General features: G+C 61.2%; 42 protein-coding genes, 3 tRNA genes, 1 other RNA gene and 1 pseudogene. 32 read left to right on the top strand and 15 right to left on the bottom strand.

The window, feature by feature from the left end; translation table 11 throughout:
- Positions 1–265: 265 nt before the first annotated feature.
- The 4 genes from DWZ22_RS09385 to DWZ22_RS09370 form a co-directional block, all read right to left on the bottom strand.
- Positions 266–619, bottom strand: coding sequence for a hypothetical protein (locus DWZ22_RS09385; protein WP_118405989.1), 354 nt, complete (start codon positions 617–619; stop codon positions 266–268).
- Positions 620–719: 100 nt separating this feature from the next.
- A complete protein-coding gene (locus DWZ22_RS09380; RefSeq protein WP_117762863.1) occupies positions 720–1,340 on the bottom strand; it encodes a helix-turn-helix domain-containing protein in 621 nt (206 codons plus the stop codon).
- 346 nt (positions 1,341–1,686) lie between these two features.
- Positions 1,687–1,878: an Arc family DNA binding domain-containing protein gene (locus DWZ22_RS09375; protein WP_117734980.1), complete on the bottom strand. Its 192-nt coding sequence runs from the start codon at positions 1,876–1,878 to the stop codon at positions 1,687–1,689.
- 64 nt (positions 1,879–1,942) lie between these two features.
- Positions 1,943–2,962, bottom strand: coding sequence for an SPFH domain-containing protein (locus DWZ22_RS09370; RefSeq protein ID WP_118345662.1), 1,020 nt, complete (start codon positions 2,960–2,962; stop codon positions 1,943–1,945).
- Positions 2,963–3,356: 394 nt separating this feature from the next.
- Between DWZ22_RS09370 and DWZ22_RS09365 the strand changes: the two genes are divergently transcribed.
- Positions 3,357–4,607: an MFS transporter gene (locus tag DWZ22_RS09365; RefSeq protein ID WP_118405988.1), complete on the top strand. Its 1,251-nt coding sequence runs from the start codon at positions 3,357–3,359 to the stop codon at positions 4,605–4,607.
- A gap of 257 nt (positions 4,608–4,864) precedes the next feature.
- Positions 4,865–5,959 carry a hypothetical protein gene (locus tag DWZ22_RS09360; RefSeq protein ID WP_118405987.1) on the top strand — a complete coding sequence of 365 codons (1,095 nt, stop codon included), beginning with the start codon at positions 4,865–4,867 and terminating at the stop codon, positions 5,957–5,959.
- Positions 5,960–6,019: 60 nt separating this feature from the next.
- Here DWZ22_RS09360 and DWZ22_RS09355 read toward each other — a convergent pair whose 3' ends face one another.
- The 3 genes from DWZ22_RS09355 to trpS form a co-directional block, all read right to left on the bottom strand.
- Positions 6,020–6,352 carry an MGMT family protein gene (locus tag DWZ22_RS09355; protein ID WP_118405995.1) on the bottom strand — a complete coding sequence of 111 codons (333 nt, stop codon included), beginning with the start codon at positions 6,350–6,352 and terminating at the stop codon, positions 6,020–6,022.
- 257 nt (positions 6,353–6,609) lie between these two features.
- Entirely contained in the window at positions 6,610–7,440 is an 831-nt protein-coding gene (locus DWZ22_RS09350) for an HAD-IIB family hydrolase (protein WP_233546489.1), read from the bottom strand.
- Positions 7,441–7,576: 136 nt separating this feature from the next.
- Positions 7,577–8,626 (bottom strand): tryptophan--tRNA ligase, encoded by a 1,050-nt coding sequence (trpS, locus tag DWZ22_RS09345; RefSeq protein ID WP_118405985.1) that lies wholly within the window; start codon positions 8,624–8,626, stop codon positions 7,577–7,579.
- Between the two features lie 298 nt (positions 8,627–8,924).
- Between trpS and DWZ22_RS09340 the strand changes: the two genes are divergently transcribed.
- The gene (locus tag DWZ22_RS09340; RefSeq protein ID WP_233546488.1) at positions 8,925–9,314 is read left to right on the top strand and encodes a hypothetical protein; all 390 of its coding nucleotides are present in this window, start codon (positions 8,925–8,927) and stop codon (positions 9,312–9,314) included.
- Positions 9,315–9,401: 87 nt separating this feature from the next.
- Here DWZ22_RS09340 and DWZ22_RS09335 read toward each other — a convergent pair whose 3' ends face one another.
- On the bottom strand, positions 9,402–10,160 hold the full coding sequence (locus tag DWZ22_RS09335; RefSeq protein ID WP_117794727.1) for an HAD family hydrolase: 759 nt from the start codon (positions 10,158–10,160) through the stop codon (positions 9,402–9,404).
- Positions 10,161–10,475: 315 nt separating this feature from the next.
- On the opposite strand from DWZ22_RS09335, the gene rpsA reads away from it, so the two are divergent.
- From rpsA to DWZ22_RS09320, 3 genes are all read left to right on the top strand, one after another.
- Positions 10,476–11,642 (top strand): 30S ribosomal protein S1, encoded by a 1,167-nt coding sequence (gene rpsA, locus DWZ22_RS09330; protein ID WP_022095232.1) that lies wholly within the window; start codon positions 10,476–10,478, stop codon positions 11,640–11,642.
- A 343-nt stretch (positions 11,643–11,985) separates the two neighbouring features.
- Positions 11,986–12,347: RNase P RNA component class A (gene rnpB, locus DWZ22_RS09325), an RNA gene on the top strand.
- Between the two features lie 330 nt (positions 12,348–12,677).
- Positions 12,678–13,316 (top strand): YigZ family protein, encoded by a 639-nt coding sequence (locus DWZ22_RS09320; protein ID WP_199583490.1) that lies wholly within the window; start codon positions 12,678–12,680, stop codon positions 13,314–13,316.
- 67 nt (positions 13,317–13,383) lie between these two features.
- Here the strand turns inward: DWZ22_RS09320 and DWZ22_RS09315 are convergent, their stop codons facing one another.
- Positions 13,384–13,830: a C-GCAxxG-C-C family protein gene (locus DWZ22_RS09315; RefSeq protein ID WP_117799202.1), complete on the bottom strand. Its 447-nt coding sequence runs from the start codon at positions 13,828–13,830 to the stop codon at positions 13,384–13,386.
- Between the two features lie 233 nt (positions 13,831–14,063).
- Here DWZ22_RS09315 and DWZ22_RS09310 point away from each other — a divergent pair, with 233 nt between their 5' ends.
- The 4 genes and pseudogenes from DWZ22_RS09310 to DWZ22_RS09295 all read left to right on the top strand — a co-directional run.
- Complete coding sequence (locus DWZ22_RS09310; protein WP_117799201.1) at positions 14,064–15,347, top strand: O-acetylhomoserine aminocarboxypropyltransferase/cysteine synthase family protein; 1,284 nt, start codon at positions 14,064–14,066, stop codon at positions 15,345–15,347.
- A 141-nt stretch (positions 15,348–15,488) separates the two neighbouring features.
- On the top strand, positions 15,489–16,793 hold the full coding sequence (locus DWZ22_RS09305; protein WP_118345667.1) for an MFS transporter: 1,305 nt from the start codon (positions 15,489–15,491) through the stop codon (positions 16,791–16,793).
- 156 nt (positions 16,794–16,949) lie between these two features.
- Positions 16,950–17,528 (top strand): xanthine phosphoribosyltransferase, encoded by a 579-nt coding sequence (locus DWZ22_RS09300; RefSeq protein WP_022095227.1) that lies wholly within the window; start codon positions 16,950–16,952, stop codon positions 17,526–17,528.
- Between the two features lie 156 nt (positions 17,529–17,684).
- A pseudogene (locus DWZ22_RS09295) lies at positions 17,685–17,993 on the top strand (peptide chain release factor-like protein); the annotation flags it as partial.
- Between the two features lie 21 nt (positions 17,994–18,014).
- On the opposite strand, the gene DWZ22_RS09290 reads toward DWZ22_RS09295, so the two are convergent.
- Both DWZ22_RS09290 and DWZ22_RS09285 read right to left on the bottom strand, forming a co-directional pair.
- A complete protein-coding gene (locus tag DWZ22_RS09290; RefSeq protein ID WP_118405982.1) occupies positions 18,015–18,977 on the bottom strand; it encodes a diacylglycerol kinase family protein in 963 nt (320 codons plus the stop codon).
- Between the two features lie 84 nt (positions 18,978–19,061).
- The gene (locus tag DWZ22_RS09285; protein WP_118405981.1) at positions 19,062–20,483 is read right to left on the bottom strand and encodes a chloride channel protein; all 1,422 of its coding nucleotides are present in this window, start codon (positions 20,481–20,483) and stop codon (positions 19,062–19,064) included.
- Positions 20,484–20,700: 217 nt separating this feature from the next.
- Here DWZ22_RS09285 and DWZ22_RS09280 point away from each other — a divergent pair, with 217 nt between their 5' ends.
- The 16 genes from DWZ22_RS09280 (at position 20,701) to DWZ22_RS09205 (ending at position 36,739) form a co-directional block, all read left to right on the top strand.
- Positions 20,701–21,108, top strand: coding sequence for a hypothetical protein (locus tag DWZ22_RS09280; protein WP_233505256.1), 408 nt, complete (start codon positions 20,701–20,703; stop codon positions 21,106–21,108).
- A 10-nt stretch (positions 21,109–21,118) separates the two neighbouring features.
- Positions 21,119–21,457, top strand: a complete 339-nt coding sequence (locus tag DWZ22_RS10535) for a molybdenum cofactor biosynthesis protein B (protein WP_233546487.1) — start codon at positions 21,119–21,121, stop codon at positions 21,455–21,457.
- 5 nt (positions 21,458–21,462) lie between these two features.
- Positions 21,463–21,963 (top strand): MBG domain-containing protein, encoded by a 501-nt coding sequence (locus DWZ22_RS09270; protein WP_118405980.1) that lies wholly within the window; start codon positions 21,463–21,465, stop codon positions 21,961–21,963.
- 118 nt (positions 21,964–22,081) lie between these two features.
- Positions 22,082–23,440, top strand: coding sequence for a branched-chain amino acid transport system II carrier protein (gene brnQ, locus DWZ22_RS09265; RefSeq protein WP_118405979.1), 1,359 nt, complete (start codon positions 22,082–22,084; stop codon positions 23,438–23,440).
- A 91-nt stretch (positions 23,441–23,531) separates the two neighbouring features.
- Positions 23,532–23,608, top strand: a tRNA-Pro gene (locus DWZ22_RS09260).
- A 6-nt stretch (positions 23,609–23,614) separates the two neighbouring features.
- Positions 23,615–23,688 (top strand) — tRNA-Gly (locus DWZ22_RS09255).
- Between the two features lie 323 nt (positions 23,689–24,011).
- On the top strand, positions 24,012–24,848 hold the full coding sequence (locus DWZ22_RS09250) for a formate/nitrite transporter family protein (RefSeq protein WP_118098618.1): 837 nt from the start codon (positions 24,012–24,014) through the stop codon (positions 24,846–24,848).
- Positions 24,849–25,033: 185 nt separating this feature from the next.
- Complete coding sequence (locus tag DWZ22_RS09245; protein ID WP_199583488.1) at positions 25,034–25,687, top strand: hypothetical protein; 654 nt, start codon at positions 25,034–25,036, stop codon at positions 25,685–25,687.
- Between the two features lie 650 nt (positions 25,688–26,337).
- Positions 26,338–27,693, top strand: a complete 1,356-nt coding sequence (gdhA, locus tag DWZ22_RS09240) for an NADP-specific glutamate dehydrogenase (RefSeq protein ID WP_118405978.1) — start codon at positions 26,338–26,340, stop codon at positions 27,691–27,693.
- 236 nt (positions 27,694–27,929) lie between these two features.
- On the top strand, positions 27,930–28,484 hold the full coding sequence (locus DWZ22_RS09235) for an FAD binding domain-containing protein (RefSeq protein ID WP_199583486.1): 555 nt from the start codon (positions 27,930–27,932) through the stop codon (positions 28,482–28,484).
- 57 nt (positions 28,485–28,541) lie between these two features.
- A tRNA-Leu gene (locus DWZ22_RS09230) sits at positions 28,542–28,625 on the top strand.
- A gap of 87 nt (positions 28,626–28,712) precedes the next feature.
- Positions 28,713–30,014 (top strand): trigger factor, encoded by a 1,302-nt coding sequence (tig, locus tag DWZ22_RS09225; RefSeq protein WP_158573323.1) that lies wholly within the window; start codon positions 28,713–28,715, stop codon positions 30,012–30,014.
- A gap of 163 nt (positions 30,015–30,177) precedes the next feature.
- The gene (locus DWZ22_RS09220; protein ID WP_022095182.1) at positions 30,178–30,798 is read left to right on the top strand and encodes an ATP-dependent Clp protease proteolytic subunit; all 621 of its coding nucleotides are present in this window, start codon (positions 30,178–30,180) and stop codon (positions 30,796–30,798) included.
- 1 nt (position 30,799) lies between these two features.
- On the top strand, positions 30,800–32,209 hold the full coding sequence (gene clpX, locus DWZ22_RS09215; RefSeq protein WP_118405976.1) for an ATP-dependent Clp protease ATP-binding subunit ClpX: 1,410 nt from the start codon (positions 30,800–30,802) through the stop codon (positions 32,207–32,209).
- Between the two features lie 211 nt (positions 32,210–32,420).
- Positions 32,421–35,117, top strand: coding sequence for a valine--tRNA ligase (locus tag DWZ22_RS09210; protein ID WP_118405975.1), 2,697 nt, complete (start codon positions 32,421–32,423; stop codon positions 35,115–35,117).
- 278 nt (positions 35,118–35,395) lie between these two features.
- Positions 35,396–36,739 carry a folylpolyglutamate synthase/dihydrofolate synthase family protein gene (locus tag DWZ22_RS09205; protein ID WP_118405974.1) on the top strand — a complete coding sequence of 448 codons (1,344 nt, stop codon included), beginning with the start codon at positions 35,396–35,398 and terminating at the stop codon, positions 36,737–36,739.
- Between the two features lie 151 nt (positions 36,740–36,890).
- Here DWZ22_RS09205 and DWZ22_RS09200 read toward each other — a convergent pair whose 3' ends face one another.
- The 4 genes from DWZ22_RS09200 to DWZ22_RS09185 all read right to left on the bottom strand — a co-directional run bounded on the left by DWZ22_RS09200 (position 36,891) and on the right by DWZ22_RS09185 (position 41,664).
- Positions 36,891–37,979, bottom strand: coding sequence for a Xaa-Pro peptidase family protein (locus DWZ22_RS09200; protein WP_199583485.1), 1,089 nt, complete (start codon positions 37,977–37,979; stop codon positions 36,891–36,893).
- A gap of 471 nt (positions 37,980–38,450) precedes the next feature.
- Positions 38,451–38,861, bottom strand: a complete 411-nt coding sequence (locus tag DWZ22_RS09195) for a DUF1667 domain-containing protein (RefSeq protein WP_118405973.1) — start codon at positions 38,859–38,861, stop codon at positions 38,451–38,453.
- Between the two features lie 3 nt (positions 38,862–38,864).
- Entirely contained in the window at positions 38,865–40,208 is a 1,344-nt protein-coding gene (locus DWZ22_RS09190) for an NAD(P)/FAD-dependent oxidoreductase (RefSeq protein ID WP_233546486.1), read from the bottom strand.
- 1 nt (position 40,209) lies between these two features.
- Positions 40,210–41,664 carry an NAD(P)/FAD-dependent oxidoreductase gene (locus DWZ22_RS09185; RefSeq protein ID WP_118405972.1) on the bottom strand — a complete coding sequence of 485 codons (1,455 nt, stop codon included), beginning with the start codon at positions 41,662–41,664 and terminating at the stop codon, positions 40,210–40,212.
- 325 nt (positions 41,665–41,989) lie between these two features.
- On the opposite strand from DWZ22_RS09185, the gene DWZ22_RS09180 reads away from it, so the two are divergent.
- The 6 genes from DWZ22_RS09180 to rfbA form a co-directional block, all read left to right on the top strand.
- Complete coding sequence (locus DWZ22_RS09180) at positions 41,990–42,421, top strand: zinc ribbon domain-containing protein (RefSeq protein WP_055251579.1); 432 nt, start codon at positions 41,990–41,992, stop codon at positions 42,419–42,421.
- Between the two features lie 235 nt (positions 42,422–42,656).
- Positions 42,657–44,420 (top strand): threonine--tRNA ligase, encoded by a 1,764-nt coding sequence (gene thrS / locus DWZ22_RS09175; RefSeq protein WP_118405971.1) that lies wholly within the window; start codon positions 42,657–42,659, stop codon positions 44,418–44,420.
- A 327-nt stretch (positions 44,421–44,747) separates the two neighbouring features.
- On the top strand, positions 44,748–45,338 hold the full coding sequence (locus DWZ22_RS09170) for a hypothetical protein (protein ID WP_118405970.1): 591 nt from the start codon (positions 44,748–44,750) through the stop codon (positions 45,336–45,338).
- 81 nt (positions 45,339–45,419) lie between these two features.
- The gene (locus DWZ22_RS09165) at positions 45,420–46,121 is read left to right on the top strand and encodes a sugar transferase (protein ID WP_199583484.1); all 702 of its coding nucleotides are present in this window, start codon (positions 45,420–45,422) and stop codon (positions 46,119–46,121) included.
- Entirely contained in the window at positions 46,122–46,991 is an 870-nt protein-coding gene (locus tag DWZ22_RS09160; RefSeq protein WP_118405969.1) for a glycosyltransferase family 2 protein, read from the top strand.
- Between the two features lie 3 nt (positions 46,992–46,994).
- The coding region (gene rfbA, locus DWZ22_RS09155) for a glucose-1-phosphate thymidylyltransferase RfbA (protein WP_118405968.1) at positions 46,995–47,668 on the top strand (674 nt) is incomplete at its 3' end.

Below are 47,668 nucleotides of genomic sequence, written 5' to 3'. Positions count from 1 at the left end.
CTCGGCAAGTTGCTCTTGCGAGAGGCCCATCGCCTCGCGCCGCGTCTTGATCTGGTTGCTGATGTCCATCGTCACCTCCCGGTCGTGAAGGAGCGTCCCGCGAACACGTAGGGTGCGCTATCGAATCTGTTGTACATCATATGCGGCAAGGCTTGCCGGGCGCTGCAAAAACTGTTTTGCACGGGGTTTACCTGCATGATTGTTGCTGCGATGCGTGTCATCGCCGCGGGGAGATTTGGCTTGTGGAGGCTTGCGGGGCGATGGCTTAGCGATGCTGTCGAGCAATCGTCCAAGTGCGCAGGCCCATGGCGGCGTAGCCGATTGCGGTATAGGCAACCCCATGGAACGCAAGGTCCCGGCTGCCCTCGACCGCGAGGGGAAACAGGAGCGCGGATCCGATTCCGAGCGCCGCGGGTATCCAGAAGAGCGTCCTCGCGGAGTTCGCGGCGAGCAGGCCGAGGGCGATCGCAGTTACGGGGAGCACGAGGTAGATCAGCGTCATCATGGCGATCATGCCGGCATCGGATGGGACGACGCTCACCAGGAGGACGGGGATTGCCCAGCAGGCGCCAACGATTGCGATCAAAGCGATGAGGGACGCGCGTACGGTGACGTTCATGGGGCACCTCCTAACGGGAATCGCCCCCATTCTGGCATACATCTTCAGAATGGGGGCAAAGGGGGATACCATTTCGGGGAACGGGTGCGTACCCGCGCTTTTAACTCAGCATCTTGGCGAGCATGCCGATGCCGACGCCCACCAGTCCGCCGGCGATGGCGCCGATGATGATCTGCACCGCGTTGCGCGTGCCCTTGACCCAAGGGTTCATCTCGCGCTCACGGCGCCCCTCGAGCGTGTCGCGATCGACCTGCTCGCCGCGGCTAAACGCCAACACCTCGCGGTACGTGACGAGGTCGTGCTGCTTCTTCATGCGTTCCATATACACGAACGCCACGAGCATCACGACAAGCGCCACGGCGGCAAACGCCGCGGTGGGCGCGATGTGCATGCCCCAGCCCCATTCGAACTGGAACGCCGCCCACGCGCTCAGCACCAAAAACACGACCGCGCTCACGACCGTGATTGTGGAGAGGGCGTTGTACTTCTTGACCGCTTCGTTCATTACCTGTGCCATGGTTTCCACATCTCCTTTGATGAGGGAGTCCACGGTCACCCCAAACACGTTGGAAAGCAGCAGCAGGCTCTGGACATCCGGATACGTACGGCCGCACTCCCAGTTGCTGATGGTCTGGCGCGACACGTAGATGCGCTCCGCCAGATCGTCTTGGGACAGTCCGAGCTCCGTGCGATGCTCCTTGATGTGCGAGCCCAGCTCCATGCGTTTGCTCCCTAGAGGGTCGGGGTGACCCCTGTCGAGAGCCACCATGTCGTTGACGCGAGCATCGTACCATCAAAGGTCTTTATATTTGACCCCCACGGGGCAAAATCGAGCTGTCAAAAGGCTTTATATACGACATCTAGCTGGGAAAAGAACGGTCCCCAAAGGCGGATGCCTCCGGGGACCGGTTGGTGCGTATAGAGGGGGCGAGCTTGCTTTGGGTTGGTGTTGGCCCCGCCGCTCGGCTCGACTTTGGAGCGGCGGGGCTCAGCTCTGCCTCGGCGCTGGCGAGGCAGAGCACGGCTTTGCCCCGACGTCGGCAGCGGCCGAGCCCTGTCTTCCCGGCTTAGCCCTCTTCGCCTTTGGGCGTGCCCTTGAACGAGGGCTCTTTCTTTGGCAGCCTTCCCGCGCGTTTGAGGGCGTCTCGCAAGATCCATTCCACCTGACCGTTGGCGCTGCGCATCTCATCGTCCGCCCAGCGTTGGACGGCCTCCCAGATAGCGGGGTCTATACGGAGTGGATACTGCTTGCGTGCCATGACGTGCCTTCTTGTCGAATGTGCAATTTTGCACCCGTCCCCAAATTACTCATTGGTGTTGGGGTTAGTACAGCGAGCCTGCGTTGAGCACCGGGTGCGCCTCGGATTCACCGCAGAGCACCACCATGAGGTTGCTGGCCATCTGCGCCTTGCGCTCGTCGTCGAGCTCGATGGTGCCGCCGGCAGCCATCTCCTTCACGGCCATGTCGACCATGGAGACCGCGCCCTCGACGATCTTCTTGCGTGCGGCGATGACGGCCTCGGCCTGCTGGCGGCGCAGCATCGCCTGGGCGATCTCGGGGGAGTAGGCGAGGTGCGTGAGACGTGCATCGTCGACCTCGACGCCGGCGGGCGCCAGGCGCATCGCGAGCTCGCGGCGCAGGGCTTCGGAGACCTCTTCCACATTGGCGCGCAGCGTGATGGCGCCGGCGGCATCGGACTCGTCCTCCAGGTGGTCGTAGGCGTACACGCTCGCCACGTGGCGCAGCGCCGTCTCGGCCTGCATGGCGACATAGCTCTGGTAGTCGTCGACGTCGAAGAGCGCCTTGGCGGTATCGGCGACGTGCCACACCACGACGGTTGCGATCTCGATGGGGTTGCCCATTTTGTCGTTGACCTTCAGGCGCTCGCCATTCAGGGTGCGCACGCGGGTGGAGATGGTGGTGGGGTTGCCCTTGGCGGCCTTCTGCGCCGCGGCCTTGGCGGCCTTGGAATCGCTCATCTCGAGCTCGATCATCTCGCCGATCCCGGCCGATCCGCCCATGCTCTTGCTAAAGAACGGGTTGGCCCAGAAGAAGCCCTCGTCGCGGACGGTGCCCACGTACTTGCCGAACAGGATGCACACGCGCGCCTGGCCGGGCTGCAGCGAGAAGAATCCGTTGAGTGGGATGAACCACAGGCAAAACGCGAGGATGCTGAGGCCGAGCCCCCATCCGTAGACTGCGGGCGCGTCGACGCCGTCGGGCGTGCTCGCGAGCCCGATGGTGCTCCAGATAAAGAGGCCGATGATGACGATGAGCGCCACCGCCACGGCGACGAGCATGCCGTAGCCCGACTTGGCCTTGAGTTGCTTTTCCACGCTCATTGTGAGTTCCTTTCACGACTGCGCCGGCGTTTGCGTGACGTCCCCGGCGCCGCGCTCCAGATTGCGATGGGGAGGAGGCGAGTCCCCGAGCAGTCCGTGCGACTGCTGATTGCATTGTGATATCACATTGAAACCATGTCAAGGAGAATCGGATGCCGTCTCTCATGGCATAAGTGGTTCGGGGCGCCCGGCATCTACGCTCCGTAGAGGTCTTCCTGTTGCATCTTGGCTCGCAAGTCCCTATAATAGCCCCACTCACGGCTGAAGGTTTACCTCGAGATTTGGAAAGGGGAGCTGCACCATGCTTGCTTCCATGAGGATTTGGCTCTAGCCACGGTCGCGTGAGCGACCGGTACTTCGCTGCATACCACCGATCGCATCAAAGGATTATTCCATGACACAACCGAATCCCTGCGCTTCTTGGAAGCGCTCGCTCGCCATCGTCTGGATCGGCGAGTTCTTCTCCGTGCTCACGAGCTCCATTCTGCAGATGGGTCTCATCTGGCACGTCACCCTCACCACCGGCTCCGCGAGCGCCCTGTCGTTCGTGAGCCTGGCGGCCTTCTTGCCCATGGCGCTCCTCGGCGCCTTCGCGGGCACCATCGTGGACCGCACGTCCATCAAGCGTCTCATGATCGGCGCCGATCTCTTCATCGCGGCCGTGAGCCTCACGCTTGTCTTCGGCTCGCTTCGGGGCGACCTCTCTGTCGCCGTTGTGGCGGCGGTGCTGTTCGTCCGTGCGCTGGGCAGCACGCTCCATACGCCCGCCTTCAACGCGCTCACACCGCTCATCGCCCCGCCCGAGGTGCTCGGCAAGCTGGCGGGCATGCTGCAGTTCATGCAGTCGGGTAGCTATATCATCGGCAACGCCATCGCCGCGGTGGTCTACCCGGCGTTTGGTCTGACCTTCATGATCGCGCTCGATGTCGTCGGCGCGGTGCTCGCGAGCATCGCGGTGGCGACCTCCGGCATCAAGACGCCGGCGCCCGAGCGCCATACGCCCGAGGAGAACGCCGAGGCGTCGCACCGCGCGGTGCGGGCCTTCCTATTGGAGACGGCCAACGGGTACCGCGAGCTCAAACGCCATCACGGTCTGTTCGCCATGCTCTGGATAGGCTTCGCCTTCTCGGTCCTGTTCTCGCCCATATCCGCGCTGTTCCCGCTCATGGTGTTCGACCATTTTGGGGGCACCACTACGCAGTCGGCTATCGCGGAGATCGCGTTCTCGGTCGGCATGATCTCGGCGAGCGGCTGGATCGGGGCGACGGGTGGCCTTAAGAACCGCGCGCTTTCGTGCACGCTGGCCATCGGCCTCTTCGGAGCGGGCACGCTCGCGGGCGGCCTCGTGCCCCCTTCCGCGCTCGTTGTGTTTCTGGGGCTTACGTTCGCGATGGGGGTCTCGAGTCCGCTGTACAGCGCGCCGCAGATGGCGCTCATGCAGGAGCGCGTCGATCCCGAGTGCATGGGCCGCGTCTTCGGTCTGTACGGAGCGGTCTGCAGCTGGGCTATGCCCGTGGGGCTCGTCGCATCGACCTTGTTCGCGGACGCCATCGGCGTAAGCGCGTGCTTCGTGCTCATCGGTGCTGCAATGGTGATCCTAGCAGGCATCACCTGGGCGATCCCGAGCATCCGCAAGATTGGGTAGCGCTCTGGCGGAGTGCGTTTCGTTTCGGACGGCTCGTAGGGTCGCTGCGACGTGAAGGGTGGTCGACGGTGCGCATGCGAGGGCGCCGTCGACCACCCTTTTGTTTAATTCGTCTGGCCCGGCGCCGATCATCATCTGTTCGCCGGGCGATTGCGATGCCGCCGCTTGCCGATACGCGGCTCCTTACGTTGTGCGCATCCCATCGTTCTGGCAGCGTTTCCTGCAGTTAATCTCCAGAGCCCGAGGCGGTGGCCCCCATGAGTAATCTGCTCGAATCCATTCTGCGCGTCGGTATGACCGTGTTCATCGTCGGCCCGCTCACTGCATGGGTCGCCCGCCGCGGCGCGCGCGAGCGCAGTGAGGCAACGGACAGCCTCGATTGCTTCACGGTGCGCATGCCCGCAGCCATCCGCACGATCATCGCCTGCTGCGCCGTCGCGTTCGAACTGCTCATGCTGGGTGTCTACGTCTGGCAGGGCGTCTCGCTGGGCGAGTGGGACCACGAACTTGTGTGGTTCGGTCATGCCATGGCGCTCGCGGGTATGGCTATCTGGGCCTTGCTGAGCATCCCGCGTATCGACGTGGACGGTGGGCGCATTCTCTCGCGTAACGCCTTCGGCATCCGCAAGGAGACGACGTTTGGCAACATCACCCGTGCAACGCTTCACGCGCAGATGATGAGGATCGACCTGTTCGAGGGCGACCGGAAGTTCTGCTCGATAAGCCTCGAGGGGGTGTGCTCGCTCAACCTCCTCGCCCGTCTGGAGGAAGGGGGCATCGAAGTCTCGGACGCCGTCGACGGTCCCATGACCAAGGCGGGCCTGTGTTGGTCTGCCATCAAGCCGTTGACGATTGTTTTCAACGGCATGGCCCTCGTCTTCTCGTTCGTGATCGCCTTCATGGCTGTTTTCACCGAAGATGGAGCCCGCTTGCTCTTACTCGTCCCGTTCCTCTTCCTGTTCATAGGGGGGTTCCTGCCCCTGCTCATGCTCAGCATGCCCGCCCGCGGCATCCTCGAGATCGGCAGGCAGGAGCGCGAACTCGGTTTCTCCTTCTCCGAGGAGATGGCAAGCCGAGGTGCCACGGGCACTTCGCTTGTCGACGACGATTGGTTCATCGAGATCAGCAACGCCCGCGTCGTGGCGTTTCGCCGCGATTACCTCAAGAAGATCACGGCGCACGAGAACAGCGAGAGCGGCGACCGCTGCACGGTGACCACGAGGGGTGGTCGCAAAATCAAAGTGTATGCAGCGGGCAGCACGCTCGAGGACCTGCGCACGTGGTTCAAACAGGGCGCCAAGGCCAGAAGTACGGTCGACCGTGCAGAGGACGCGCTCGAGGCGACCGTCTGAGCGGGCTGCCTGTCATAGATTCAAATACGGGAAGGGGCGCAGTTCAGTTGGCGCCCCTTGTCATACCAGGCCTGCGGGCCAGCGAGAGGCCTGCAGGTCGACATGCCCATTGGCGAGGAAGGCAACGCCTTCATCCTCGAGCAATGCACGCTGCACCTCGGGTCTGCCGAAGGCGAACCCCTCCGCGAGGCGTCCGTCGGCGAATACGATGCGATGACAGGGGATGGTGCCGGGTTCCGGATTGACGTGCAGGGCGTATCCCACATATCGAGCTCGACGGGGCTCACCAACGAGCTTGGCGATCTGACCATACGTGGCAACCATGCCGCAGGGCACCTGGCGCACCATGTCGTATACGCGGTTGAAGAATCCGTCGGTGTTCCGGTCCGCCATGCCATCCTCACTTTCGATCGATACCGCCATTGTAGTCAAGAAAGACGCCTCACATGTGCGGGGCGCCTTTCCAAAGAGGTGTTGCGCGAGGGGAGGGAAGGCGCAACGTTCGTGTCGAAGGTCTTTAATTCGCCTGTGCCTTCGTTGAGTTAACTATAGCTAATTCTATGAGACCCAAGTCGTAGACCGACGAGCACACGGCCTCTCCACAAGTTAACCAAGGGTTACAAATAGAAAGACGCGGCGTCATGCGGGCGTTAGGGCTCGAGGAATCGCTCGACGAGCTCGGAGAAAGCGCCGTCGGTCCCGGCCGTTTCAAGAACGACATCGCAATACGGCCGCACGCCGTCGGTGACATTCGCCACGCCGATGCCCAGTCCTGCCGCCTTGATCATGGAGAGGTCGTTTGCGGAATCGCCAACGGCGATGACCTCGGACATCGGAATTCCCAGCATATCGGCAAGGCGCGTGAGCCCCGTCCCTTTGTCAACGCCTGCGGGCATGAGTTCGAGGTAGCGCTTGGAGGAGAAGGTGATGTCAACGCCGAGTCGCTCGGCCATCGGCGCGAGCTTGCGGCCCAATTCCTGCAGCGCATCGAAGTCCCAGTCGACGTACAGGATCTTCACGATGCCACGGCCTTCAAGGAATGAGAGGTCGGGGTGGTCAGATCCGCGAAAATGAGTGACCCCGGTGATCGATTCCAGATAGTCGCGCTCCCGTGTGGGTGCGTCATTCACGAACACGTGGCCGTCGGCGACGTTGACGTGCATGCAGAGTCCGAGTTCGAGCCCCTTTGCATAGATCGCGTTCGCGCATTCGTTGGAAAGGCCGCAGGTGGTGAGCGGGGTGGGGTCTCCCACGCGGTTGATGAAGCCGCCGTTATAGGAGAGCACATAGCCGTCTTCGATCAGCTCGCGGGCCTCCCCCGAGAAGTTGTCCATGATAGAGGAATACCATCGCCCGCTCGAAGGGACGAACAGCACACCGAGCTCCCTCATGCGTTTGAGTGCCCGGAGATTGGACGCCGGGATGGCGTGGTCGGCATCGAGAAACGTCTCATCCATATCGCTGGCAACAAGTCGGTACATGCAATCCCCCATACAACGTAAAAAACGAGGCGGGCTTATTATCGCCCACCTCGTAAGACCTTGGCTATGTCGAAGGCATGGACACGTGAAGATGGCCCATTCGCGTGTCGCGGCGCGTTTCCGCGAGCCGGATGGCTTAGTACACCATGCCCATGGCCTCGCGCACCTCGGCGAGCGTGGCCTCGGCGACCTCGTTGGCGCGGCGGTTGCCCTCGTGCAGGACGTCCTTGACGTAGTCCATATCCTGGACCAGTTCCTCGCGGCGGGCGCGGATGGGGGCAAAGTACTCGTTCACGCTTTCGGTGACGTACTTCTTGAGCTGGCCGGAGCCGCCCATGCCGATCTCCTCGGCGATCTCGACCTCGGAACGGCCGGTGCAGATGGCGGCTGTCGAAAGCAGACCGGACACACCGGGACGGGCTTCGGGGTCGAACGTGATCATGCGCTCGCCGTCGGTCTGGCTCTTCTTGATGCGCTTGGCCGTCTCCTCGGCGGTCATCGAAATATTGATGGCGTTGCCGTAGCTCTTGCTCATCTTTCGACCGTCCAAGCCGGGCAGCAGTGGGGTCTCGGACAGCAGCGCGTCGACCTCGGGGAACACCTTGCCGTAGCGGTTGTTAAAGCGGCGGGCGATGGTGCGGGTGAGCTCGATGTGCGGCAGCTGGTCGCGGCCGACGGGCACGACGTTGCCCTTGCAGAACAGGATGTCGCAGGCCTGATGCACCGGGTAGGTGAGCAGAAGGCCGGTGAGCTCGTGGCCCGAGGCCTCCATCTCGGCCTTGACGGTGGGGTTGCGCGCCAGCTCGGCCTCGGAGACCAGCGACAGGAACGGCAGCATGAGCTGGTTGGCGGCGGGCACGGCGGAGTGCGCGTAGATCATGGTCTTGTCGGGGTCGATGCCGCAGGCAAGGTAGTCCATGACCATGTTGTACACGTTGTCCTGGATGTGCTCGGTGGTGTCGCGGTCGGTGATGACCTGGTAGTCGGCGATGAGCACGTTGGTCTTGGCGCCCATGTCCTGCAGCTCGACACGGCCCTTGAGGGTACCGAAGTAGTGGCCCAGGTGCAGACGGCCGGTGGGGCGGTCGCCGGTGAGCATGGTGTACTTCTCGGGGTGCTGCGGCAGGTCGGCGCGGATCTGGTTGCTGCGCTCGAGGCTGACCTCATAGCTGAGCTCGTTGGGCATGCTGTCTCCTTTTGGGTTGAGTGCCTGGCCGGCATTGTCGGTCTTGGTTGAAGATGAAGCTACCAGAGAAACGGCGTCTCTTGCCGGAATCAACGATGGTTTTCGCCGTGTCGTCCCGCAGGGTCGTTTCCCTTCTTGGGAAGGAGCCCCTCGATATGTTCGAGCCGCTCCTCATGGGCCACGTGCGCCGCGCGCTCCTCGGCGGCGAAAGCGGGGTCTTCGGGCGTGACGGTCTCATCTCGCTGTCGACTCCGGTACCACCGCGACGGGGCTCCTGAGCCTGCTCGTCGACAAGCCGGTGACTATCTACACCACCAACGGCTATGCATGTCGGTTTACGGGCGAGCTTGCTGCTAAGGTGGTGGTAATTGGCGGCGACTTCAACCCCGTTACCTGCTCGCTCACCGGTCCTATGGTTGAGAGCGCGCTGCGCGAGCTGTACTTTGACCGGGCGTTTATAGATGTCAACGCGGTGGACGAGGACCGCGGCATCATGACGCCAGGTTATCCCGAGGCTATCAAAAAACGTATCGTGATGCAGAATTCCCGGGCGAGTTACGTACTCGCCGATAGCTCCAAGTTCCACGTGTTTTCAAATGTAAAGGTGTGCGACCTGGAGGGCTTTACTGTTATTTCCGACAAGCGCGACGCCAAAATCGGCGAACGCGTCAAAATGATCACGGCCTAGGACACTGGGGCATCGCATCTTGCCCTCAAGCCGTTGCCCACGTAATGAAGCGTGGGGCAAACGTGCGCCCCATTCCTGATTTGGGGACTAGCTTAGTTCGTCGGCTATTTGGTGCTCGTAGAAGGCTTCTGCTACGGCGTTAAAGTCGCGGGCGAAGTCTTCCATGGTTCCACGCCAGGTGGCTCGGCCGGGCTTTCCTTGGCCCACATAGGCGGTTTGAATGCCGCAGTCGGGGCTGGGGAAATCGCGCTTGGGGTCGTTGCCCACCATGAGAACCTCATGTGGCTCGAGCCCCATGACCTGCAGCTGCTCTAGATAATATGTGGCATCGGGCTTGCAGCGCGTGGCGTTGCCCATGTGCGTTACGAGCTCGAAGGGCGCGTCTGTCAGCTCGCCCCAGCCCATGCGGCACTCGATGGCCCCTTGGGGAAAGCTGGGGTTGGTGAAGAGCGCACAGCGCAGCCCCGCGTCCTGTACGGCTTGAAGCGCGGCGTGCGCACCCGGCATGGCTTTTGCGTTGATCATGTCATCGTTCTTGTACGGCAGAACTTCGTGATCGTAGTAGGTAAACGCCTCGTAGATAAGTGGGTCCGAGAGGCAAATGCCGCACCGGCGCTCGACCTCGGTCTGGTAAAACTCAAGATTGGTGCGATTGTCCGTGCTGCTGCGGCGATTGGCGTTGAGGTCGACCAGGATGGTGCCGAGGCGCGCCATCGTGCCCCCGCGGCTGCGACGTCCGATATCCGCGAGCATCGACGAGACATCCTTAAAATAGCGAAGGATGAACGCGTTGAGGTTGATGCTAAGAAGCGTCTCGTCCATATCGAAAACGACTGCTTTGAGCACGCGGGCACCTTTCTCGAAAAATCGTTCCAGAATCGTATGTCTGGGATACTTTACCCCAAAGCAGTGTGCCTAGCTGCTCATCGTCAACTTGTGGAGACAGTCGTTCACAAGATTGCGAAAAAGTCTCCATACGAGTAAAAAATCGCAGTTCACGCTTGAAATCGAAGCGATTTCCCCGTAATCTATACGGACGTGATTGCATAAGCGTCACATCAGTATCTGTCGGCTCCCGAGTGTTCCTAAACGTTGTGTGCTTGTCGCACCCATCTGTAGGTCCTAGCAATCGGGGCCCCGTAGTTCGAAAGGGGTCCACCTTTGAGTGAGATTCAGAACTCGTCCATTTTCTCTCTTGACGATGTCAACGAGGAGGAGATGAACAACCTCATCGACGGTACGATTACCGACTTTGATGAGGGCGATCTCGTTAACGGCACTGTCGTTAAGATCGAGCATGACGAGGTGCTCGTTGACATCGGATTCAAGTCCGAGGGCGTTATCCCGGTCCGCGAGCTGTCCATCCGCAAGGACGCTAACCCTGCAGACATCGTTGCACTCGGTGATCCCATCGAGGCCCTGGTTCTCCAGAAGGAGGACAAGGACGGTCGTCTGGTCCTGTCCAAGAAGCGTGCCGAGTACGAGCGTGCTTGGAACCGCATCGAGGAGAAGTTCAACTCCGGCGAGAACGTCGAGGGCGAGGTTATCGAGGTTGTCAAGGGCGGCCTGATCCTCGACATCGGCCTGCGCGGCTTCCTGCCCGCTTCCCTCGTCGACCTCCGTCGCGTCAAGGACCTCACCTCCTACATGGGCACCCGCATCGAGGCCCGCGTCATCGAGATGGACCGCAACCGCAACAACGTCGTCCTCTCCCGTCGCGTCGTGCTCGAGGAGTCCCGTAAGGCCGAGCGCTCCGAGATCCTGTCCAAGCTCAAGTCTGGCATGCGTCTCCAGGGCACCGTTTCCTCCATCGTCGACTTCGGCGCCTTCGTCGACCTCGGCGGTATCGACGGCCTCATCCACATCTCCGAGCTCTCCTGGAACCACGTCAACCATCCTTCCGAGGTTGTCAAGGTCGGCCAGGAGGTCGAGGTCGAGGTTCTCGACGTCGATCTCAACCGCGAGCGCATCTCCCTGGGTCTCAAGCAGACCACCGAGGATCCGTGGCGCGCACTGGTCAAGAAGTACCCCGTCGGCGCTATCGTCGAGGGCACGGTGACCAAGCTTGTCCCGTTTGGCGCTTTCGTCGACCTGGGCGAGGGCATCGAGGGCCTGGTGCACATCTCCGAGATGGCCAACAAGCACGTCGATCAGCCTTCTCAGGTCACCCACGTGGGCGACAAGGTTCAGGTCAAGGTCATGGAGATCGACCTCGACCGTCGTCGTATCTCCCTGTCCATGAAGTCCGCTGCTGAGACTCTGGGCGTCGAGATCGAGGTTACCCCGCTGCCTTCCGAGAAGAAGGACGAGGAGACCGACGCCGAGTAAATCGGTTTGACGATCACTTGTTTTAAGGGATCCGTCCGTAATGGACGGGTCCCTTTTTGCATTTACTGCCGAGATGTTCGGTAGTGCCTGCGCGTAACGCTGCTTGGGCTATTCGCTTGCTATTGAGTTGTCGGTGCATGAAAAAACGCCGACATCCCGCCTCGGGGAGGAGGCGGGAACGCACCGAGTAGACGGAGGGGTGCGGAGCGCGGTCGCGTCTCGACTGACGACGTTGCCCATCGGCGTTCCTATTGTACTGCATGACATGGTTCTTGGTTTATCGTGTCGAGCGCTTGTGTTGTGCCGCTGCCTATGCTGACGGTGTGCTACACTCTTGCACTGCTGAGTGGGCCAGACGGTCGCGCGATGTGCTGCTTGCAGCACGCGTGAGGAAAGTCCGGGCTCCAGAGGGCGGGATGCCGGCTAACGGCCGGGCGGAGTGATCCGACGGAAAGCGCCGCAGAAAAGAAGACTCCCACCTGCGCCGCAAGGCGTAAAGGGAAAAGCTGAAACGGTGGTGTAAGAGACCACCAGCGTCGTGGCAACACGGCGGCTTGGCAAGCCCCATCCGGAGCAAGCGCGAATAGGAACGCTATGGGCCGGCCCGGTCCGCGTTCGGGTAGCGTGCGTGGAGCTGCACGGTAACGTGCAGACAAGATAAATGACCGTTCACGACAGAACCCGGCTTATAGGCCCACTCAGCACTTTGTTGACGCTGCGAACCCGTCAGCGCGGCAATCTGCCTTTCAAGCCTTCGGGCATGACCATAAGGTCAATGCCCTCAGCTTTCAAGGCACCTTGCTCGCGCTGACGGGTTCTCGCCTTCGACGGCGTCAGCTGGCCGATTTGGCGCTCATTCGTCGGTCGCCGTCATAAGGCGTGCTCCCTCCTCTTTCGGGCCAAATCGACTCAGCTGACGCCGTCTCGCTGTTTTTGCCTGGTCATCGGTGTCGCCGTTCTATTTACCGGGGTAAACGGTACGGCCTTTGCCGTATTATTGAGGCTGTTTGTTGCTTTGCTTGTTGTTGAGGGGCTTTGTTGGACAGCTATTTTACTCTGCAATCGAATATTGAGGCTTCGGGCGAGTTTGTGGACCGTAAGAGCCGGTTTATTGCCCAGCTGGTCCATATTGAGTCTGAGGATGAGGCGAATACCTTTATCGAGATGGTCCGCAAGCGTCATTACGATGCTCGACACAATGTTCCCGCTTGGATTTTGGTCGATGGACGCGAGCGTCAGAGCGACGACGGTGAACCGAGTCGAACCAGCGGCATGCCGACGCTCGAGGTGCTTCGCAGTGCTGGGCTCAAAAATGTTTGCTGCGTGGTAACGCGCTATTTTGGTGGCACGCTGCTGGGGCCTGGTGGCTTGGTGCGCGCCTATACCGCGGCGACGCAGGCGGCGGTGGCAGCGGCTCAGGAGTCCGGGCAGATCGTCGAGATGACGAGTGTCGTGCCTGTTGACGTGCGTGTGGCCTATCCGCAGTATGAGCAGGTGCTTCGCTTGGCGCAGGATTCGGGTGCCAAGGTTTCGGATACCGATTACGCGGATGCCGTGACGATTCATTTGATGTTTAAGGCGGGGGAGCAGGAGTCGTTTTGCGCCAAGATGCGCGAGCTTATGGCCGGTCGCGAGGAGATCGAAGTCGGCGCTCCCGAATTTGCTGAGTTCTAACGGCGACGGCCGGCGTGCTTTTGGATGGATCCCAAGCGTGCCGGCCGTCGTTTTCTGTTGCTGCCGTTTACTCGGCGAGCTGCTTTAGCATATCGCAGGCGATCTCGACGGCATCGTCGATGCAGCCGGGGCAGCTGCGGAGCGGACCCTTATCCGATCCGATGCCCTTGAGCGTGCCGCAGACAGTCGTCGTGTTCTTCTCGCCAAAACGCTTGGCGATCTCGCGCGACAGCTTGTAGGTCTTGCCCTTGGTCTTGGGGTTTTCCATGCCGTCGCTCATTACAAAGCCCATGATGGCCACGGCGCCCGAGATGGCGCCGCAGGTTTCGGTCATACCGCCCATGCCGGCGCCAAAGCCCTCGGTGAGGGTAAAGGCGACCTGGGGGTCGAGTCCGACGGCAGGCGCGAGCGTGCAGGCGACGGCCTGTGCGCAGTTAAAACCGCGGGCGTGGTATTCGGCAGCCTGAGCTTGGCAGGCGGCGGCGTCGAGCTGGGCAGTATCGATTTGCTTCATCGTTGTCTCCTTGATCACGGTGTACCCGCCTATGGTACCCTTGCTGGCGCACTCACTCATCGAGACCCCAGCGCATATCTTATTGTTTTTCGCCATCGAACGCTTTCTTAAGATTTGGGACAAATAAACCTGATTAATTTGTCCCATAACCTATTGGCGGGATGGGTTGAGAGGGGTGCGGGGTAGCGGTATCGTGAACCGAATAAAACAAAACCCAAGTAAGGGAGTTGGATATGAGCGAGCAGACCATCGGTACCACGTGTGTTCAGGGCGGTTATCGCCCGGGCGATGCGGAGCCGCGCCAGGTGCCCATCTACCAGTCCACCACGTGGAAGTACGACACGTCCGAGCACATGGGCAAGCTGTTTGACCTGGAGGAATCGGGCTACTTCTACAGCCGTCTGCAGAATCCCACGTGCGATCTGGTTGCCGCCAAGATCTGCGAGATGGAGGGTGGTACCGCTGCGATGCTCACGAGTTCGGGCATGGCTGCGAACTTCCTTGCGATCTTTAACGTGGCCGGCGCCGGCGATCACGTGGTCGCCAGTTCTGCCATCTATGGCGGTACCTACAACCTGCTCGCCCATACCATGGGTCGTATGGGTCTGACTTGCACGTTTGTGGCCCCTGACTGCACCGATGAGGAGCTCGAGGCTGCCTTCCGCCCCAACACCAAGCTCGTCTTTGGCGAGACCATCGCCAACCCCGCCCTTGCCGTGCTCGATATTGAGCGCTTTGCCAAGGCCGCGCATGACCATGGCGTGCCGCTGATGGTCGACAACACCTTCCCGACGCCCGTGATGTGCCGTCCCTTTGAGTGGGGCGCCGACATCGTTACGCACTCTACCACCAAGTACATGGATGGACACGCTGCCTACCTGGGCGGCGTGATCGTCGACCACGGCCAGTTTGACTGGATGGCCCATGCGGATAAGTTCCCGGGTCTCACCACGCCCGATGAGAGTTACCACGGCGTGACGTATGCCGAGAAGTTCGGTCGCGAGGGTGCCTTCATTACCAAGGCAACCGCTCAGCTCATGCGCGACCTTGGCCCCATGCAGAACCCGCAGGCGGCGTTCTTCTTGAACAGCTCGCTCGAGAGCCTGCATGTGCGCATGCCGCGTCATTGCGAGAACGGCCTGGCCGTTGCCAAGTTCCTGCAGAGCCATCCCAAGGTGCGCTTTGTGAGCTATCCGGGTCTGGAGGGCGACAAGTACTATGACCTGGCTCAGAAGTACATGCCCAACGGTACTTGTGGCGTCGTGAGCTTTGGCTTTAACGGTGGTCGTGCGGCGGCCGAGACCTTTATGAAGAGCCTTAAGCTCGCCCAGATCGCTACGCACGTGGCCGATGCGCGCACCTGCTGCTTGCATCCGGCAAACGCCACCCATCGCCAGATGAACGATGAGGAGCTCATCGCCTGTGGCATCTCCGCCGACATGGTGCGTCTGTCGTGCGGCCTCGAGGACACGGCCGATCTGATTGCCGACCTTGAGCAGGCGCTTGAGCAGTGCTAGGCTAGCGTTCGCACAAGGCGCCGATGCTGGCAGAAAGCTTCGGTGACCTTTCGTTCCGATTCCGTAGGCGGGACCCCAATCGCGAGTGTTTGCAGGCGATTGGGGCCCCGTTTTTGTGTTGGGCCACTCGAAAGGATGGATATGGAGAAAACTGCAGGGCAGCTGCGCCGCGAGCACATTGCCCTAGAGGGCGACACCCATGGCAAGAACAAATGGGCGATTCTGTTTACCGTGCTCATCATGACGTTTATGTCGTGTCTGGATTCGACCGTCGTGACCGTGGCGTTGCCCGTGATGCAAAAGGAGCTGGGCGTGGGCCTCGACCACATCCAGTTGGTGAGCTCGGTGTACCTGCTTGCGACATGCGTGGCTATGCTGCCGTTTGGCCGCTTGGGCGACGTGCGCGGCAAGGTGGGCGTATTCCAGCTGGGTGTAATCGTTTTTACGGCCGGCTCGCTGCTTTGCGGCCTTTCGAGTTCGCTCGAAGTTCTTATTCTGGCACGCATTGTGCAGGGCGTCGGCTGCGCGGCGGCCATGGCCAACAACATGGGTATCATCACCGAGTCGTTTCCGGCGCGCGAGCGCGGTCGTGCCATGGGTATTCTCGCGACCTTCGTGGCCCTCGGCATGATGTGTGGCCCCGTGCTGGGTGGCATGCTGGTGGCAAGCTTTCCCTGGGAGAGTATCTTCCTCATCAACCTGCCCATTGGCGTCATCTCGTTTATCGTGGGGCTCTACACGCTACCGCATGTTAAGCCGGAGGCCGGCGAGCGTCCCATGTCGCTGGCGGAGGCCGCGCGTCGCTGCTTTGCAAATTCGGCCTTCACCATCAACCTCGCCTGCATGCTCATCGTGTTCGTTGGTATTGGCGCATCAGAGTTTATCCTGCCGTTCTATTTTCAGGACGCCCACGGCTTTGGTTCCGGCATTTCCGGATTGCTCTTTTTGGCGCTGCCGATGGTGAATGCCTTTATCGGCCCGCTTTCGGGTACGGTTTCGGACCGTGTTGGCTGCGAGGGTCCCACGGCGGTCGGCCTAGGCGTGTACGTATGCGGTCTTTTTGCGGTAAGCACGCTCGACGAGCACTCTTCCATCCCTGTGATCGTGTGTTGCGTCGCGTTTATGTCGTGCGGTACGTCGATTTTCCAGAGCCCCAATAACTCGCTGTATATGGGCTCGGCTCCGCGCGAAGCGCTCGGCTTTGCGGGCAGCCTGGGTAGCCTGGCGCGCTATGCGGGTATGGCAGTGGGCATTACAGCGGCATCGCATATCCTGTATGGGCAGATGAGCGTGGCGATGGGCGAGGCCGTGACCAGTATTGTTGCAGGTCGTCCGGATGTGTTCCTGTTTGGTTTTCGCTCGGTATTCTACGTGCTCATGGCTGTGGCGGCAGCGGGCTTTGCGCTCGCCATGGTGCGTTTGGTGAGGATACGCGCCCGCCATTAGTGTGTTGAGGGGCTGTCTGCCACGATTCGCGCCGTCCCAAAAGACTGGTTTGTGGTGCGATGTGGCTTGTGGGGCGGGCGGGGGTCGGTCCGTGGTAGACTACCGAACAACGTTTATTAATCGCGCGGCATCCTTGCCGCGAGAAGGGGTTGCCTCATGCAGGAGCTTGAGGATCGTATTCGCCATGACGGCATCGTAAAGGCCGGTAACGTCCTTAAGGTTGATGCCTTCCTCAATCACCAGTGCGACGTTGAGCTGTTTGACCACATGGGCGCCGAGTGGGCCCGTCTGTTCGAGGGCGTCGAGATCAACAAGATCCTGACGATTGAGGCTTCGGGCATTGGCATGGCCTGCATCGCGGCTCAGCATTTTGGCGGTGTGCCGGTGGTCTTTGCCAAGAAGGCGCAGTCCATCAACCTCGACGGCGAGCAGTATGCCACGACCATCTACTCCTTTACCAAGCAAAAGGAGTACCCGGTCATCGTTGGTAAGCGTTTCCTGTCCGAGGGCGACAAGGTCCTGATCATCGACGACTTCTTGGCCAACGGCTGCGCGCTCGAGGGTCTTATCAAGATCTGCGAGGCTGCGGGTGCCGAGGTATCCGGCATTGGCATTGCGGTGGAGAAGGGCTTCCAGGGCGGTGGCGATAAGCTCCGCGAGCGTGGCTTCCGCGTTGAGAGCCTGGCCCGTATCGCCGATATGGACTGCGAGACCGGCGAGATCACCTTCGCCTAAGCGCGCAACACAAGCGATTGGTATGCGATGTGACAAAGGGACTGTCCCTTTGTCACATTTTTTTGTATGAGGGGAGGTGTTGATATGGATGAGAACAAGATGGGATGGCGCGAGTATGCGGGCTATGCCGCGATGTCGGCTGAGGAGTTGGCGCGCGATTGCGAGTTGCAGGTGTTTCGCGCGACAGGTCCGGGCGGTCAGGGCGTGAACACGACGGACTCGGCGGTGCGCATGAAGCATGTGCCCACAGGGATTACCGTGACGGCGCGCGAAAGCCGTAGTCAGTTCCAAAATCGCGCGAGCTGCCTGCGCAAGCTGCGCGCCGAGCTCGAGCGTCGCGGGCGTCCACCGCGCCGACGTGTAAAGACCAAGGTGCCCCAGCGCTCTCGTCAGCGCAGGCTCAATGACAAGCACTTCAATGCCATTAAAAAGGCCAACCGGCGCAAGCCGGGCAGGGACGAGTAGTCGCTTGTTCCACTGGTCTTGCTAGCGGGTAGGGTGCCAAACTTGGAGGGCGCTGCCGAGGACATCGACCTCGATGCGCGAGGCGACAACGGGCTCGCCGTCAGCTTGGATGGGGTAATCGGGCTGCTCGAAGGTGAGCTCGGCATGGCGGCAGCGGCGCATACGAACCGGCGGCAACTTGGTGTGGTGGCCGTCCTTGGCCGAAAGGAACATGGGTAGGGCAACCGCGCGGGGGACGGGGCCGCAGGCGTAGCATACGTCGAGTATGCCGTCGCAGGGGTCGGCATCGGGACAGATGCGATAGCCCGAGCCATAGGTGGGGCCCAGCTGAATCGCCATGATAATCGCCCGCACGCGCTCGGCGGGGGCGCCGTCAAAGGTGACCGTCATGGGGTAGTTGCGATAGCGCAGGCCAAACTGTTCAAGCCCTGAGAGAGTGTAGAGCGGAGCACCCGTCAAGCCGGTCTTCTTGCGCAACTCGGTGGTGCCCAGGCCGATGGCGGCATCGATGCCGACCGAGAGCGTCTGGTCGTAGTACTCCACCGAGGCCTCGCCGCTTCCGCTTGCGGGATTCCATGAGCGAATACGCCCGATGTCCTGACGTTGCAGCTCACAGGTGAGCAGCGCGCCAAAATCCTTACCGGAGAAATCGTCGATTCCGAGCGTCTGGGCAAAATCGTTGCCGGAGCCCACGGGCAGGACGGCAAGGGCGGGACGGATGGCCTCTTCCTGCGCCATGAGCCCATTGACAACCTCGTGGATCACGCCGTCGCCGCCGAGTGCGATAACCGTGCGGTAGCCCTGGGCCTGTGCGGCAAGTTCCTTGGCATGCCCCATGCGCTCGGTCAGCACCAAGTCAAACTGGGACGCGCGCGCGGTCATGTCCAAAAAGCGCTGCAGGCGCTCGGCAACCTCGCGCGCCGCGCCCGACTGGGCAGCGGGGTTGGCGATGATGAGCGTGCGACCAAAATCACTTGCGTGCATGGGGCGACTCCCAGCGTGTAGCGTGACGGTGCTGCCGCGATCAGGTCGAATTGCCCGATTGTGGCTGCACGGTGATTACTACGTCTACTCTATCAGGTCGTTGTGGCGCTCGATAGCATCCGCCACCGTGCCGCCCTCGTCCACAATAAGCGAACGGCGTTTGGGTGAGATGATGCGCTGCGCGGGATATACGCCGCGGTGTCCGCCGACGAGATAGCTAATAAACGAGACGATGACAAAGAAGCCTGCGGCCGTTCCATGGAACAGGTCGATAGCCATCATGCAGGTGGTGATGGGCACGTTGAGGCCGGCGCAGAAGACGCCGAGCATGCCGAGGGCCGCCATAAAGCTCGGGTCGAGTCCAGCGAGGCAACCGATCCAGCCACCGAGTGCCGCACCGATGCCAAACAGGGGCGTGACCTCGCCGCCTTGGAAGCCCGCGCCCAGGGTAAGCGCTGTGACGACCAACTTGATGACTGCGTCCGCCAGGGTGGTGTTGCCTGCAAATCCGGCGCCGGAAAGCCACGTGGAAAGGCCGGCGTAGTCCCAGGCGTCGAGTATCGCGTAGGCCGCGAGCACCACGAGCGCGCCCACGAGTGCGCGAGCAAGGTAGTTGGTGATAAAGCGACCGTACAGGCTTTTGACGGTTCGAACCGACCAGGCAAAGAGACGTGCCGTCAGGCCAAAGATAATGCCTCCGATAACGACGATGGCAACCGTTCTGGGCGTCATGTCGGGAACGCTGGCGATGACGTTGCTCTCGTACTGGGTGCCCATAGCGAGTGACGTAAAGTAGCCGGTAAACGAGGCGACCAGGCAGTAGATGCCCGCGGTGTAGTCGATCTTGCCGATAAAGCACATCTCCATGCCAAAGAAAGCTCCGGCAAGGGGCGAACCGAATACGGCGCCAAAGGCCGACGAGATGCCGGCGAGCATGAGGTCGTGGTGGTCATGCTTTTTGAGGTGGGCGAGGCTCGAGATGTTGCTGGCGATGGTGCCGCCAATCTGCACTGCGGCTCCCTCGCGACCGGCCGATCCGCCCGTTAGGTGCGTGAGCGTGGAGCAGACGAAGGTGAGGACGGCCATGCGCATATGGATGAGGCGTGTGCCCAGAGCGGAGTCGATGACCAGGTTGTTGCCACGCTTGGCGGCGAGACCGTGGTTTTTGTACACCCATGCGGTGGCAAGGCCCACAACGGGAAGCAGCGCGTAAATCCACTCATGGTGCTCGCGATAGTCAGTCGCGATATTCAGCGAGGCTAAAAACGCCCAAGCGGCAACGCCCATGGCGAGCGAGACGATGACGACGAGCACGAGCAACTTGGCGCTCGCGAGCATGTTGCGGGCATTGCGGCGCGTGTCGGCGGCCAAGAGCTGCTCAGAGCGGGTGAGCTGGTTGCGACCGCTGATGATCAAGTCGGCCGGAGAGAAGGTTCTGCCGTCTTTGTCCTGACGGGCGTCATCAGACTGGTCGAGTGTATTTTCACGTTTATCGATAAAAGCCATAACGTCCTCTTTTTTGTTGTGATGCATGCATTATAGGACGGCGCCCTCAGTCTCAAGGCGATTGGCAGGTTTCGGATCTGTTACGAGAGGCGCGTAGCCGACAGGTGTATTTGCCGTTGCGGGCCATGTCTTGAGCGGGCAGCGGGGGATTATACTGAACCAAACATAAAGAATCGGCGCTGCCGTTGCGCGCCGTGGCATGTAAGATCGCATCTCGATGCGTCCCGGCAAGGCCATCACGTTTGGCCTGCTTGGGGGCAAGCCGTTTTTGGGGCTTTCGGGTAATCCCGCGGCGGCGTATGCGGGCTTTGAGATGCTCGCCCGCCCCGCGATCCGCAAGATGCGCGGCTTTGCCGAGGGTACGCGTCCCGTGCAGCAGGCGATATTGACGCACGGCGTGAAGAAGCGCCAGGACCGACGCTTCTTCGATCGCGCCACGGTTTTGCGCGACCCCGAGACCGATGAGCTGCTGGTGACCGAGGCCAAGACGCAGAATTCGGCGCTACTCGGCACGATGCAGCGGGCCAACTGCCTGCTGCGTATTGACGAAGGGCCGTGTGAGCTCAAGGCGGGAGATGTTGTGGACGTTGTGCGCGTCGACCTGCCCGAGGGAACGGTGCTATAGGAGGAACGCTATGGAGTTGAAGATATCGATCGTGACGTGCTCGGATACGCGCGACCTTGCCCAGGACGAGGCAGGTGCCGCACTCGAGGAGCTTATCGAGGCGCAGGGATGGAGGGTCGCCTCACATGTGGTTGTGCGCGACGACGTCAGCGAAATCGGTGATGCCATTGTGGAAGCCGCCGATGAGTGCCGCGCCAATGTCGTGCTCACCTGCGGCGGAGTAACCTTACGGGCTGCTCCGCCTTTTTATGCAGCGACAGTGCGGGCCGTCTCGTGGTTATTGGTAAAAGAAAAATATCAGGCGAGAGATATTTATCATAAACATTATTCGCGCGAAAGCATAATCTAGTAACGGTGAAGGTTGACGACACCGAGCGCTTCGAGGGAGAGACGAACCCAGCGTTTACCTCGAGCCTGGAGAGTGCGGTTGACACTTCGGGCGTGAAGGTCGAGTACTCTTGCGTCGCCGATGAGAGTTCTCCGGCGGGCGAGTGCCAGATCGAGGCGACGGTCATCGACCCGAACTTTGATGTCACGGTTGAGCCCGGTACGCTGACGGTGAAGAAGAAGCCGGGGCCCGGCAACCCGGACCCGGATAAGCCCGGGACGCCCGATTCCGACCAGTCGGATTCTGGGGATCCGGCAAAACCAGGTAGTTCGGCTGACTCCGCAGCCGATAAGGCAAGGGGCGATGGTGCGGAAAACCCCGGACAGAAGGCTTCGTCCAAGTCGGGCGCTCAGCAGCTCGCCGATACGGGCGATCACGCGCCATTGGCAGTCGCCGTGGCTGCGGGCGCCGTTGCGCTTATCGCAATAGCGCTCGAGCTGCTGCGTCGTCGTCGCTCGGACGCGTAACGGCTCAAAAGGGGTGGCTAGATTGAAGCTTTGCACGATTTAGTCTGCTAAAGCATATATACTTGCGGGACGGGTCTTTTGCCCGTCCCGTTTTTGTCTCGACTCGAAAGGTGGTCCCATGGCCTCATCCGCTCCCCGCGGCCTGCGCTCCGACCATGTCCTCACTGTCGGCATTGCCCTGTTCTCGATGCTCTTTGGCGCCGGCAACCTCATTATTCCGCCGCTGCTGGCACTGCAGGCAGGTTCTGCCACGCCGGTCGCCATGCTCGGCTTTCTCATCGCCGCCATCGGCCTGCCCGTCATGGGCTTTATCGCCGTGGCACTTGCCGGAACGGCGCGCGAGCTTGCCGGCCGCGTGCATCCCAAGTTTGGCGAATTCTTTGTCGCGGCGGTGTATCTGGCCATCGGCCCGTGCTTGGCCATTCCGCGCACGAGCTCAACAGCCTTCGAGATGCTGGTGCCGCTGCTGCCCGAGGGCGTCTCGCTCGCCACGGCTCGCCTGGTGTTCGCTGTCGGATTCTTTATCGTCGCATTTGCGCTCACGCTGCGTCCCGGCGTCATCACGCGCGTGCTCGGCCGTATTACGGGCCCCGCGCTCATCGCCCTTATCGTGTTGGTCGTGGGTGCCGCCGTGGTCTCGCCGCTGGGTCCCGCTGCCGCGCCGCAGGCTCCCTATAATGCCGGCGCTGCCGTGCAGGGCTTTTTGACCGGCTACCAGACCATGGACCTGCTCGCCTCGCTCGCCTTTGGCATCATCATCGCCGAGATTATCCACGAGCTGGGCGTTACCGATGACAAGCGCGTTGCCTTCGAGATTTCGCGCTCCGGCGTGATCGCCGGTGTGCTCATGGCCATCATCTACTGCGGCCTAGCACTTGCCGGCACGCAACTCAGCACCGTGATGCCCGATGCCACCAATGGCGCCGCCATCCTCGCTCGCTCTGCCTCCATGCATTTTGGCCTTGCCGGCACGGTCGTGGTCTTTGCGATCTTCTTCCTCGCTTGCATGAACGTGTGCATCGGGCTCATCAGCTGCTGTTCGCGCTATTTCTGCGAGACGTATGTGGTCAAAGGGGGAGCGGAGGCTTCCGAGGAGGCCATGCGCCGTCCCTTTGCGGTTCTCGCCTTTGTGTTCGCGGCGTTTTCGTGCGTGCTCTCCAACGTGGGTCTCGACGTGATCCTCTTGTTCTCGGTGCCCATGCTCAACGCCCTGTACCCCGTCGCCATCGTGCTGGTGCTTATGGGTCTGGTGCACGGTTTTTGCGACGCGCATCCGCAGGTGTGGGTCTGGGTCGGCGGCGTTGTCGCGGTCCAGAGCGTGATCACCTCGGTCCGCGATGCGTTCTTTACGGGCGCGTGGCTGCCGTTCGATGCGCTGCCGCTGGCAGACATTGGAGCCGCGTGGGCGCCGGTTGCCGTGGTGGCGTTTGTGATCGGCCTGCTCCACAGCCGGTTTGTCGCACATTCGAGGAGCTAGGGTATCGTCACTTGCACAGGCGGGGAGTCTCCCCTATAATTTCCTTCGCTTTGGGACACGCAAGGTTTAGACCTTAGCTGCTCAACACCTTCGGGACGTGGCGCAGTTTGGTAGCGCGCCTGCTTTGGGAGCAGGATGTCGCAGGTTCAAATCCTGTCGTCCCGACCATATCTTGCGGGCGTAGTTCAATGGTAGAACCCCAGCCTTCCAAGCTGATGACGCGGGTTCGATTCCCGTCGCCCGCTCCATAAGAATTGTTTTAACGGCTTTGGTTTCCTTTGGGAATCAGAGCTGTTTTCGTTTACGCGCCGGGCGACGGGAATCGAACCCGTCAGGGTGCGGAGCTGAGAAAATGCGTGAGCATTTTCCAGCGCAGCACGCAAGGGCCGAAGGCCCGCAGCGAAACAAGGATTTGCGAAGCAAATCCTTGGACTTCCCGTCGCCCGCTCCAAGCTATATAATCGCAGGCCAATATGCTAATTTGGCTCGCGTTTGTTTTTATACCGTCCGACCTCGCGGGACATGCTTATGACCAATGTTTGTCCCACATCGTACGAAAGTAGTGATTGCCATGGCACAAAGTAAGGCAGAATATCCCACTCCCGACTGCCTGGCGCCCGCCGCGATCGAGGCCAAGACCGAGGCTGCCGGTGTTGCCAAGGTCAGCCTGCCGGTCTCGAAGGCTTTTTTGCTCGCCATGTTCGCCGGCGCGTTTATCGCCTTCGGCGGCCTGTTCTTCACGGTCTTTCTGAGCGATCCCACGCTTGGCTGGGGCGCCCAGCGCTTCGTGGGCGGCCTTGCTTTTTGCCTGGGACTGGTGCTCGTGCTCATTTGCGGCGCGGAGCTGTTTACCGGTAACTCGCTTATGGTCTGCGCGCTTAAGAGCAAAAAGATCACGCTCGTCCAGATGCTTAAGGCTTGGGCTATTGTGTGGATCGGCAACTTTGCCGGCGCCCTGTTCGTTGTCTTTTTGATTTACATGGCAGCTATTTATAAGCTCAACGGCGAGGCCGTCGCCAACACCATGGTGAGCGTCGCCGCCGGTAAGGTTACGATCGACGCCGTTACCATCTTCTTCCGCGGCATTCTGTGCAACATCTTTGTCTGCCTGGCCGTATGGATCGGCACTGCCGGCAAGACCGTGGTCGATAAGGTCGTGGGCATTTTGCTGCCTATCGCTGCCTTTGTGGCCTGCGGTTTTGAGCACTGCGTTGCCAACATGTACTTTTTGCCCATGGGCATTTTGATGCATTCCTGCGGCTATGGAGCCGATGTCGCCGGCGCCGATGCCCTCAACGCCGCCGGGCTGGCGCTCAACCTTTCGGTCGCCACGCTGGGCAATATCGTGGGCGGCGCCCTGATCGTGGCGCTGGGCTACTGGTTTATTTACGCCAATAAAGAGGCCTAAAGGACCCAACCCATAACCGACCAAAAAGGGACAGGTTTATTTTGGCAGGTTTTGGACGAGGCGTTTCGCCGTCTTGTCGCGAGCTGCCATAATGGATCTGTCCCTTTTGCATACGTCTCGTCACATTTTGGCCGATGACGGCCAAAGGGGACCCGCTTTTTATTGAACATGTCGAAAGACTTTCCATGAGCGACTGCGAATCCACGCCTGCCGAGGTGCGCGACCGCCTGCGCTCCATTCCCGCCGCTCACGAGCTGCTGGCCGAGTGGCCGGTCATGAAGGCTGCCGGCGATGCGGGCGACATGATTGTGCGCGAGGCAATTGATGCCGAGCTCGATGCCGAGCGCAAGGCGATCCGCTCTGGCACCCCCGCTAGGAATAAGCGCGAGCTCGCCTTGGCCATCGAGCAGCGGTGCCACCGACTGTCGCTGCCGACCCTGCGCCCTGCCGTCAACGCGACGGGCGTTGTGATTCACACCAATCTGGGCCGCGCTCCGCTTGCTCCCGCAGCGGTGCAGGCGGTGACCGATGTCGCCCGCGGCTACAGCACGCTTGAGTATGACGTCGCGACCTGTGCCCGTGGGGCCGCAAAGAGCACGCCGCGCGTCTGCTGCGCAAGCTTCGCGAGGCTCAGTGCGAAGAGGCCGTGGAGCTGCAGGTTGTCGAGGGCGCCTCTACTCCCGGCGGCGGATCGCTGCCGACTGTCGAGCCCCCAACATTTTGCGTGCCGTCTGCCCTGTCGATGGGCGCCTATCCGCCGATGGCCTAAAGCGCGCCTTGGTTCAGGAGCCCGATACGCCGGTTGTGACGCGCGTGCGGCACGACCAGGTGCTGTTTGACGTTCGCACGCTTTTGCACGACACCGACCTTGATCTCGATGTCGAGGCGTTTCTGGACGGGACCGTGTTTGCGGGGGCGTTGATAGTGCCGGTGTCCTCCAAGACGGGCGAGGGCCTGGACGAGCTGCTTACGGCGCTCGATAACGCGGTTTGCTCGTGCTGGTCGGATCGCCTGGAGGCGACCACTGGCTCGGGCGCCGCGCCCCGTCTTCCCATCGACCGTTGCTTTAGCATCCGCGGCATCGGAACCGTCGTGACGGGTACGCTGCACGACGGTCCCGTTTCGGTTGGCGATGAGCTCGTTGCGCTGCCGTCGCAAACGCGCTGTCGCGTGCGCGGGGGCAGGTTCACGGAGATACCCAGTGCGATTCACATACGTTCCCGCCAACACACCGCGCCAAAACCACCACAAAGGTGCCTGTCCCCTTTGTGGTGGTTTCGAAACGTGCGAGAAACAGCTTTGAAACACGCGATTTGCACGTCAGGCGGTCAAAAACCAATCTACCTGCATCGTAATCAAAATGAAACATCCGCCCGCGGTCTTATTCGTAACTTTGCCGCAACAGTGCGATATTATCCATACACGATAAAGCTCGCGGCGCATAGGGTGCCGCGACCGACACTTTTCGTTTCCCATCATTGGAGGAAGCATGAGCTACACGCAGAAAGTTCTCGAAGAGCTCAAGGCCCGCTATCCCGAGCAGCCTGAGTTCATCCAGGCCGCGACCGAGATCCTCGGCACCATCCAGCCGGCGCTCGACGCCCACCCCGAGTACGAGGAGGCTGCCCTGCTTGAGCGCCTCGTCGAGCCCGAGCGCATCGTTATGTTCCGTGTTCCCTGGGTCGACGACCAGGGCAAGGTTCAGGTCAATCGCGGTTACCGTGTCGAGTTCAACTCTGCCATTGGACCCTACAAGGGCGGCCTGCGCTTTAACCCGACGGTCACCCTGGGTATGCTCAAGTTCCTGGGCCTGGAGCAGATCCTCAAGAACAGCCTGACCACCCTTCCCATGGGCGGCGGCAAGGGCGGCTCCGACTTTGACCCCAAGGGTAAGTCCAACAACGAGATCATGCACTTCTGCCAGTCTTTCATGACCGAGCTCTATCGCCACATCGGCCCCAACACCGACGTTCCCGCCGGCGACCTGGGCGTTGGCGGCCGCGAGGTTGCCTACCTGTTCGGTCAGTACAAGCGCCTGACCAACGAGTGGACCGGCGTCCTTACCGGCAAGGGCCTTTCCTTTGGCGGCTCGCTCGCCCGTACCGAGGCCACCGGTTACGGTCTGGTCTACTTTGTGGACGAGTACCTCAAGAGCCGTGGGGACTCCTTCGAGGGCAAGAACGTCGTCGTTCATGGCTCCGGTAACGTCGCCATCTACGCGGTCCAGAAGGTCTCCCAGCTCGGCGGCAAGGTGCTCGCCTGCTCCGATACTCACGGCTGGGTCGAGGATCCCGACGGTATCGACTACACCGTGCTCGAGCACGTCTACAACAAGAAGCGTTCCGGCCACGACAAGGGCGTTACGCTCGCTATGTACGTTGACGAGAAGCCCAACGCCGTGTGGCACGAGGGCGACGGCCGTGGCGTTTGGCAGCTGCCCTGCGACATCGCGCTGCCCTGCGCTCGCGAGAACACGCTGCTGATCGAGGACGCCCAGGCGCTCGTCGCCAACGGCTGCAAGGTGGTCGGCGAGGGCGCGAACATGCCTACGACCATCGAGGCCACGACCTACTTCCAGAAGAACGGCGTCGCCTTTATGCCCGGTAAGGCTGCCAACGCCGGCGGCGTACTCGTGTCCGGCCTGGAGATGAGCCAGAACGCCGAGCACCTGTCCTGGACCTTCGAGGAGGTCGACGGTAAGCTCGAGCAGCTCATGCGCGGCATGTTCCACAACGTGGACGACACCGCCAAGGAGTATGGCCAGGAGGGCAACTTTGTCATGGGCGCCAACATCGCCGGCTTCCTGAAGGTCGCCGACGCCATGCTCGCTCAGGGCGTCTGCTAAATCCAGCTCAACATAGCTCCGTTCAGCACCAGCTGATGCACCTAAGGCTCTCGACCATATCGGCCGGGAGCCTTTTTCTATGGTGGCGAGGGTCGTGCGCCCTCGTTTGGTACACTTAGAGGTACTGGACAAGTAAAGAGATGGGGGAGAACTTGCTCAAGTTCGGTACCTACGTCCGTGTTGGAAACGCGGCCGAAGCCTATGAGCTCTTGCAGTAAAACCGCAACAACAAGATTGTGGGCGGCGGCATCTGGATGCGCCTGGGATCGCGTCGCGTGGCGACGGCGATTGATCTTTCGGCCTGCGGACTCGATCAGATCGAGGAGACCGAGACCGAGTTTCGCATCGGCGCCATGTGCACCCTGCGCCAGCTCGAGCGCCATGCCGAGCTCAACGCGCTCGTCAACAATGTGTTTGAGTTTGCCGTCCACGACATTGTGGGCGTGCAGCTGCGCAATACCGCCACGGTGGGTGGCAGCATCTACGGCCGCTTTGGCTTCTCGGACGTGCTCTCCGCCTTCCTCGCGCTCGATTCCTATGTTGAGCTGACGGGTGCCGGCCGCGTGCCGCTCGCCGAGTTCGTGGACATGGGTTACGTGCGCGACGTGATCGAGCACATCGTGGTCGTCAAACACGACTACCGCGCGAGCTACGAGGCCTTACGCTTTAGCTACCCACACTTCGAATTCGGCTCCGAGCTCGAACGCCTTGGTGGGGTAGCTAAAATAGCCCCGTCCCAAATTAGCTACCCTGAGCCATCGGCAACTCGTGGTGAGGTCGTGAGCCTGTAAAACGTGTGCGTGCGCTTGCCGCTCGTATCTGCTATCATTCCTAGTCTGTGCGCTCATGCGGGCGTGGCGGAATTGGTAGACGCGCCAGATTTAGGTTCTGGTGGGATTCCCGTGAAGGTTCGAGTCCTTTCGCCCGCACCAACGCACCCGCGTCGGCTTATGCCCTCGCGACGCTTGTTGCATAAAGGTACCAGCACCTCAGATAAGCTGGGCAGTATGAGGAGGAACGTGTTGAACATCACCGCTTCTGACGTCAAGGACGCCAAGCTCACCGCTACGGTCACCATCCCGGCCGCCGACGTCGACGCCGCGATCAAGAAGGCCTACAAGGAGACCGCCAAGAAGTACCGCTTCCCGGGCTTCCGCGCCGGTAAGGCTCCCCGTCCGGTTATCGACTCCGCTCTTGGCGCCGAGGCTACCCTCGCTCAGGCCACCAACGACCTGATCGCCGCCAACGAGCCCGCCGTCCTCAACGAGCTGGACATCGTCCCCACCAAGAACGGTGACTACAAGGAGCTCGACCTCGCCAAGGATCACGAGGACTACACCTACACCGTCGAGTTCTCCCTGCGTCCCGCCGCTGAGCTCTCCTCCTTCGACGCCGTCGAGATCGAGATGCCCCCTGCGGAGGTCACCGAGTCCGAGATCAACAACCAGGTCGAGATGCTCCTCAACTACCGCGCCACCTTCGAGGACGTCGAGGGTCGCGCCGTCGAGGCCGAGGACTACGTCACCGTCGACCTCAAGGCCGTTGAGAACGCCGACAACTTTGCCGCCGAGGGCCGCATGCTCATCGCCGGTAGCGACAGCAACCCCAAGGAGTTCAACGAGGCCCTGATCGGCGCTAACGTCGACGACGTCAAGACCGTCACCTGGACCGACGAGGTCGAGGAGGGCGAGGAGGCCGAGACCCACACCGTCGAGGTCACCGTCAAGGGCATCAAGGTCCGTAACACCCCCGAGCTCACCGACGAGCTCGTCAAGTCCGACTTTGGCTTCGACAGCATCGACGCCATGCGCGACGCCATCAAGATCGAGATCGAGCAGGACAAGGCTTCCCGCCTCCCGGCCGAGAAGGAGAACCGTTGCGTCTCCGCTCTCGCCGAGCGTCTGCAGCTCGAGGAGATGGATGCCGACTACGAGCAGTCCGTCTTTGAGGAGCTTGGCCAGAACTTCCTGTCCAACCTCGCTGCCCGCGGCATGACGCTGGACACCTGGCTGCCCGCTTCCGGCCTGACCATGGAGCAGTTCATCGGCGACCTGCACAAGCAGGCCAACGACGTTGCCCGTGAGTCCCTGGCTCTCGACGCCCTCGCCCGTGAGCTCAAGATCGAGGTCACCGAGGACGACATCAACGCCGAGTTCGAGAAGGCCGGCGTCAAGGACGTCGAGGCTTCCAAGGCCGAGTTCATCGCCGATGGCCGCATGCCTGCCGTCCGTGAGTCCATCCGTCGCTCCAAGGCTGTCGACCACCTGGTCGAGAACGCCAAGGTGACCGAGGTCGACGAGACCGCCAAGGACGCCGAGTAATTCTCGCCACCTTGCCCGCGAGCGCATGGGTGCGCCCGTGATGGGGTAAAGTTATACACCGGTTATCCGGTTGCTTCGTACGGTGCCAGCCAATGCATAGCATGCGGGCACCGTACGTTTATCTAGAACCAATTTGGTCCGCAAGAGAGAAATGGAGATGCGTATGATCGCTAAGTTCGATTCCGCCCTCGTGCCATACGTTATCGAGCAGACGCCGCGCGGCGAGCGCAGCTACGATATCTATTCGCGCCTGCTCAACGACCGCATCATCTTCTTGGGCGAGGAGATCAACTCCGTCAGCGCCAACCTGGTCGTTGCCCAGCTGCTGCATCTTGAGAGCCAGGATGCCGAGAAGGATATCTCGCTCTACATCAATTCGCCCGGTGGCGAGGTCTATTCCGGCCTGGCGATTCTGGACACCATGAACTTTATCAAGCCGCAGGTCTCGACCATTTGCGTCGGTATGGCCGCGTCTATGGCCGCCGTGCTGCTTTCGGCCGGCGCCAAGGGCAAGCGCTTCTGCTTGCCGCACTCTAAGGTCATGATTCACCAGCCCAGCGGCGGTGCCCAGGGCCAGCAGACCGAGATTGAGATCGTGGCCGAGGAGATCAAGAAGACCCGCCGCGAGCTCAACCAGATCCTGTCCGACGCGTCGGGCCAGCCCATCGAGAAGGTCCAGGCCGATACCGAGCGCGACAACTACCTGACCGCTGCCGAGGCCCTTGACTACGGCCTGATCGACCGCATTGTCACCTCGCGCGACCTCGCCGCGAAGGACGCCTAGGATGGCCGGTAACATGCAGGACAACTTTGACGAGAACGGCAACCCCATTCGCTGCTCCTTCTGCGGAAAAGAGCAGGGGCAGGTTCGCCGCCTTGTAAAGGGCCCGACCAACATCTTTATCTGCGACGAGTGCGTTGCCGCCTGTTCCGAGATCCTGGAGGAGTCGCTGGCTTCGGACTTTATGGACGCCGCCCGCAACGGCAAGCTGCCGGGCTTCCTCAACGACCATGGCCAGGCAGCCGGTCAGCCTGCCGTGGATCCCGAGGCCGAGGGCTTTGAGCTCGAGGACGACGCCCGCCAGGTCATTACGCACGTGCCGACACCGCACGAGATCTATGACGAGCTTTCGGCCTATGTCATGGGTCAGGAGGACGCCAAGCGCGCCATGTCGGTTGCCGTGTACAACCATTACCGCCGCGTGATCGAGGGCGGTGCTGCGCTTTCGGCCTTTGATGACGGCTTGGATTCGCAGCTCGACGATGATATGGACGAGGTGGAGCTCGCCAAGTCCAACATTTTGCTGCTCGGTCCCACCGGCACCGGTAAGACCTTGCTCGCCCAGACGCTTGCGCGCATCCTCGAGGTGCCGTTTGCCATAGCCGACGCCACTGCGCTCACCGAGGCTGGCTACGTTGGCGAGGACGTGGAGAACATCCTGCTCAAGCTCATCAATGCCGCCGATGGCGATATCGAGCGCGCGCAGGTTGGCATTATCTACGTGGACGAGATCGACAAGATCGCCCGCAAGGCCGAGAACCTCTCCATTACCCGCGATGTTTCGGGCGAGGGTGTTCAGCAGGCGCTGCTTAAGATCCTTGAGGGCACGGTGGCAAGCGTTCCGCCCACCGGCGGTCGCAAGCATCCCCAGCAGGAGCTGCTGCAGATCGACACGACCAACATCCTGTTTATCTGCGGCGGTGCCTTTGTGGGTCTGGACAAGATCATCGCCGATCGCGTGGGCAACAAGGGTGTGGGCTTTAACTCCGAGATCGCCGGCCCCACATCGGTCGACGAGAACGACCTGCTGCGTCAGGTGCTCCCGCAGGATCTCAACGCCTTTGGCATGATCCCCGAGTTTGTGGGACGTACGCCCGTCGTTACCCAGACGCAGGCGCTCGATGAGGACGACCTGGTGTCGATCCTGACCGAGCCCAAGAACGCTGTGGTGCGTCAGTACCGCAAGATGTTCCAGCTGGAGGACGTTGAGCTTGAGTTTGAGGACTCCGCCCTGCACGAGATCGCCCGCATGGCGCTTGCCCGCAAGACCGGCGCCCGCGGCCTGCGCTCCATCTGCGAGGACGTTCTGCAGCAGACGATGTTCGACCTGCCCAGCGAGGAGGGCGTCACCAAGGTCATCGTGACCGAAGCCTCCGTAAAGGGCGAAGAGCAGCCCCAACGCATCTACGGCTAAAACCTGTCAAAACGTTTTTGTCGATAGCCTCCGACCACCCACGGTCGGAGGCTATTTTATATATACGCAATAACCCCAACTACCTGTGCTATTCTGTGTGTTTGTTTAAGCCTCGGCAAAGTCAATTCAGACTGAAGTAATCGATACCTAAGGGGAGGAATGTAGACCCTGGCGGGCCTACATTCCTCCCCGACGGGCAAGGGAGAGATATATGGAAGAGATGCCCAAGAACTACGATCCGTCGACCAACGAGCCGGCGATCCTGCAGAAGTGGCTCGACGGCGGCTACTACAAGCGCCGCGAGGGCGTGGGCGACTGTACCGTCACCATTCCGCCTCCCAACGTGACCGGCAAGCTCCACATGGGCCACGCCACCGACGACTCCATCCAGGACGCCATCATCCGTATGGCCCGCATGCGCGGCAAGTCCACGCGCTGGGTGCTGGGTACCGACCACGCCGGTATCGCCACGCAGACCAAGGTCGACAAGAAACTCAAGAGTGAGGGCATCAGCCGCCTGGAGATTGGCCGCGACAAGTTTGTCGACGCCTGCTGGGACTGGACCCACGAGTACGGCGGCATCATCGTCGAGCAGATCAAGCGCATGGGTTGCTCCGTCGACTTCGACAACGAGCGCTTTACCATGGACGAGGACTACGCCCAGGCCGTGCGCAAGGTGTTCTGCGACTGGTACCACGACGGCCTGATCTACCGCGGCAAGCGCATCGTCAACTGGTGCCCCAACTGCACCACCGCTATTTCGGACGACGAGGCCGAGTACAAGGACGAGAAGGGCCACCTGTGGCACCTGCGCTACCCGCTGACCGAGCCGGTCAACGGCCAGGACTACATCGTCGTCGCCACCACGCGCCCCGAGACCATGCTCGGTGACACGGGCGTTGCCGTCTCCCCGAAGGACCCCGAGAAGGCTGCCTTCGTGGGCAAGACCGTCAAGCTCCCCATCGTTGACCGCGAGATCCCTATCTTTGAGGATTGGCATGTCGACGCCAACTTTGGCTCCGGCTTCGTTAAGGTCACCCCGGCCCACGACCCCAACGACTACGCCATGGGTCAGGCCCACGACCTGCTGCAGATCAATATCTTTGACGAGCACGCGGTGGTCGTCGAGGGCTACGGCGAGTTTACCGGCATGAACCGCGATGAGTGCCGCGAGGCCGTCATCAAGTGGTTCGACGAGCACGGCCTGCTCGATCACGTCGATGAGCACGATCACTCCGTCATGCACTGCTACCGTTGCGACTCCGCGCTGGAGCCGTGGCTGTCCGAGCAGTGGTTCGTGGCCGTCGACAAGCTCAAGGGACCGGCGCTTGACGCCGTCAACTCCGGCAAGGTCACCTTCCACCCCGCGCGCTGGACGCAGACCTACACCACCTGGATGGAGAACCTCAAGGACTGGTGCATCAGCCGCCAGCTGTGGTGGGGCCACCGCATCCCCGTGTTCTACTGCGAGGACTGCGGCTGGGAGGACGCCCTCACCGAGGACACCGATGTGTGCCCCAAGTGCGGCGGGCATCACGTGCACCAGGACGAGAACGTGCTGGACACGTGGTTTAGCTCGCAGCTGTGGACCTTCGCCACGCAGGGCTGGCCGCAAAAGCCGGAGCTGCTCGAGGGCCATCATCCCACGACGGCACTCGTCACCGCGCGCGACATCATCGCGCTGTGGGTCGCCCGCATGGTTATGAGCTCGCTGTACTTCCTGGACGAGGTGCCGTTTAAGGACGTCGTCATCTACCCGACGATTCTTGCCAAGGACGGCAGCCGCATGTCCAAGTCCAAGGGCAACGGCGTTGACCCCATGGACCTCATTGGTATGTATGGCGCCGACGCCATGCGTTACAACCTGCTGACGCTGTGCACCAACAACCAGGACGTCAAGTTTGACGCGAACATCGATAAGAAGACCAAGAAGCTCATCGACAGCCCGCGTACCGACCAGGCTAAGTCGTTTGTGACCAAGATCTGGAACGCCAGCCGCTTCCTGCTTATGAACATGGAGGGCTACACGCCCGGCGAGCCCGTCGTGGAGACGCCGGCCGACGCCTGGATGTTCAGCCGCCTGGCCAAGGCCGTCAAGATGGTCACCGAGGGTATTGAGAACTACACCTTTGGCGACATGGCCCGCGGCGTGCAGCAGTTCTTCTGGAACGAGGTCTGCGACTGGTACGTCGAGGTCACCAAGGCCCGTCTGAAGGGCGAGGGCCGTCTGCAGGCGCAGCGCAACCTGATCTTTGTGCTCGACACCTCCATTCGCCTGATGCACCCGCTCATGCCGTTTGTCACCGAGGAGATTTGGGACAACATGCCGGCGAGCGTGCTCGATCTGGACGCCGAGGGCAACGTGGACCGCGCCGAGGCGCTCATGATTGCCAAGTGGCCCGAGCCCGCCGACTACGCCAAGTACGTTGACGAGCCCGCCGAGCGCGCGTTTGAGCTGTGCCGCACCGTCGTTTCCGCCGCCCGCGCCACGCGTTCGCGTTATCGCTTGAGCCCCAAGGCCGAGCTCGATGTAGTCGTGCGCGCCGGTGCCGAGGACATTGAGAAGCTCGAGAGCCTGCGCTCGACCATCGAGCCGCTGGCCAACACCGCCTCGCTGGTCATGGGTACCGACGTTGAGAAGCCGGGCGCGAGCATCGCTGTGGTCGATAGCGGCATCGAGGTCTTTGTGGTGCTCGAGGGCAAGGTCGACCTTTCGGCCGAGAAGGCGCGCCTGGAGAAGGAGATCGCCGCGGCCCAGAAGGAGCTCCTCGGCTGCGAGAAGACGCTCGCCAACGAGGGCTTTGTGGCCAAGGCCGCGCCCGCGGTGGTCCAGAAGAAGAGGGACCGTGCAGCTGAGCTCAAGGAGATCCTGGCGGCGCTGACTGCTCAGGTTGCTGACTTCTCGTAGGCGGTACTGGGGGACGCGGTTTGGGGCATTGCTCGCTACTGCGGACAGTCCTGCTCGCACGAAGGCCACATTAAGTGGCCTTCGGCTCGTGCGGAACTTGTATCGAGCAAAGCCCCAAACCGCTCCCATGGCGGTTACGGGGCGTCCGCTGTCTGCCGGTTAAGGCCACTGGGTTGTGGCCTTGATCTTGCTGCAAGCGGATAATGGCTGATATTGTCAACGCGAGGGGCTCATTCTTTTTGGTGGGCCTCTTTTTCTGTTATGGGGGACTTTGGGTTATGGCTAAGCGTTCTGGGTCGTATGTCGTTCCTTTCTCGTTTGATTGGCTTTCGTTTGATGAGGCTGTGGGGCTTGCTGCTGATACGGGGCGGATTTCTGGGGATGCAGGGCCTTTGCTTGAGACGGTTGTCGATATGCTCGATGAGCTGGGCCGTCCGGACGAGTACTTTGATTGCGTTCAGGTTGCCGGTACCAATGGCAAGACTTCGACCACGCGTTTTTCGGCTGCTATTCTTCGTGGCGAAGGGCTTAAAACCGCACTGTATACGTCGCCGCAGCTTGTTCGCTATCCCGAGCGCATGGAGGTTGACGGGCGCGTTGTGAGCGACGATGCCTTTGCCCGTGGCGTTTCGGCGGCTGTCGAGGCGGGGCGTCGCGTGAATGCGCACCGTGTGGCGGCGGGGGAGCGCGCCTATACCATCACGCCGTTTGACCTGCTGACGGCTGCTGCGCTTGTGGTGTTTGCCGAGGCTGCGGTGGATGTTGCCGTGCTCGAGGTTGGCATGGGCGGCCGTTGGGACGCCACGAGCGCGACCGATCCCGTCGCCGTTGCCATCACGGGCATTGGGCTCGACCATACACGCATTCTGGGCGATACGCTTGAGGCCATTGCGGGTGAGAAGGCTGCGGTCATTAAGCCCGGACGCCTGGTTGTGCTGGGCGAGGGCACGCACGAGGCGAGCGTTCAGCGCGTGATGGATGCCCGTTGCCGCGAGTGCGGCATCGTGCCGCTCGTGGTGAGCCACGCCACGACTAAGGTGCCGGCGCATGTTGGCGACACGGTGGAGTTTAGCTGCACTACGCCGCGTGCGATCTATGCTTCGAGCATGGTGAAGCCGGCGTATCAGCCGCAGAATGCAGCGTGTGCGATTATGCTGTGCGAGGGGTATCTGGGCCGCGAGCTCGACCATGACAAGCTTGATGCTTCGCTTATGGGCTGCCCCACGCCGGGCCGATTTGATGTTCTGGGAACTGATCCGCTCAAGCTGATTGACGCCTGCCATAATCCCCAGAGCTGCGAGAACTTTGTGAGCGCGCTGGACGAGATCGATCCGTGCGTGGAGAACCGCCCCACGCTGCTGTGTGCCGCGCTGGCCGATAAGGACGTGGCGGGCATCGTTGACGTTCTGGTTCCGGCGTTCCCCCGCGTGGTCGTGACCCAGACCGATTCCGATCGCGCCCTGCCGGCAGAGGAACTCGCCGCTCTCGTTGATGCCGATAAGCTCGCGGGCGTGTACCCCAGCGTGCCCGAGGCCCTCGCTGCCTTCGATGCCGCGGGCGAGCCCTTCGTAGCAGCCGGCACCATCACCCTAGCCGGCGAAGTAGCCGGTCTGCTCCGTTAACCCATCCTGGAGGGTAGCTAATTTGGGACGGGGCTTTTTTAGCTACCCTACCCGGAGTCTTCGAAGCAGGAAACCACATTTGACATAGGGCAGCTAAAAAAGCCCCGTCCCAAATTAGCTACCCAAGTTTCCTCTTCAGTTGGGGATGAGCCTAGTCCAGGCGCATGGCGTCGTGGGGGTAGGCGTTGAGAATCTCGACGCCGTTCTCGGTCACCAGGGCCAGGTCCTCGATGCGGACGCCGGTGCGGCCGGGGAGGTAGATGCCCGGCTCGATGGAGAACGTCATGCCCGGCTCTACGACCTGCTCGTTGACGAGTGAAACGTCGCCCGGCTCGTGGTCCTGCAAGCCGATCGAGTGTCCCAGACGATGCGTGAAGTACTTGCCGTAGCCAGCGTCCTCAATCACGTCGCGCGCGGCGCGGTCCAGGTCGCACATGCGCACGCCCGGTGCGATGAGTGCCTCGGCGGCCTCGTTGGCGCGGCGAACGATGTCGTAGATGCGCGCCGTCTCCTCGTCCGGCTCGCCCCAAAAGAACGTGCGCGTCATGTCCGAGCAGTAGTTGCGATGGCGTCCGCCAATGTCGAACAGCACCACGTCGCCACGCTTGAGCACGGTGTCGTCGGGTTCATGATGCGGGTCGCCGGCGTTGGCGCCAAAGCTCACGATGGGCGGAAAGCTAAAGCCCTCGCAGCCGTGCTTGCGATACAAGCCGAGCATCTGGTCGGCAATCTCGCGCTCCGTCACACCCTCGTGGACGAGTTTGATGGCGTCGGCCATCACAGCGTCGTTAGCGGTCGAGGACGTGCGCATAAGCTCCTGCTCGGTGGCATCCTTGTAGGTGCGTGCGGCGGTGACGGCAAAGTCACCCAGGAAAAACTCGCTGGCGGCGTGGCACTCCATAAGCGGCATCAAAAAGCCGGAGCGCATGACGGTGTCGATGCCGAGCGGTTTGTTCGGATCGACCTCGCGAACGATGGCGTCGGCCACGACGTCAGTATCGGTGTGATAGGCCACGCGGGCATTGTCGTACTCGGGCAGCTGATGCAGCGCGTTGACCAAGATCACAGGTTCGCTATCGCGTGCGAGCAGCACGCCGCAAAAACGCTCGAACATATCGGCATAAAAACCGGTCAGATAGTAAATCGACCACGGGTCGTTTACGAGCAACTGTGCGCCGGGGTGCTGAGCCTCGAGCGCATCAAGCACGTGAGCCACACGCTGGTCATCGACATGTGCCATACATCGTCCTTTCGCTAGGGTGCCACCATGGTATCCCAAGCCCGGCACATAGGGACGCTCCTTTTATGACGGCACTTCGGGACACTCCTTGGCATGGCCAGCCTGGCAAGTGTGCAGGAAAAAGGAGTCATAAGAGGCCCGTCCCAAATGGGCTGGTTTCAAAAGTATGGCGGATTACGGGGCTGGACCTGTATTACTTGACCATGGGTAAAATCGCGAAATTAAAACCGCAGGTAGACGGCTTATCAAAAATCGAAAACTGCCGGTATGGATGGGGGTCTCCGAATCGGCCCCGTAATCCGGCATAGTTTTGAAATGGCACTAAAGTAGGCACAAGCTGAATACCGATTCCAAGGATAGTTGCGGTGGAATAGTTCCTGGATGCCGGGGTTTTGGCGGAAATCAGGAACTATTTCACCGCAATTGAGGAGGGGCGGGGTGGATGGCGGGGTAGCTAAAAGAGCTCCGTCCCTAATTAGCTACTTGGGCTCGGTCGATGTCCATGCTGGCGATTAGGTTGATGTTGGTGCCTAGGAGGTTCTCTAGCACGACGTCGCCCATGCGGATGGGGGCGTTGACGACTAGGCCTCGGATGAGGGCCATGGCTTGGGCGTGGAGCGCCAGCGGGATGGCTTCGGCCGTGCGCACGGGGAGCAGGGCTTCGTCGCCGCCGGAGACGGCGACGGTGGTGGTGAGTACGCGCATGGGGCAGGTGAGTTCCTGGTGCGCGAACTTGTCGCCGCGCGGGCAGCTGTTGCCGGTTACGGAGCGCACCTCTACTACGGCGCCGTCTGCGTCACGCTCTACCTCTACGGTCAGGAGACACTCGGATGGGCAGGTGGTGCAGTTGAACTGCAGCGTTTCGATTGCGTTATCGCTCATGGACTACGCCTCCTCAACAGGGTCGACGGATAGGACAATCTCGCTGACGCCCAGGTTGAGTGCGCGTTGAATTACCTTTGCCGGCAGCGGGAAGCTCTCCATTACGCTTGGCTTAAACGCGCGGACCTTGCCTGCGAATAGCTCCTCGTTGCCTGCCAGAATGCGCACGCGGGCGGCGTCGACCGGCCGGCGTACACGAAAGTTGAGTTTGGTGAGCGCCATGGCCGTAATGCGTCCCGGTAGCGCGTATCCCGCAATGCTGGCAGGGGAGACGGTGAGCTCGCAGTCTGGAATGGTGCCCGCGTCGTTCCCCAGCGCGTACGCCGCTGCAGCTGCGCCAGCCCTCTCGGACTCGGTCGTTACGTTGTCGGCCAGGTCGTGCACGTGCAACACGTTGCCGCAGGCAAAGATACCCGGCACGCCCGTCTGCAGGCTCTGGTCCACCACGGCGCCGCGCGTACGTGGGTCAAGCTCAACGCCCGCGCCCACCGAAAGCTCGTTCTCGGGAATCAATCCCACCGAAAGCAGCAGTGTGTCGCACGGAACAATGCGCTCGGTCCCCGGAATGGGCGCCAGGCGCTCGTCGACTTGGCTTACCTCGACGGCTTCCACGCGGTCGTGTCCGATCACGCGCGTGACGGTGGTGGACAGACGCAGCGGAATTCCAAAGTCGTCCAGGCAGTTTTTTACATTGCGGCGCAGACCGTTGACGTGCGGCATGAGCTCATACACGCCCTCGACCGAAATCCCCTCGAGCGTGCAGCGACGTGCCATGATGAGCCCGATATCGCCTGAACCCAAAATGACGGCGCGCGAGCCGGGTTTGAGGTTCTCGATATTGATGTATCGCTGCGCCAAGCCGGCCGTAAACACGCCGGCGGGACGACTGCCGGGGATCTTGATCTCGCTGCGCGTGCGCTCGCGGCAGCCCATGGCAAGGACGATCGCGCGCCCGTTTAGCTGCAGCATACCGGAGGGATTCATGAGCGTGACGGTATGGACCGCGGTGTCTTCCGTAGGCTCGCCTGAATCAATCCCAATTACCATGCTGTTCAGGAACAGCGCAATGTCGGTTGCGCGCACCTGGTCGATAAAGCGCTGTGCGTACTCGGGACCGGTGAGCTCCTGTTTAAAGTGCGACAGGCCAAAGCCGGGGTGGATGCACTGGCGCAGTATGCCGCCCAGGTGCTGCTCGCGCTCCACGATGGCCACGCGTGCGCCGGCCTTATGCGCGGCAAGTGCGGCCGCCATACCGGCGGGGCCGCCTCCGATGACGACCACGTCGAAGGCTTGCGTTGCCACGGCGCTCGCCTCCGCTCGTCCATCGCGCATATCAAACGTCGCCATCCTAGCGCACCCCCTTCAGCGGTCCCTCGACCAACCAAGATCCGGCATCCTCCAACAGCACCTCGCTGGGGTCGCAGCCCAACTCGCGAGCAAGGATCGCAACCACGCGGCTCTGGCAAAAGCCACTTTGGCACCGACCCATGCCGGCGCGGCAGCGTCGCTTGACGCCCTCGACCGAAACTGCGCCCGGCTGGCGCCGAATCGCGGCCACAATCTCGGCCTCGGGTACCGTCTCACAGCGGCAGATAATCTGTCCCCACGCGGGATCGGACTCGATCAGCTCCTCCTTGCGCGCCAGCGGTGCGCGGTCAAAGTCGTCCGGCGCGCGGCGAATTGGGTTCCAGTCTGCCCGCTCGTGCAGCTCCACGCCCGCCTCACGCATCACAAGCTCCATGCGCTCGGCAATTGCCGGCGCGCTCGCCACGCCCGGCGACTGAATGCCCGCTGCCTGGAACAGCCCTGGCACCACGGCCGACTGTCCAATAAAGAAGTCGTTCGTTCCCTGAATGACCGGGCGCCCGCCGGCAAATGCGCGCACCACGCGGCGCGTATCCAGATCGGGCACCAGTTTGCGCGCGCCGGTCAGCAGCGCGTTCACATCGCTCGCATAGGTCTGCGTGTCGCCCGGCTCGCGCACGGCAGCCGTGGCGGTGATCACGGTGTTGCCATGCACGGTGCCCGTCACGATAACGCCTTTCGACACCGGCGTCGGCACGGGGTAGAGCGGCATGAGCGTGCGCGGCTCCTTGTCCAGCACCACGATGTTGCCCTGACGCCAGACCATCTGGAACTCCTCGGCGCCCGCCATATGCGAGATGTCCGCGGCGCCGTTGCCCGCGGCATTGATCAGGTAGCGGCAGCGCACGTTGCCAGCGGGGGTCGCCAGCGTAAAGCGCGAGCCGTCGCCCGAGCCAGCAACCTCAATCGCCTCCACCGGTGCGGAGCGCATAAATGTCACCCCGTTGGCCACGGCATTCTCCAGCGCGGCGATGGCAACCTCAAACGGGTCGACAAATCCAGTCGAGGGGCACCACAACGCGCACGTTGCATCGGCACTGGCGCGCGGCTCTAATTCGTGGATGCGGTCGGGTCCGATGATCGACAGCTCGGGCACGCCGTTGGCAAGGCCGTTGCACCGCAGCTGCTCCAGATGCGCGCGGTCCTCGTCGTTAAAGCCCAACACCATCGATCCGGTGCGACGGAACAAAAAGCCCAGCTCCTGCGCCCACGTACCGTACAGCTCACAACCACGAGCGTTGACCTGGGCCTTAACCGTGCCCGGCGCCGGATCGTAGCCAGCGTGCACCAGGCCGCCGTTGGCCTTCGACGCGCCCAGCGCAATATCGTTAGCCGCCTCGACCACGCAAATGGACAGGTCATAGCGCGCGAGCTGCCGCGCGATGGCGCATCCGGTGATGCCCGCGCCGACAATCGCGATATCAAACGTTTCTGTCACAGTGCCTCCCAGACGAGTTGACAGGCTGTCAATAAGACTATCCTACGGTCTGCACACCCTCAGTGCGGCGGCAATGCGGCGAACAGCCCCGCAGCGCCCGCTAACGGCAGACGAGGGGAGACTCAGTAACGTCGATAACTTCGTCTGCCGCCCCTGGCGTCAGAGGTTTGTCTCGTTCTGTAACATCTAGGACCGGATTCCGCTCCCACCTGTTACAGATTGAGATGTTTGTGTCCGCGCCGGATCCGTACCCAGCCGTAGTCCCATATAAACAAACCCCGTGGTAAACTTGACCGTACTGTAAATATCCCGAAAGGTATCCGTAATGTCCAAGTACATCTCTGAGCTCATGTCGCCGCAGCTTATGGGCGTCGTCTATGCCTTCGTTGGCTTTATCATCGCCCTGTATGTGCTGTCGGTCGTCTATGTGTTCATCGACGCTCGCCGCCGCGGCGCCAGCGCCTACGTGGCATGGGGCATCATCGCCCTCATCCCGTTTGTGGGCCTCATTGCCTACCTGGTCCTGCGTCCGCACTCCTACGCGTCCGACCGCGAGGAGCAGGAGCTGGACATGGCCCTGCGCGAGCGCCAACTTGCCCAGTACGGCACCTGCCCGCAGTGCGGCGCGCCCATCGAGAAGGACTTTGTTGTCTGCCCGGTGTGCGATACTCAGGTTCGCAATGTCTGCCCCAGCTGCCATCGCCCGCTCGATGCGCACTGGAAGGTCTGCCCCTACTGCCGAACTCGCATCCAGTAACGCATCCATCGCCGGGCCGGCCGCAAGCCACGGGCACCGTGCGTCCCGCGCAAGCCATGCGCGCCCCGCAGCCCCGCCCCACACGATGAAGCATGCGTAGAAAATCGCCCGCCGTGCCATTGAGGTGCGGCGGGCGCTTGTATACCAAGGCAACCTGCCTATAATGATGCAAGTCAAAAACGCCGAGCGCATCGCACGCACTTGCATCAGGCATCCGAGAGGAGAAAACATACCCATGAAGGTACTCTACAATGACGGTTCGGTGGCCGAGCTCCCGCAGGACGAGGTCACGCACGTCATCCGCCACTCCGCCGCGCACATCATGGCGCAGGCCATCAAGCGCCTCTATCCCGAGGCCGACTTTGCCTACGGCCCCGCGACCGACAACGGCTTTTACTACGATGTCGACCTGCCCGAGGGCGTCAAGATCAGCGAGGACGACTTCCCCGCGATCGAGGCCGAGATGAAGAAGATCGTTAAGGAGAACCTCAAGTTCTCCGTGTACGAGAAGCCCCGCGCCGAGGCCATTGCCCTTATGGAGGAGCGCGGCGAGAAGTACAAGGTCGAGCACATCGGCGACCTGGACGATGACGCCCGCATCACCTTCTACCAGCAGGGCGACTACATCGACATGTGCGTCGGCCCCCACATCTGCTACACCAAGGCGTTGAAGGCCTTTAAGCTCACCGGCGTCTCGGGCGCCTACTGGAAGGGCGACAAGGACAACAAGATGCTCACTCGCATCAACGGCGTCGCCTTTGCCACCAAGGAAGAGCTCGACGAGCACATGCACATGCTGGAGGAGGCCAAGAAGCGCGACCACCGCAAGATCGGCCGCGAGATGGACCTCTTTATGATGCGCGACGAGGCCCCCGGCTTCCCGTTCTTCCTGCCCAACGGCATGATCCTTAAGAACACGCTGCTGGACTACTGGCGCGAGATCCACCTCAAGGCCGGCTACGTGGAGATCTCCACGCCGCTCATCATGAACAAGCAGCTGTGGAAGACCTCGGGCCACTGGGACCACTACAAGGACAACATGTACTCCACCGTCATTGACGACGAAGAGTACTGCATTAAGCCCATGAACTGCCCGGGCGGCGTGCTGGTGTACGCCTCCAAGCCGCACTCCTACCGCGAGCTGCCCATTCGCGCCGGCGAGATTGGCCTGGTGCACCGCCACGAGCTGCGCGGCGCCCTGCACGGCCTGTTCCGCGTGCGCTGCTTTAACCAGGACGACGCCCACCTGTTTGTGCGTCCCGACCAGCTGACCGACGAGATCGTGGGCGTGGTCAACCTCATCGACTCCGTGTACCAGAAGTTTGGCTTTAAGTACCACGTTGAGCTTTCCACTCGCCCCGAGGACTCCATGGGTTCCGACGAGGACTGGGCACGCGCCGAGGAGGGCCTGCGCACCGCTCTGGAGAAGCTGGGCATGGACTACGAGGTCAACGAGGGCGACGGCGCCTTCTACGGTCCCAAGATCGACTTCCACCTGGAGGACTCGCTCGGCCGTACCTGGCAGTGCGGTACCGTCCAGCTCGACTTCCAGATGCCGCTCAACTTTGATCTGGAGTACGTGGACGCCGACGGCACCAAGAAGCGCCCCATCATGCTGCACCGCGTATGCTTTGGCTCCATCGAGCGCTTCATCGGTATTCTGATTGAGCACTTTGCTGGCAAGTTCCCCACCTGGCTGGCTCCCGTGCAGGTCAAGGCGCTTCCCGTCTCTGAGAAGAGCCGCGACTACGCCCACGAGGTGTGCGCCAAGCTGGAGGCGGCCGGCATTCGCGTGGTCTGCGACGACCGCGACGAGAAGATCGGCTACAAGATCCGCGAGGCCCGCAGCATCGACCGCGTGCCCTACATGCTCATCCTGGGCGAGAAGGAGGTCGAGGCCGGCAACATCTCCGTCCGCGATCGCTCCAACGAGACCGTTCAGATGAGCGTTGACGAGTTTGTTGCCAAGGTTCTCGAGGAGATCAAGACCCGCGCCTAAGGCAAGCAACACAACAATTAACAAAGGCGACCGTCCACAAAGGACGGTCGCCTTTTTTCATACCCAAATAAAAAAAGCCGCTGGTTGAGCGGTTTTTTTTGTTGTACAAAAAGGTACAGGTTTTTATAGAGGGGTATGGAGATGTACCTACTAGCAGTACATTTTGCGTAATCTGGGCAAACGCTGATTAATTGCTCGTATAATGTCGTCTGTAGAAAGATACAAAAACCTGTACTTTTGCGACTGCGCCTAGCTGCGAGCGAGAAGCCTGTTCTAAACGCCCCTGCATTTGCGTGCATCGCAAAGCCAAAAGAGGGGGGCGAGAACATGGAACAGACTACACGGCGCCAAGAGCAGCTGCCGGGTGCTTTTAGCGGCGCCACCACCAACAGCCAGCACGGTCGCGTCCGCTGGTATCTGGCTCACACCCCCAATGGAAAAGAGCGCGAGACCTGCGAAAAGGTCCGCCGCATTATCCCGCACGAACTGATGCAGGACGCTTTTGTGATGCAAAAGGAGTTCTGGTTTAAGCGGGACGGCGCATGGTCGCTCCAAACCAAACCTATGTACAAGGAATACTTCTTCGTCGCCACGCGCGATGCCGCCGTGCTCGATAGGGCTTTGGCCCAGTTGAGCTTTGGCTGCCGCATTGCCGGCAGCAGGGAGCGGGCCTATGCGCCCATGCCGGACGACGCGCAGGACTGGTACCGCAGCGTGCTCGACGACGACGGCGTTGTGCGCAACAGCGTGGCCCGTATAGAAGACGGCGTGCTGCACATAGAGCAGGGGCCCTTGGTGGGGCAAGAAGCCCGCGTAAAGAAGATCGATCGTCATAAGCGCTGGTGCCTGGTGGACGTGGGCGAAGGCGACTCCGCTTTCAGGGAGCTGCTTCCGCTGGACGTGCCCAGCAAGACGTAAGGGGACGTTGCGCCAGCAGTTAATTCAAATTTTGAGTTCATAGATGGGGGGGTTCCTGGGGACAGGAACGTATGTTTTATTGTGGCTGAAAAAGAAGTAACAGAGAGCTGTGTGTCCGTGGGGGACGCACTGGCTAATAAAGAGATTAAACCGAGCGGTACGCTTGGCTACCGCTTTATTAAGAGGCTGTTTGACCTTGTATTCAGTCTTTTGATGAGCGTACTGCTGCTTATCCCTATCGCCATTGTGTGTGCGCTCATCAGCCTTGAATCGCCTGGCAGTCCTATGTATACGCAAGAACGAGTTGGCAAGGGCGGAAAGACCATCAAGATTTTTAAGCTCCGCAGCATGGTCTCCGACGCTGGCGAAGTACATAAGTACCTTAGCCCTGAGCAGCTACATCAGTGGGAAGTTGAGCGCAAGGTTGACGATGACCCCCGCATTACCAAGGTTGGTCGGTTCATCCGTAAGTGCTCAATTGACGAGATGCCGCAGTTTCTCAACGTGCTGAACGGCGATCTTTCCGTTATTGGGCCGCGCCCCATTACACAGGATGAGCTCGAGCAGCATTTTACTGATGAAGAAAAAGCTGAGTTGCTTTCTGTTCAGCCTGGCATTACGGGCCTGTGGCAGGCGACTGATCGTAATGCCGCTACCTTCGAGAGCGGTTTGCGTCAAAAAATTGAACTAAATTACGTGCGCAATCGCTGCTTTCGCATGGACTGGAAGTGCTTCACAGGCACCTTCAGTGCCATGTTCGGCAAGAAGAGGACGGGGCGATAGATGGAAATCTCCGTCATCATTCCGACTCTTAATGCTGAGCATGAAATCGATGGGCTTTTAATTGCCCTCGAACATCAGTCTATTCAGCCGGTTGATATCCTGATCGTTGATTCCGCTTCGGAAGATAAAACTATAGAGCTGGTCCGGCAGCACAAAAGAGTCCGCCTGCTGAAGATTGATCGCCAGGATTTCAACCACGGCACCACAAGAGACATGGCGCTAAGGGAGTCCAGGGGTGACTTTGTATGCTTCCTTACTCAAGATGCTGTGCCCGTTTCTGATGATTACCTGGAGCGGCTTGTTGCTCCCATGGTTGATGATTCCGATATTGCTCTCGTAAGCGGCAGGCAGCTGCCTAAGGCGGATGCCCGACGTTTTGAACAGCTGGTGCGTGGTTTTAACTATCCCGACTGGCCATCCGTTCGTTCCAAATATGATCTCGAGAAACTCGGTATTAAGACGTTCTTTGCATCTGATGCCTGTTCTGCCTATCGACGAACTGCATATCTCGAATGCGGCGGATTTGAGCACGTTAACACTAACGAGGACATGCTCATGGCGGCAAGGTTTATCGCTTCAGGGTTGAAGGTGGCTTACGAGCCGCGTGCAGAGGTCTATCACTCGCATAACTTGACGCCATCCCAACAATTTACCCGCAACCGCGCTGTCGGCTTCTTTCTCGAAACGCATGCAGACGAACTCATGCATGCAAGTGAGATTGGTGAAGGAGGCCGGCTCGCCAAGATGGTTTCGTTGCAACTTCTACGAGAGGGAAGTCTTGGCGAGTTCGTTGCTTTCGGAGTCGACTGCTGCGCCCGCCTTCTCGGAAATCGCGCTGGCCGCAGGGCAGCAAGAAATGAAAGGTTATAGCTAATGAAAGGCATTATCCTCGCCGGCGGGTCCGGCACCCGCCTGTACCCGCTCACGCTCGTGACCTCCAAGCAGCTGCTGCCGGTCTACGACAAGCCCATGATCTACTACCCGCTGTCCACGCTCATGCTGGCGGGCATCCGGGACATCCTGGTCATCTCCACCCCGACCGACCTCCCCAACTTCGAGCGCCTGCTCGGGGACGGCTCGCGCTACGGCGTGAACCTCTCCTACGCCGAGCAGCCCTCGCCGGACGGCCTCGCGCAGGCGTTCACCATCGGCGAGGACTTCATCGCCGGCGAGCCGTGCGCCCTCGTGCTCGGCGACAACATCTTCTACGGCAACGGCCTCAGCCGTCATCTGACGCGCGCCGTCCAGAACGCCGAGTCGGGCCGCGCCACGGTCTTCGGCTACCACGTGGACGACCCCGAGCGCTTCGGCGTCGTGGAGTTCGATCGCGAGGGCCGCGCCGTCTCCATCGAGGAGAAGCCCGCCCAGCCCAAGAGCCCCTACGCCGTCACCGGCCTGTATTTCTGCCCGGGCGACGTGGCCGCCAAGGCCCACGAGGTCAAGCCCTCCGCCCGCGGCGAGCTGGAGATCACCACGCTCAACCAGATGTACCTGGAGGAGGGGACCCTGTCCGTGGTCACCCTCGGCCGCGGCTACGCGTGGCTGGA

It is taken from the genome of Collinsella sp. AF31-11, assembly GCF_003475605.1.
Taxonomy (GTDB): domain Bacteria; phylum Actinomycetota; class Coriobacteriia; order Coriobacteriales; family Coriobacteriaceae; genus Collinsella.
This window is presented reverse-complemented; position numbering and strand designations above follow the sequence as displayed.

Excerpts from the sequence above, each read along its gene's own strand:
- DWZ22_RS09385 (WP_118405989.1), bottom strand. The coding sequence starts at position 619 with ATGAACGTCACCGTACGCGCGTCCCTCATCGCTTTGATCGCAATCGTT.
- DWZ22_RS09190 (WP_233546486.1), bottom strand. The coding sequence starts at position 40,208 with ATGGCGACGTTTGATATGCGCGATGGACGAGCGGAGGCGAGCGCCGTG.
- DWZ22_RS09355 (WP_118405995.1), bottom strand. The coding sequence starts at position 6,352 with ATGGCGGACCGGAACACCGACGGATTCTTCAACCGCGTATACGACATG.
- DWZ22_RS09360 (WP_118405987.1), top strand. The coding sequence starts at position 4,865 with ATGAGTAATCTGCTCGAATCCATTCTGCGCGTCGGTATGACCGTGTTC.
- DWZ22_RS09160 (WP_118405969.1), top strand. The coding sequence starts at position 46,122 with ATGGAAATCTCCGTCATCATTCCGACTCTTAATGCTGAGCATGAAATC.
- DWZ22_RS09205 (WP_118405974.1), top strand. The coding sequence starts at position 35,396 with ATGGCTAAGCGTTCTGGGTCGTATGTCGTTCCTTTCTCGTTTGATTGG.
- DWZ22_RS09220 (WP_022095182.1), top strand. The coding sequence starts at position 30,178 with ATGATCGCTAAGTTCGATTCCGCCCTCGTGCCATACGTTATCGAGCAG.
- DWZ22_RS09375 (WP_117734980.1), bottom strand. The coding sequence starts at position 1,878 with ATGGCACGCAAGCAGTATCCACTCCGTATAGACCCCGCTATCTGGGAG.
- DWZ22_RS09285 (WP_118405981.1), bottom strand. The coding sequence starts at position 20,483 with ATGGCTTTTATCGATAAACGTGAAAATACACTCGACCAGTCTGATGAC.
- DWZ22_RS09350 (WP_233546489.1), bottom strand. The coding sequence starts at position 7,440 with ATGTACCGACTTGTTGCCAGCGATATGGATGAGACGTTTCTCGATGCC.
- thrS (WP_118405971.1), top strand. The coding sequence starts at position 42,657 with ATGAAGGTACTCTACAATGACGGTTCGGTGGCCGAGCTCCCGCAGGAC.
- DWZ22_RS09310 (WP_117799201.1), top strand. The coding sequence starts at position 14,064 with ATGAGCGAGCAGACCATCGGTACCACGTGTGTTCAGGGCGGTTATCGC.
- trpS (WP_118405985.1), bottom strand. The coding sequence starts at position 8,626 with ATGCCCAACGAGCTCAGCTATGAGGTCAGCCTCGAGCGCAGCAACCAG.
- DWZ22_RS09370 (WP_118345662.1), bottom strand. The coding sequence starts at position 2,962 with ATGAGCGTGGAAAAGCAACTCAAGGCCAAGTCGGGCTACGGCATGCTC.
- DWZ22_RS09210 (WP_118405975.1), top strand. The coding sequence starts at position 32,421 with ATGGAAGAGATGCCCAAGAACTACGATCCGTCGACCAACGAGCCGGCG.
- brnQ (WP_118405979.1), top strand. The coding sequence starts at position 22,082 with ATGGCCTCATCCGCTCCCCGCGGCCTGCGCTCCGACCATGTCCTCACT.
- DWZ22_RS09180 (WP_055251579.1), top strand. The coding sequence starts at position 41,990 with ATGTCCAAGTACATCTCTGAGCTCATGTCGCCGCAGCTTATGGGCGTC.
- DWZ22_RS09365 (WP_118405988.1), top strand. The coding sequence starts at position 3,357 with ATGACACAACCGAATCCCTGCGCTTCTTGGAAGCGCTCGCTCGCCATC.
- DWZ22_RS09290 (WP_118405982.1), bottom strand. The coding sequence starts at position 18,977 with ATGCACGCAAGTGATTTTGGTCGCACGCTCATCATCGCCAACCCCGCT.
- DWZ22_RS09170 (WP_118405970.1), top strand. The coding sequence starts at position 44,748 with ATGGAACAGACTACACGGCGCCAAGAGCAGCTGCCGGGTGCTTTTAGC.
- DWZ22_RS09315 (WP_117799202.1), bottom strand. The coding sequence starts at position 13,830 with ATGAAGCAAATCGATACTGCCCAGCTCGACGCCGCCGCCTGCCAAGCT.
- DWZ22_RS09300 (WP_022095227.1), top strand. The coding sequence starts at position 16,950 with ATGCAGGAGCTTGAGGATCGTATTCGCCATGACGGCATCGTAAAGGCC.
- clpX (WP_118405976.1), top strand. The coding sequence starts at position 30,800 with ATGGCCGGTAACATGCAGGACAACTTTGACGAGAACGGCAACCCCATT.
- DWZ22_RS09195 (WP_118405973.1), bottom strand. The coding sequence starts at position 38,861 with ATGAGCGATAACGCAATCGAAACGCTGCAGTTCAACTGCACCACCTGC.
- DWZ22_RS09200 (WP_199583485.1), bottom strand. The coding sequence starts at position 37,979 with ATGGCACATGTCGATGACCAGCGTGTGGCTCACGTGCTTGATGCGCTC.
- gdhA (WP_118405978.1), top strand. The coding sequence starts at position 26,338 with ATGAGCTACACGCAGAAAGTTCTCGAAGAGCTCAAGGCCCGCTATCCC.
- DWZ22_RS09380 (WP_117762863.1), bottom strand. The coding sequence starts at position 1,340 with ATGGAGCTGGGCTCGCACATCAAGGAGCATCGCACGGAGCTCGGACTG.
- DWZ22_RS09280 (WP_233505256.1), top strand. The coding sequence starts at position 20,701 with ATGCGTCCCGGCAAGGCCATCACGTTTGGCCTGCTTGGGGGCAAGCCG.
- DWZ22_RS09245 (WP_199583488.1), top strand. The coding sequence starts at position 25,034 with ATGAGCGACTGCGAATCCACGCCTGCCGAGGTGCGCGACCGCCTGCGC.
- DWZ22_RS10535 (WP_233546487.1), top strand. The coding sequence starts at position 21,119 with ATGGAGTTGAAGATATCGATCGTGACGTGCTCGGATACGCGCGACCTT.
- DWZ22_RS09250 (WP_118098618.1), top strand. The coding sequence starts at position 24,012 with ATGGCACAAAGTAAGGCAGAATATCCCACTCCCGACTGCCTGGCGCCC.
- DWZ22_RS09305 (WP_118345667.1), top strand. The coding sequence starts at position 15,489 with ATGGAGAAAACTGCAGGGCAGCTGCGCCGCGAGCACATTGCCCTAGAG.